Source organism: Cupriavidus sp. 05L411 (genome assembly GCF_056398045.1).
The window spans coordinates 168,737-214,441 of sequence record NZ_JBFTOQ010000010.1 but is presented as its reverse complement, the minus strand read 5'-3'; the positions used below and the strand labels follow the sequence as shown (position 1 = coordinate 214,441).

Sequence of the window (45,705 nt, the reverse complement as noted above, 5' to 3'; positions counted from 1 at the left end):
ACATGATTTCCACCGTCGTCGAGAACAATAACTCCCGCGTGTACTGCGTTTCACGCTCTTGCTCGAACAATTCGTCGATCCAGGCCGGATCAAGGGCGCGTTGCAAGGCGCGCCATCACGCTGATCGGGCTGTGTTCGAGAAAGCGTTCTACTACTGCGTCCAGTACCACGCCATTGACACCGGTTTCTGTTCGAGAACACGGAGGGTGCCCTAATTTTCGTCACCTTGAAAGGGGTGGGCCTTAGAGCGTGTCCCACGCATGGCGGCTGCTGGGCCGAAGCGGCCACTAGGGGTTATTGCCCCCGCTTGGCAAAATCTCCGTCAGAAACACAAAGCCTATGGATAGAAGGTTTCGCCACGGTTCAGCATGTTGACGAATTCCTCGATTTTACGCGCCCTTGTTTCTGGCTTTTTGGCATTCTGTACCCGAAACAGGATGGCATAGCGGTTACGGCTGTTCAGTGTTGCAAAAAACTTCTTGGCTCCCGGATTTGCGTCCAAAGCCACCTGTAGGTCGTCCGGCACTATCGAGTTACTGGCCGACGTATAAGCAGCCTTCCAGCGGCCGTCCTTCCTAGCCTTCTCGATTTCGCACATGCCGGGCGGGCGCATTCTGCCTGCGGCGATCAGCGCTTCAGCCCTGTCTTTGTTGAGTTTGGACCAGATGCTTTTTGCGGAGCGTGGGGTGAAGCGTTGTAACCAGTATTTCTCGCTCTCAGCCTGCTTTTGACCATCAATCCAGCCATAGCAGAGGGCGCTTTCCAACGCCTGTTCGTAGGTTACGGTTGGCGGCTCGGTTCCTTTTTTCGCTAGACGCAGCCATGCTCCGGTCGAAGTGCTGCCGTTTTGCCCTAACCAGCTTTCCCATTCGGTCTGACTGGTAAATGTTAGAGCGCATTCGGTCATGTCACTATCCTGAGTACACGTGCGGGGAAGGCGTCCGCAGTCTAACAGTGTTTGTACGGACATCAACGTCGATGGCGCGACTAAAGACCGGTCGCCCAGTAGCCACTAGCCCGTCGGCTGGTTTGGGTCGGTAGTTGCCTCTGGCGCCAGCACGCCCGTGCACGCATGGGCCGACGGCAGCGAACGGCCAGAAGCTGCCCTTCAGACGCCGATGTATTCCAGGTGAATGATTGGGTAAGGTCGCCCCTGCCCGTCAAGCGAAGAACGACTTGTGCGCTTGAAGCCCATTTTTTCGTAGAAGCCCAATGCTTGAGCGTTTTGCTCATTGACATCGGTTGTCATTTTGGGGTGCAGGGAGAGGCCGTGACGAACGAGTGCAGCGCCATTGCCCGTCCCGCGGAAAGCGGGGTCAACGAACAAGGCCTCCATATGTCCGTTGTCGATGAACATAAATGCCAATGGGTAATCGTTGGCATCCACAGCGAACCAGAGCGGAACTTTTGGCAGAAAGTCGCAAACCATCTCATCGATGGCTTGGCGATCCTCCTGGGAAAGAAAGTTATGAGTAGCATCAACCGCGCGGCGCCAGATATCAACAGCACGTTCGCCCTCATCAGGACGGGAATTTCGAACAGTAGTCATTTTTTGATTATAAGCACTGCAACACGCAGGTCTTCGCCAGCAATGAAAACGGCCAACTCGGGGGTGGCATTTTGTTGGTGGTACGACATGTCATTCCAATGCCCGCTCAGGGTCGGGAGGAGACGAGCGCCGTCCGCCTCCCCGCCGGGGACCGTAACCGGCCATTCTCGGCCGTCCACCCTTGCGTCGCCGGACGGCCGGAGTGGGACGTCACGCGGACTCTGGTAGGAGCAGCCTTTTCGCGGACAGCGGACTCCTTCGACATTGCCCAAATCGTCATCACCTACCGCTGCCGGGCCTATCCGTGGCCGACGCCGCGAAATATCCACTTTGCTTTTGCCTTACTCAATCGGCAGTTGCCGCACCGGTTTGCCGGTGAGCTGGGCGACAGCATGTGCCACGGCCGGTGCGACCGGGGGCACGGCGATTTCACCAACGCCGCTGGGCTCGGCCGTGCTGGGCACGAGGTGGGTTTCGATCACCGGTGCCTCCCCCATCTTAAGCAGCGGATAGTCGGGGAAGTTGGCCTGTACGACCTGCCCGTCCTTGATCTGGACCTGGCCGTACAGCGCCGCAGTCAGCCCGAAGATGATCCCGCTTTCCATCTGCTGCGCAACGATGTCCGGATTGACCACCGTGCCGCAGTCCACGACGCAGACAACGCGATGTACACGCGGCTTGCCGTCCCTGAGCGATACTTCCGCCACCTGCGCCACCACCGAGCCAAACGCATTGTGAAGCGCGAGCCCACGCGCACGCGGTGCACCGTCTGCGGCTGGTGCCAGCGGCTGGCCCCAGCCTGCCGCCTGCGCCAGGGTGTCGAGCACCTTCAGCTCACGCGGGTGCGCCTTGAGCAAGTTGCGCCGCATCGCCAGCGGGTCAAGCTTGGCAGCGGCCGCCACGTCGTTCAGGAAGCCCTCGAGGAAGAACCCGGTGTAGGAATGGCCGACGCTGCGCCAGAACCCGATCGGGACCGGCAAATCGACCACCATGTGCGCGATGTGCTCGTGCTCGATCTCGTACGGCAGGTCGAACAGGCCCTCGGCTGTATAGCGGTCAATACCGGGCGACGGCGCACCGAATAGACGCTCCAGCTCGCCGGCCATGATCGACTGCCCGGCACTGCGCGAGGCGATGGCCGTCACCTTGCCATTCTCGACGCGTGCCTTCAGGCGTGCGATGGCCTGCGGGCGATAGAAGTCGTGGCGGATGTCGTCTTCGCGCGCCCAGATCACCTGTACCGGGCGGCCCTCGGTCTTGGTGGCGATCGACACAGCCTGGCCGATGAAATCCGACTCCAGCCGCCGTCCGAATCCGCCGCCAATGAGCGGGATGTCGATCTGCACCTGGTTCCGGCTCACACCTGCGGCGCGCGCGGCGACCAGTTGCGCCAGCGTGGCCACCTGGGTGGGCGCCCATAGCTGCACGCCATCCGTGGTCACCTGCGCCGTGCAGTTGATCGGCTCCATGGCGGCATGCGCCAGGTACGGCACACTGTATTCGGCCTCGACGATGGTTGCGCCACCCGTCTTGTCAAAGGCCTTCAGGCCATCGCCCATCGAACGGTACGTGAAGCCGCCCTTGTCGCTGTCGAGCGCGCTAACGAGCTGGCGCCGGATGCCCGCGGAATCGAGCGAGGCATGCGGCCCGTTGTCCCAGACCGGTTCGAGCTTTTCCAGGGCCTGTCGTGCCTGCCAGTAGTGGTCGGCCACCACGGCCACGCCCGGTGCGCCACCCGCCGATCCCTCGAACGGCACGACATACCGCACACCGGGCATGGCAAGCGCCGCCTTTGACTGGAAGGTCATGAGCTTGCCGCCAAACACCGGACACATGACGACCGCCGCATACAACATGCCGGGCGGCCGCGCATCGATGGCAAAGCGTGCGCTGCCATCCGTCTTGTCGGCGATGTCATTGCGCGGTGCAGGCTTGCCAATCAGTTGATATTGCGCAGCCGGTTTGAGCGTGACGCCCGATGGCGGCGCAATGTCGCGCGCCTTCCGCGCGACCGCGGAGAAAGGCATCTGCTTGCCGCCCGGGCCAATGAGCTGGCCTTCCCGCACCGTTACTTGCGCCGCCTGCACGCCCCACTCGCGCGCAGCCGCTTCCACCAGCGTGGCGCGCGCAGTTGCGGCGGCCTCGCGCACGGGCTGCCAGCCGTCGGCCACGCTGCTGCTGCCGCCCGTGATGATGAGGCCGATCTCGCGCGCGCTCTTTGCCATGATCCAGTGCAGCGCGCGCGCCCAGATCTTGTCAGCGTCGTCCGGATGCAGCGGCAGCGAGCTGTCGCCCATGGCGACGACATTGCCATAGATTCGCTCGATGGGCGACGACTCGATGCTCACCCGCGCCAGCGGAATATCGAGTTCCTCGGCGGCCAGCATCGACAGCGCGGTGTGGATGCCCTGGCCCATCTCTACCCGCGGCATGGCGAGGATGACGTTGCCTTCCGGCGTGATCTTGATCCAGCCGTTCAGGGCAATCTGGCCGGACTTTTCAGGGAATACCGCGGGACCGCCAAGCCGGCTGCGCGGGGGCATCACGCCCCAGCCCACCACCAGCGCGCCGCCAAGGCCGAGCGCCCCCAGCAGGAATCGGCGCCGTCCACGGCGCGGGGTCGTTGCGTTGGTCCTCATTCGCGCCCTTCCCGCAGCACTTTCGCCGCACGCTTGATGGCGGTACGCACGCGCGGATACGTGCCGCAGCGGCACAGGTTGGTGATGGCCGCGTCGATGTCGGCATCGCTCGGATCTGGCTGCCGGGCCAGCAGGTCCGCCGCTGCCATCAGCATGCCCGACTGGCAGTAGCCGCATTGCGGCACCTGTTCGTCAATCCAGGCCTGCTGCAGCGCGTGGCGCTTGCCTGGTGCGCTGGCCAGCCCTTCGATCGTGGTGATGCGCTTGCCGGCCACCGCCGCCACGGGCAGGACGCAGGACCGCACCGCCGCGCCATCCAGATGCACGGTACACGCGCCGCAAGCCGCGACGCCGCAGCCGAACTTCGTGCCTGTCAGGTTCAGGTGGTCCCGCAGCACCCACAGCAAGGGGGTGGCCGGGTCGCATTCGACGCTGACCGGCTGGTGGTTGACGTCCAGATTCATGTATTGCCTCCTTGCCCTTACCGAGATCTATGCCGGTTTGTCTCAGCATAAGGTTGCCGAGCGCTTTGGCCACACTGTTGCGCAGGCCATCGACGGTCAGTCAGCCGGTCCTGACCGGCCGGCGCCGGCTTGCCTTACGAAGTGTTGTGACGTCGCCGGTCGCCAGGGCCGGGCTTTCCATTTCCCCTGACCGCATCCGCGACAGCACCCTCCTCGCGTTGGTGGCGCAGTCAATATCCTCAGGCTTCGCCTCAATCTCCGCCAGCAGTGCGACGAGGTGCGCCTTGCTCTGCGCAAGCCGCGCCTCCAGCGCCTCGATGTCCTGCACCTTGCTGCGGAGCGTTTCAATCAACGAGCCATGCTTCCAGTGCGCCAGGTCGGGCGGTAGCAGCGTACGAATCTCGTCGAGACTAAAGCCGGCCTGCTGCGCAGTCGCGATCAGGTCGAGCACCAGCACCGCTTGAGGCGGATAGGTCCGGTAGCCGCTCGGCTGACGCTCGACCTTCAACAGGCCGATGCCTTCGTAAAAGCGGATGCGCGACGGGGCAAGGCCAGTGCGCTCCGCCAGTTCGCCGATCTTCATGCTCGTCACACTCCTCAAACAATTTGAAGTCGCCCTCAAGAATCTCTGGCTTTATACCTCAGTCAAAACGCGCTACCCAGCCTGGCGGCAGGGCTCAGCGTTTGGCCAGCGCCATCCTGGCTCGCAGGCTGAATGCGTCTTTCAGGTGCCTCGTCATATCAGCTCGAAGCGCAAACCAGCATGGCGCGTCAGGCGGTCGATAAAGCGCTCGTCAAATATCGTCGCCGGTGTCCAGAAGCCGCCACCGCGCCCGATCTTGATTCCGTTCTTAACGTGGTCCAGTGCCAGGCAGGCCGCCGCCTGGCCAAGTATCTTGCTGGTGGAGCCATAACCCGGATCGCGATCACCGGTGACTTTCACGCGTAGGGTCTGCCCCGCTTCGGTTCGACCCAGGAAGCGCAGATCGTAGCGACCGGCCAACTGTGCCGCAGGGCTGGGCCCTTCACCGGGCTTGGGCAACAAGAAGCGCTCCATCACGCCGCGGATGGGGCTAATGACGGCTCCCACCATGAACGCGCCCAGACCCGCCACGATCGTCAGTGCAGTCAAGCGGCCTTTGAAACCCACCCCTGTCAGCATCGCTTCGTCATACGTGAACGGGTTGCCATAGGCCTTACCTGACAAGGCGTTGGAGCGGTGAACCACGCGCTCATTGATCGCCGCCATGACGAAGGGGGCTATCCAGGCATCGAAGTCAGTATCGAATTCGGCGGCGCTAACGTAGTGCTGGCGTGCCGTGAAACCGTGGCCTCTGGGGCAAAGTGCATAGGGGTTGACCAGCTCCTTGCGCAAGGAAGGATCCGCAGCGGCTTCCTTGACCACGTTGATCATGCTGGCCACCGTGCCGCCTGAAGCGCCGCCCTTGAGAGTCTTGACGCGCATCTTGACGTGGGCGGCCGGGGCACCAAAATGCTGCATCGCCTGTCGCTGCAAGAAATAGACGCCCATGTCGGAGGGCACCGAATCGAACCCGCAGCAATGCACAATGCGCGCCCCCGATTGCTGGGCCGTGGCCTCATATTTCTCGATCATCCGCTTGATCCATTGGGTCTCGCCGGTGAGGTCGCAGTAGTCCGTGCCACTTTCCGCGCACACCTTGATCAGCGGTTCGCCATATAGCGCGTAGGGGCCGACGGTGGACACCACGACCCGGGTCTGCGCGCACAGGGCTCGCAACTGGGGTTCGTGAGCAGCGTCCGCCACGATGATGGGCAGGGATTGCCCCGCCGCGCCCAGCGAGCGCCTGACGGCCTCAAGCTTCGCTTCGGATCGGCCCGCAATGGCCCAGCGCAGGGTTTCAGCCTGACCGGAGAGGTATTCGGCCAGGTACTGCGTCAGGATCTGACCAACAAAGCTGGTGGCGCCAAATACGACGACGTCATAGTCTGGGGCGGTCATGGGCGTTTCCTTGCGGCGCTGATTGCCGAGGGGCCGGAATTCAAGCCTTCCGGCTCACCCTCCAGCGGTCCGAATTCGATCTGTGTGACCTGCCTATCCCTATTCATTGCGCTTTCTCGATGATTGACCCGGTACGCAGTGCCCGAGGCAAGCCAATTGGCAGCCAGCACTTTAAGGTTAAACGCAACTTTAAGGTCAAGTATCCGGATGCGGATAGTTCGCATTGGTCTCATTCCGGTCACCTTGTGGGTTCCATCCTGGCGCCAGGCTCGGTACGGTCGCCGTTTGCCTTCCTGTTCTCGCAGCCATCCACGGCGATGCGCATACGTCACCTCACAAAAGGTATTGACATTCAAGTTGACTTCAACCTTACAGTCGAATCACGATCAAAACGAGGTGACCCCATGAACGTGTTCGACAAGTTGGTCCTTCGTAACGGTTCAACCGTTACGAACCGCATCGCCAAAGCCGCCATGGAAGAGAACATGGCGGACGCTGACCACGCCCCCTCCGAAGCGCTGATGCGGCTGTACAAGGCCTGGGCAGAGGGGGGTGCTGGCTTGCTGATAACCGGCAATGTGATGGTGGACGGCCGTGCCATGACGGGGCCCGGCGGCGTCGTGCTGGAAGACGCCAGGCACCTGGACCGGTTCAGGCGCTGGGCACGGGTCGGCCGATCCAAGGGGGCGCAGTTCTGGCTGCAGATCAACCATCCCGGCCGCCAGATGCCTGCCAATCTGGGGCAGCCCACTTGGGCTCCCTCCGCTGTGTCAATGAACCTGGGCAATCTGTCCAAGCACTTCAACACGCCGCAGGCGATGACCCAGGAGGTTATCGAGGATGTGATCCAGCGCTTTGCCCATACGGCACAACTGGGGGAACAGGCAGGTTTCACGGGCGTCGAAATTCACGCGGCGCACGGCTACCTGCTGAGCCAATTCCTCTCGCCGTTGAGCAACCAAAGAACAGATGCGTGGGGTGGCCCGCTGGAAAACCGCGCTCGCCTGCTCTTTGATGTCGTCAAGGCCGTACGCGCCGTGGTTTCGCCCGGATTCGCAGTTGCCGTCAAGCTGAACTCTGCCGACTTCCAGCGTGGCGGCTTCAGCGCGGATGACGCCCGCCAGGTTGTGAAGATGCTCAACGAGCTGGCCGTCGACCTGGTCGAGTTGTCGGGAGGGAGCTATGAGGCCCCGGCCATGCAGGGTGAAGCCCGCGACGGCAGCACGCTCGCCCGCGAGGCCTACTTTGTCGAGTGCGCCCGCGACATCCGCGCGGTGGCGAAGATGCCAGTGATGGTCACAGGCGGCATCCGCCGTCGGCCGGTGGCCGAGCAAGTGGTCAGGAGCGGCGTGGACATGGTTGGCATCGGTACTGCCCTGGCCATCGATCCCAATCTGCCGCGCGACTGGCGCGCTGGCAAAGACAGTGCGCCCGCGTTGCTGCCGATCAGTTGGAAGAACAAGCCGCTGGCCTCATTGGCTAACATGGCGGCAGTCAAGTTTCAACTGCGCAAGCTCAGCCGAGGCAAGGCCACAGATCCCAGGGTGTCACCGCTGCGCGCGCTGATCCTGCAGCAGGTGTCCAACGCATGCGGCGTCCGCCAATACCGGCGCTGGATGGCTCAGCGCGTACATGCCTGACCGGCCAGACAACGCTGCAAGCTGATGTCGACACCTTTCGAACCCCATGCATCCATGAACTCACTGCTGAAGAACTTGCTCACCCATCGTGATGACATCGATGCTCGCGCTTCCCCTGCCACTGCCTGGAGAGCTCGCGGAATTCATGATCATCCACGAAGACAGCGCGATGCCAGCGCCCGCGTCGATGAGCGACGAGGAAGCTTCGACCCTGCCGATCGCCGCGCTGACTGCCTGGTATGCATTGACCGACGTTGGCCATGTCGAGGTGGGACAAACGGTACTCGTGCAGGGAACGGGAGGCGTGTCGATTTTCGCGGCGCAGATCGCCATTGCACATGGCGCGCGCGTGATCGTCACGTTGAGCAAGGACGAGAATCTGGCGAAGGTAAAGGCGCTGCTCAATAGCGACAAGGTCGAAGGGATCAACTACAGGACGAATCCAGGCTGGTCCGCGAAAGTACTCGAACTGACCGGTGGTTTGGGTGCGGACGTGACGATCGACGTCGCGGGTGGGAACGGGATCAACCAGTCCGTTGCGGCCACCAAGGTGCAAGGCGTGATTGCGCAGGTCGGCTTCCTCACGGGACAGACGACAGCTCTCGATCTGATGCCGCTGATCTTCCGGCAAACGACGATTCGTGGGATAGCCGTCGCACCGCGCACTTCCTTTGAGCGCATGAACGTGTTCCTCAATGCGCACAAGATCAAGCCTGTCATCGATCGCGTCTATCGCTTCGACGAGGCCGTGCAGGCATTCGAACATCTTGCACGCGGCCCGTTCGGCAAAGTGGTGATTAGGATCGGCGAAGACGCGTAAGAGCGGAGTTCGAGCGTCGATGCTGTCAATGGACGCACCGGGTTGGAGCCCTCGGATTCGGTGCGGCCGTCGTCATTCCGTCGCTGAAGAGCCGCTTACCTACACTTAGCGACCGTTCCCGTCAAAGGCTGCGCTCACCCTCCGTGCGTTTCACCAAAGTCCGCTCTTGAATTCAAAGCCGCCGCTCCCCCATCAGCGCTCTGTGCGTCCCTTTGGGGACTACGGAAGTTCAGCGCTGAGTCAGGGCGATCGAGTGCTGGCCGACAAGCATACGTTGACGCCAACTTATGCAAAAAGATATGCAATGCGCGCAAGCGGGCGGCCTGACGAAGCCGTTACCCGCTGGATTGGTGGGGCTACTATTTGTGGGACTGGCGGAGGCGCTCGGCGAATGCATGGGTCTGATCGAAAATCACCGGCACTGTATTTGCTGAACAACCGAGGGGAGGAACGTTGCCATCCTCGCGGATGAGGAACAGATAAGCATTCCCAGGTCTGAAGACACCGTCATCAGGGTTGCCATACAGCCTGAAGTGAAGGTCTGTTAGCTGTCCGGGGTCTCCCTTGATTGTCTCTTTCACCTCGTACTTAAGGTGCACGATGCCGATCGGATACTCCAACTCTTCACGATGCCCAGGCCACGCGTCCTCGAAAGACAACAACGCAACGCGGCCATGCTCGCCGCACGCATGACGACACGCGCAAACGCACAATGTGCGGCCTGAGCGCCGCTGCTGCGCGCCAGGTACGCACTGATCATTTGAACAGCCAGTGTGCAACGAGCCGTGTATAGCGCGGCATCACCACGTAGACCATCAGGAACACGATTGCCGCCGTCACGGCCACCTTGTCGACAAACGAGTCATGGGCGAAGCCGAGGCGCGCAAGCACCGGCACGACGCCCCATGGCACGACGATGCTGAGTGGCAGGATGGCGCTCCACGTGATGAGCCACTGCTTCCACGCGGTTGGGATCTTGACCTTTGCGTTCTTTGGAGTGAACCAGAAATCGAGGCCAGTCCTGATCTCGTATCGGTCGCCTTGCCGCAGCGATGACCGCATCCTCTCAATATGTTGGCGGCGTACATCGGACTCCATCCAGGCGTTGAGGCTTTTGAAGTCGGCGAAGCGGACAATGGTCGCATACTCGCGGCTTGTGCCGACCGGACGTATCACATCGGTGCTTAGGTAGCCGGAAAACCTGGAGCAGGCGGCTCGGATGTCCGCGAGCCACGTTTCGTACTGCTCGGCGGCGCCAGGCTCGACCTCGTGGACAATGATGCTCGTCACGATTTCCTGCGGATTGAAGGTGGTCGGGTTCATCGCGCTCCCGGTGGCGCCTGCATCGAGGACGTTCATGTCGGTTTGATCATGTCACGCGCATAGGCGAGGCCCGTGCCATACCCGCCGCCATGCTCGACCAYGATCGAGCGAGCCTTCTCATAGGTGTCATGACGGGTCCAATCTCTCTGGAATTCGAGAAGGAGCTGGAGCCAGGAAGTCATGACTGCGCCAGCGGAAGCCATCCGTCGCAACGCAAGATCATGGCTTGTTGGTGTCAGCCCACCGCAAGCATCGGCCGCAACGTATACTTGATATCCCTCGGACAGCGCTGAAAGAACCGGGAAGCTCACGCAGGCCTCCGTCAGCATGCCCGCGATGATCAACGTACGCTTTCCGGTAGCCGTAATCGCGCCGCGCACTGCATCGTCTTCCCAAAGGTTCATGTTGCGGCGTTCAATCGGCGTGACGTTTGGCAGCACGTCTCTAAAAGCCGGCATCAATGGGCCACTGTACACCTTCGAGGCTGAAGTGGAGACCACAACCGGCAAGTCAAAGGCGACCGCCGTCTTCGCGAGCGCAAGGCCATTACTGCGCAGAATCTGGGGGTCTTGAGAACCCGCAGCGAACGCAAGGCCCGCCTGTTCATCAACGAGGATCAATGCGCAATCGGCGGGCTCGAGCAACGGTAGTTTGGACATGGGAGTTTTCTTGTTCATTTGAGACCGCGATCTTGTTTCATGCCACGGTCTGCGATCAATCCGCCCACCGCTAGCGTGCCAGCGAGGATGCCGAGTGAAGATGACGTATGGGCATGCTTCAGGAATCCGCTCGCAAACGCGAATGCGGCGAACTCCCATTTGCTAGCAATCTTCCTTACGCTCTTCATCGTCAGTCGGGATTGAAGTGGGCAGTCGGCCCGGTCTCTGAAATGACTGGACGTCCCTTGGAACGTCCAGCCCGCGAATGCAGTATTAGCGCTCGATCACCTGCGCATGGACCGGCGCCAGCGACTCGTGCTTCATGGCGGTGCGCTGCTCGGCCTTGTGGACCATCGTGTAGGCRTAGTCCACGCCCATGCCGTAAGCACCCGAGTGTTCCTTGGCCACCTTCATTACCGCGTCGTACGTGTCACGGTTCTTCCAGTCRCGCTGCCATTCCAGCAGSACCTGCTGCCASGTCACCGGCACCACGCCGGCCTGCACCATGCGCTGCATCGCGTAGTCGTGCGCTTCCTTGGTGGTGCCGCCCGAGGCGTCGGCCACCATGTAGATCTCGTAGTTGCCTTCGAGCATCGCGCACAGCGCGAACGTGGTGTTGCAGACCTCGGTCCACAGGCCGGCGACGATCACCTTCTTGCGGCCATTGGCGGCCAGTGCGTCGCGCACCTTCTGGTCGTCCCAAGAGTTCATCGAGGTGCGCTCGAGCGTCTGCTTGCCCGGGAACACGTCGAGCAGTTCGGGGTAGGTATAGCCCGAGAACGAGTCAGACTCGACCGTGGTGATGGTGGTCGGGATGTCGAAGATCTTGGCCGCCTTGGCTAGGCCAACCACGTTGTTCTTCATGGTCTGGCGGTCCATCGACTGCACGCCGAAGGCCATCTGGGGCTGATGGTCGATGAAGATGATCTGGCTGTTATGCGGAGTCAGGACTTCGAGTTTGGCGTTGGACATGGCGCTCTCTCCATTCAATGTGATTCAATTTGGATGATGTTTCTTCGCGGCGTAAATTTGTTGCTACGCTGCCATGGACGGAACTATAGCGGCGATAGCTTTGCTAAAAGTGATCGATTCGCGGACACATTATTCAAATATTTTGAATAAATGAGTCCGCCGAACGGACACTCCGGAGTACGGTGAGGGATACGACTGCACCTCTGCGCCTCCGCCAGACCCTACGCATTCATACAGGCCCGATTAGCGCTCCGTCAGACGAATCGTGGGATGGGTCCTCGCTGCGGCGTCTGGTTCGGGAGCACGATCTCTTCCCGATCGATGTAGCACCACCCCCAGCCCTCAGGGGGGTCATATCCTTCAATGATGGGATKCCCGGTCTTCTCGAAATGCGCGCGGGCATGCTTGAGGGGAGAGTTATCACAGCAGCCAACGTGACCGCAGGTTCGGCACAGCCGAAGATGCACCCACGGGCTACCCACCTTGAGGCACTCTTCGCAACCCAGGGCGCTTGGCACGACATCACGGATCGTATCCGTATGGTCACAGGTCTTCATGCCACTTCCTTTGACAGTCTGCTGAGGTAACCATGGATTTGGGAGATGGCAGCGGCGCCATCGCCGACTGCGGCGGCAACTCGCTTGGTCGAGCCAGCGCGGACATCGCCGATTGCATAGACGCCAGGCATGCTGGTCTCGAGCGATGCGTCCGATGCGCCAGTAAGAATGAAGCCCTTGTCATCCGTCGCAACCGAGCCATTGAGCCAGCGGGTATGCGGCGTCGCGCCGATGAACAGGAACAGGTGGCAGATCTCATAGTGTGTCGAGGTGCCGCTGGCGCGATCGCGAACAGTAGCGCTGGCGAGCCTGTCGCCACCGGAGGCAAGTTCGGTCAGATCCGTACCAACATGAATCTCCACGTTGGACAATGCCGAGATACGGTCGATGAGGTAGCGGGACATGGTCGCCGACAGGTCTCGCCTGACGAACACGTGAAGTCGCTTCACGTGTGGCGCGAGAAACACGATTGCCTGGCCCGCCGAGTTACCGCCGCCGACAAGAGCGATTTGCTTGCCAGCACACAAGCGGGCTTCGATCGGGGACGCCCAATAGGAAACGCCGGAGCCCTCGAAATGTGCGAGACCGGCAATGTCGGGGTGTCGGTAGGCGGCGCCCGAGGCAATCACGACAGTACGCGCTGCCACCGTCGAGTCGTCCGAAAGCTTGAGCGCCAGCCGATCCTCGTAGCGATCGAGCCGCACCACGCTCACAGGGATGGCCACCTCGGCACCGAACTTGAGGGCCTGGGTGAATGCCCGGCCAGCGAGCGCCTGTCCTGAGATGCCGGTAGGAAAGCCAAGATAGTTTTCGATTCGCGCCGACGCGCCGGCCTGCCCGCCCATGGCACGCTCGTCCAGAACGACCACCGAGAGGCCTTCCGAAGCGCCATAGACCGCTGCGGCCAACCCGGCCGGTCCCGCGCCGACGATGGCGACGTCGTAGGTCTTCTGCTGCCCGATCTTGGGGATGATGCCGAGACAGGCCGCCAGCTCCCGCTCATCGGGCCGCTTCAGCACACTGCCGCTAGGGCAGACCACCAGCGGCAGGTCGCTGGGGAGAAGCGCCATCCGCTCAACAAAGCTGCGGCCCCCACCATCGACTTTGGGATCCATGACGTGGTTGGGATAGCCGCTGCGGGTCAGGAAGCCTTGGAGGCGCAGAAGATGCGCATCGTCTGGCGCACCAATCAGGATCGTGCCCGAGCCGCCGTGTTCGATCAGCCTGACACGGCGCAAGATCAGCGCGCGCATGACGATCTCACCAACCTCCGCCGATCCGATCATCAGCGCTCGCAAATACGGCGGATCGAACGGAAGCAGGGTAGCGCCGTCACGACCGGCTCGCGCCGAGGCGAGCGACGCACGGCCGTCAATCTGACTGACTTCTCCCGTGAACTGCCCTACGCGATGGGTGGTGATTGGCGTTTTCTCGTCAAGACCATCCCGGCGCAGAACGTCGATCGAGCCATCCAGCACGAGCCAGACGGGCACATTCCTGTCCGCCGTGGCGAAGACCATCTCACCCGCCGCAAAATACCGCGGTGGAGCGCTTGCGAACCGGCGCGCCGCCTCAACCTGGATTGGTGTCAGGACGGGAAATATCTGGTGCCTGCGCTCGCCGACACCGTCTGCGTGCTGCTCGATCATATCGGCGTTCTCCTCTCGAGAGCGGCGTCCGGTGGGTTCATTGCCAAGAACCGTCGGCTTCGTGTGAACCAGATCAGCGTCACGCTAGGCGAGTTTCGATCGGCAACCCGGGGCTCAACGTTTTCGTGACGGGCGTGCGCTCGGCAATTTCCGCCAGACGCGCTTTCTGGCTATCTTCCAGGCCCTTGATCACAAGCGTCCGCTCGATGCGCCACTCGTCCGTCCCGACTAGCCGCAGGGAGACATCGAGCGACTCAAGGGCCCAGCCTTTGCGTTCGGCATACATCTTGAGCGTGATGGCGGTGCACGCTCCCAGGCTAGCAAGCAATAAATCGTAAGGGGCCGGTCCGGCCCCTTGCCCGCCGCGAGCGTGGGGTTCATCGGCCGTGATTGCGTGGCCGGATACGGCGATATTCGTGCGATAGGGCGTCGATCCAATCCGGGCGGTGCCGTGTGTCATGGTTCCTGCCTCCACTGCACGATGTGGGATGTTGGATGAGCTGGCTTTGCTGGAGTATCTTCGCAAAGCGTCTGATATACCAATCATCCTTTGGTATGGTCGATCGACTCGGCGGCATATCGGGATTCCCAAAGTCAACAGGTACGCAGAGACGGCGCAGCACAAGCCCCCTTTGCTTCCAGTACAAATCGGCATCAGCGGAATCCCCACGGCGAACTGTCTGCACGCCAGATTCAACGCGGGAATCTACGGGTCCGGCGACCTCGTCACGCGGCGGGCCTTCATGGATTCGGTCAGCCCGAACTTGATTTCCACCATGCCCAGCGGGTCGAAGACGCGTGCTTTCATCACCTCGCCCAACCGTCTTCCGCGCTGCTGCTCGACGATGCGCCCCAGCCAGTCGACACTCGCGCCATACGTCCAGCGCTCGCCCGGCTCGTGCAATAGCACCGTGCGAACGGACTCGAAGCTGCACGACATCACGGTGGGGATATTCTTTGCACTACGGTACTTCAGATCGTCGTGGCTGAAGAACTCGTAACCCAGGCCGGAAGTGTGCAACATCAGGTCGTTGATAGTGATCTTCCGCCTGGGTGCCCGGGTGCGCGGCTGACCATTGGCGTCGAAGCCGTCGAGTACCCGTAGCGCATCCAGTTCGGGCACATAGATTCCCGCGTTGTCGGATAGATTGATCTTCCCCTCTTCCACCAGTTGCATGATGCAGGTGCCGGTGAGTGCCTTCGTGGTGGAGAAGATGGCGAACACGGAGTCCGTGGCCATCGGGTCGTCACCACCAAGCCGGCGCACGCCGGCAGCCCCCTCGTAGAAGTTCGCATTGCGGTCGGTGGCCATGGCCACCACGCCGGGAACGCCGCCAGGGCGGCTCACCGTTTGCTGAAGCACGCCATTCAGGGCAGTTGTGAGCTTTGGATCGGTCATCGATGTCTCCTCTGGATTATGGTTGTCGCTTGCATGGTCTTCCGCATGGGCGGAGGCGATCCAAGCGTCGTCAATTTAGGGGGGACGGGCCACATAGCGTGTACGATTCCGGCATCTGCCTGTTCGGATCAGGCAGATATCTGCGGGCTGCAATATGCCGCTGCCCGGTCCGCGCCACACATGGCCTTCCCGCGCGGTGAGCCATGCACCGTGACCACAATCACCTTGGCTCGCGGTGGCGGATCGAACGCGGCGTGCAACGTCGGGGGCGTTGTCCGCCTTCTCTGCAATTCGCAGGCGGACTGTGGCTTGCCACCTTCCGCCGCCGCGCTTGCCAGGTAGGTTGGTCAGAGCTTCGGAAACGCCTTGACCACGTGCCGCAACAGACTGTTGGCGACCGGCGAGAGCGGCCGTCCGGCTCGCGTGACGACGTGGATCCGGCTGTTGTTCAGGATTGGATTGGCAAGCGGCAGCGATACCAGGTCGGTGAACTGTGCGCCCTTCAGCGGAATCGAGCGTGGCGTCATGATGTAGCCGAGCCCCATCGCTGCAAATTCCCACAACACCTTGAACGAGTTGGTGACGAGCATCGGCTTCAGGGTGACGTGCTCGTCCAGTTCCGCTGCCTGCACGTGCTTGCGCACGCCGAACGACTCGACCAGCGCCGCGCCCTGGTGCTGCGCCAGTTCCGCCAAGGTCAGCGCGCTGCGGTGGTGCGCCAGGCGGTGGCCCTTGCTCACGTGAACGCGGATCGGAGACAGCCGCGAATAATGCGAGCGCAGGCGCGCGTCGTTGGGCGGCTGGAACACCAGGCCAATGTGTGCCATGTCTTCCACGATGCAGCGGACCGTTTCCTCGGTCCCGGCCACCCGGACGTTGTAGGTCACGTCAGGATGCCCGATCAGGAAATCCCGCAGCACCGGCTCTAGCACCATGTCGATGAAGCCCTCGCCAAATATCAGCTCGATGTGCCCGCGCTGGGCGTTCTTCAGGCTGTTGACCTCGGCGAGGAATGTGTCGTGCAGGTCCTGCTGGCGGCGGGCAAACAGGGCGAGCATGCGCCCGGCGTCGGTGACGACGACGCCCCGCCCGCGCCGCTCCAGCAGCGTCAGGCCCGTGTCCTGCTCCAGTTTGGCCACGGCGCGACTCACCATCGACGGGTCCACCGAGAGCACATCCGCCGCGCCGCGCACCGACCCCGTCTCGATGATCTGGAGCAGGCACAGCGCCCGCTTCCGATCCAGCACGTCTCCCATCCGTTCTTCCATAGCGCAGACATCTCAAATGTTGTGGTTCGAATGTTGTCATTTATACAACAATTCGTCCCGTCAGCTGTCATGGATGCGACGGACACATCTGCAGATAATGGAGTGAATCACCTTGACCGACGACAACCATGACCGAATCCGCCCGCGCCCACTTGAGACGATCCATCGAGGCCATCGAGGCCATCGCGCCAGAGTTCGTCGCGATTCGCCGCCAGATCCATGCGCATCCCGAGCTGGCGTTCGAAGAGCGACGCACCAGTGACCTCGTCGCGGAACTGTTGGCAGCCTGGGGCTACGAGGTCCATCGCGGCCTGGGTACGACCGGCGTGGTCGGCAGGCTAAGGAAGGGCCAGGGAACGCGGACGTTGGGCATTCGCGCCGATATGGATGCGCTGCCTATCCAGGAAAAGACGGGGCTGGACTATGCCAGCACCCTGCCCGGAAAARTGCACGCCTGCGGGCACGACGGCCACACGGCCATCCTCCTGTGCGCCGCGCGGTATCTGGCCGAGTCCGTCGACTTCAACGGGACGCTGAACCTGATCTTCCAGCCCGCCGAGGAAAACGAAGGCGGCGCGCTGCGCATGCTGGAGGACGGTCTGTTCGAGCGCTTCCCCTGCGATGAGATCTACGCCCTGCACAACGCCCCGGGCCTGCCGGTCGGCCAGATCGGCCTCATCGCCGGTCCGGCCATGGCCTCGTTCGACCGTGCCACGGTGACGCTGACCGGCCGCTCGGCCCATGGTGCCATGCCACACCATGGCATCGACGTGATGCAGGGCGCGGCCAGCATGGTGCTCGGGCTGCAGTCCATCGTCAGCCGCGAGATCGACGCGCTGAAGTCGGCGGTCATCACCGTGGGCTCCATCCAGGCGGGCGCAACCTACAACGTGGTGCCTGAGAGCGCGACGATCAAGATCGGCGTGAGAGCGCTCGACCCCAAGGTGCGCACCCACATCGAAACGCGCCTGCGGGACTTCGTGGCGGCTCAGGCCCAGAGCTTCCAGCTTCAGGCCGAGGTCGTCTATGAGCGCAAGTATCCGGTGCTGGTCAATCACGACCGCCAGACGGAGCGCGCGCGGGAAGTGGCGGTCCGGCTGCTGGGTGAGGACAACGTCGTGTCCCGCGGACCCGTGATGGGCAGCGAGGATTTCGCCTGCATGCTGGAGCATCGCCCCGGCGCCTACATCCGGCTCGGCAACGGCCTCGGCCAGGATGGCGGCTGCATGGTCCACAACCCCTTGTACGACTTCAACGACAGGGCCCTGCCGGTAGGCGCAGCGTTCTGGGCCAGCTTGACGCAAAGCTACCTCGCCTGACAAATTCAATAACGGGAGACAACCATGACCACACAGACGCGCCGCCGCTTCCTCCAATACGCTGGCCTGACCGCAGGCTCGACGGTACTCGCCGGCCTGCCCGCCTTTGCGGAGCAGACCTTCCCGAGCCGGCCGCTGTCGCTGGTGGTTCCCTACCCCGCTGGCGGTGCCAGCGATACGTCCGCGCGCATCTTCGGGGAATCCATCGGCAAGAGCGTGAAGCAGCAGGTAGTCGTCGAAAACTACGGTGGCGGCACCGGGCTGATCGGTGCCAACAAGGTGCTGGCCGCGCCGGCTGACGGGTACACCTTCTTCCACGGCTCGATCAACGAAGTGTTCCTTTCCCCGCTGCTGAATCCGGCGGCCCGCTACAAGCCCCAGGACTTCATGCTGGCCGCCCCGATTAGCGACGCCAGCATCGTGCTCCTGATCCGCAGCGGCATCCCGGCCGACTCGCTGGACAAGTTCCTGGACGTGGCGAAACAGAACAAGAGCAAGCCGCTGACCTACGCGACCGTCGGCATCGACTCGATCTATCACCTGATGGGCGACGCACTCGGCGCCCGCATCGGCGCGCCCTTCTTGCACGTGCCCTACAAGGGGGCGGCCCCCGCGCTGCAGGGCCTTGCCGGCGGGGAGGTGGATTTTGCCATCCTGCCCTACCAATCGAGCTTCGACAGCATGCAGGAACAGGGCCGGCTCAAGGTGCTGACAAGCTTCTCCAGGTCGCTGCCCGCGCCGCTCAAGCATATTCCGCTGATCTCGCAAAGCCGGCAGGTCCCCGACTTCGAATACGCGATCAGCGGGGGCTACTTCGTCAAGCAGGGCACACCTGCCGACCGGATCGCAGTACTGCGCAAGGCGATCGGCGAAGCGCTGGCGAAGCCGGAGATCCGAGCCAAGCTGGAAGCCGAGGGCCGCACCGTCGCGCAGCCCATCGACAATCAGGCGCAGGCGAACCAGCTCTTCGACCAGTACATGGGTCGTGTTTCTCAGCTTATCCGCAACGTGGGGCGCAAGACAGCCGCCTAGCTTCCGGCTGAGTGGCGCCGGCGCTCGTGCCGCACATAGGGCAGTCCATCGAGGGCGGCAACAATCGACTGGTCGACGAAATCCCAAACGCGAAACTCATCGTGCCGATGCGGATGCGTCCTGATCCTCTCGAAGGCAACCGATTCGGCCCAGCCCACTTCCCAAAGACGACAACGGCCGTGCACCTTCCGTCACCGGGTCACAAACTTGTTGATACGAGAAGCCCCAGTCACGTCTACGCCAACTGGCTGGTCGTTGTCTGTGGTTTGGCAATAGTTCGTGCGATTTCGCACAGAGCAACAAATAGCGAGTCACTAGTCTGGATCATCAGAACGCGCCGTTGCTTCGAACGGTGCGCACCGGTCTCAGTGGAGAATCGGATGGATCGCTTCCACCTGTTCGACGCGTCGTTCCGCCCCAGCGCGACCCTGGGACGCGTACCCATTTATAGCAGCACGCCCGAGCGCGCCGCGGCGTCGCAAATGACCGCATTTACCACGGCCCTGCAGGCATACACCGGCCAAGTCTTCAATAACTACGATACGCTACACGATTTCTCGGTACGGGAATATCGGACGTTCTGGCAGTGCTTCGTGCAGTGGTCGCAGGGGCTTGCGTGGTCCGGCAGCTCCGAGCCGGTCTGCGTCGGCGACGAGTGCGAGTATGCACGCTTCTTCCCGCAGGTCCAACTGAACTACGCGGACAACCTGCTTGGCTTGGCGATAGCGACGCCCGACACACCTGCGCTGACCGCATGTCACGCAGATGGCCGACGTGTACGCCTGACCCGTGGCGAACTGCGCAATCGGGTAGCTCGTCTTGCGCATGCTCTTTCGGAGTTGGGGCTGCGCGATGGGGACCGCGTGGTTGGCGTGATGCGCAACGACGCGGATGCGGTCGTTGCCGCGCTGGCCGTCGCCGCGCTCGGTGCAACGCTGTCGACCGCCGCGGCCGAGATGAGCGTCGAGACGATCCTCGATCGCTTCGCGCCGCTAGCGCCGCGGCTGCTGTTCGCGCACGCTGCGGATCGGGCGTTCGACACTGGCATGTCGCTGGCGGATAACGTCGCCGATCTGGCTGCCGCGTTGCCGTCGCTGCAGGGCGTCGTCCGGCTCGACGACGGAACTTTGCCGGACACCGTCAAGCAGCGGGTCTATTCGCTTGGCGAACTGATCGACAGTGGCGATGCCGGGAGCTTCGTGTGGCGGCGTTTCCCATTTAACCATCCGCTCTTCATCATGTTCTCGTCGGGCACTACCGGCAAGCCGAAGTGCATCGTGCATGGCGCCGGCGGCAGCCTGCTCGAGCATCTGAAGGAACATCGGCTGCACTGCGACCTGCGGCCCGGCGATCGATTGTACTTTCACACCTCCTGCGCGTGGATGATGTGGAACTGGCAGTTGTCGGCGCTCGCGTCCGGGGCCGAGATCGTTACGTATGACGGCCCGATCTCGACGGTCGATGCGCTGTGGCGCCTCGTCGCCGACGAGCGGGTTACCGTGTTCGGCACAAGTCCCGCGTACCTGAAGATGTGCGAGGACGCGGGCCTGGTGCCAGGGCAGCAATTCGATCTCGGCGCACTGCGCGCGATGATGTCGACCGGCGCGGTGCTGTTCGACGCGCAGTTCGAATGGGTGCGCGATCACGTGAAGCCGCTGCCCCTGCATTCAATCTCGGGCGGCACGGACATTCTCGGCTGCTTTGTGCTGGGGAATCCGAACCTGCCGATCTATGCGGGGGAAGCCCAGTGCAAGAGCCTTGCGCTTGATGTTCAGGCGTGGGAACAGGGTGCCCGCACCAGCCGAACCGGCGAGCTGATCTGCGCGAATCCGTTTCCGTCGCGTCCGCTCGGCTTTTTTGGCGACACGGACGGCAAGGGGTTTCACGCTGCCTATTTCACCAGCAACGCAGGTGTCTGGACGCACGGCGATCGCATCGAGTTCTCGCCGGAAGGCACTGCGCGGCTGCATGGCCGATCCGATGGCGTACTGAATGTTCGCGGCATCAACGTTGGTCCGGGCGAAATCTATCGTGTGCTGAGCGATATCCGGGAAATTCGCGAGGCGCTGGTGGTCGAGCAGCGGTCACGCGCTGCACCGCCTGACGCCACGCGCGCGCAAAGGTACGACCGGCGCATCGTGCTGCTGCTGGTCTTGCAGGATGGCGTCGCGCTGACTGGCGCGCTGGCCGCCCGAGTGCGCCGCGACCTCGCACGTCGTGCGTCGCCCACGCACGTGCCAGACCGGATCATCGCCGTCGATGCGTTGCCGGTCACGCATAGCGGCAAGCTGTCCGAAGCGGCCGCGCGCAATGCGGTCAACGGCTTGCCGGTCGGTAATGCCGCGGCGTTACGCAATCCCGGATGCCTCGACTCGATCCGGAACCATCCGGCACTGAACCTGGCGGCGCGCGAATTGCCACCCGCCGGCGAGTCCCGCGAACAACTAGAACGTCATTTGCAGGTGCTGTGGGAGAAGCTGTTCGACTTCGCGCCGATCGGTCACGACGACAACTTCTTCGAGCTGGGTGGTCATTCACTGCTCGCAGCGCGGTTGCTCGCCGACGTGCATCAGTCGACCGGGCGCACGATCCCACTCGCGACGCTGCTGATCGCGCCGACGATCGCGCGCCTCGCCGCGGCGATCGACGAGGGCGAACTGCAGCCGCCGTCGCCGATCCTCGTGCCCGTGCGCGCCGGCACCGGGACGCCGCTATTCCTCGTGCATGGCTTGAGCGGCTCGGTGATGGAATGCTGGGGGCTGGTCTGCGCGCTGCGTAGTCCGCGCCCGGTCTATGGACTGCAGGCACGGGGCCTTGATGGCGAGCAGCCGACACAGAGGTGCGTCGAAGATATGGCGGCCAGCTACATCGAACAGATGCGCACCGTGCAGCCGGGCGGACCGTACGCGCTGGCCGGCTACTCGTTCGGCGGGCTGGTCGCGCTCGAGATTGCACAACAGCTGATGCGCGCTGGCGAGCACATCGAATTCCTGTGCCTGCTCGATACCTATGTGCACGAGCATTTCCTCCCATGGCATGCTTGGCTGCGGCACCGCTGCAGCTATTTGAGCTACCAGTGGCGCAAGCTGCGCGCGGTGCCTGCGGCGCAGCTTTTCGGTTACCTGACGTACATGCTCGGGAAGGCGGCCGATCGCGTGGGGATAAGCCTCGGGCGCATGACGCGCCGGGCGGACGCCTATACCGAATCGTTTCCGCCTGCGCTTTGGCGCGTGCGCGAAGCGATGAGACAAGCAACGACGACCTACCGGCCGCGGCCGTATCACGCCGGCCCGATTGTCTATGTGCGCGCGGCGATTCGACACCAGGATTGGGGTGATCCGATATCGCTGTGGCAGCGTGTCGCGCGCGACGGCTTGATGATTGCCGAAGTGCCCAGCGGCCATAGCGATATGCTCGTCGAACCAAACTTGCAGGTCGTCGCGGCGTTACTGGACGAGGGGTTGGCAAACCCGTGACGCGGCGGGCGTGTTTCATGAGGCGCCGCAAGGCGTGAGCGGGGATCGAACGGCATGCAGCACGATATTGTCACCGCACGGAACGTGGTACGTACCGCATCTCTTTTACTGCCTGATCCGAGCCGCCTCTCGTTGCCGGAAAGAGCCGTGCATGTGTGGGTACTGAATGACGCTCTTATCGACCCGGTATGTTCGACGCTTGCCCACACGCTTTCGCCGGATGAGCGACAGCGTGCCCGAGCCTACAGACACGAAAGGCATCGCAATCACTTCATTGCCCGGCGGAGCCTTCTCCGCTGGCTGATCGGCGGCTACCTGACCTGCAAACCCGAATCCCTGCGCTTTAGTGTTGCGCTGTTTGGCAAGCCCGCCTTGCAGTGGCCGCACGCTGCAAGGCTCGCGTTCAGTGTTTCCCACACTGACGGGATGACGCTGCTCGCTTTCGCATGGGATTGCCGCGTCGGCGTGGACGTAGAGCGGCGGATTGACGGCGTAGACGTTACGGGCGTTGGACGCGGACTATTCTCTCCGATCGAGGAGAAGGTGCTTGACCCGACACGACCCGATTCGGCTGCAACCCTGCTCAGTATCTGGATCCGAAAGGAAGCCCTGCTGAAGGCGCTCGGCACGGGTCTCTCCGGCGAGCCGAACGCCTATACGACCGAAGACGACTTGCTACGCGGCGAGGGCCGCTGGTGTGCTTCGCATAACGGCACAACCATTTCCGGCTGGACGTGCCTTGACCTCGTACTCGGGCCCGAAGTCCGCGGAGCTCTGGCCGTGTCGTTTGAAGACGCAAGCGTCACCCTCCACCGTTGCTCGTTATCGACCTGGGCAAACAGCTGACCAATTCGACGACAATGCCGCATTAACGCTGGGCCTATGAGATGCGCGATCGAACAACCAGGAAGATACATTTGAATGGTTGTCTCGGAGTGCAAAATCTGCCGTGCACTTTTGCCCCATGAACGCCAACGTCATGACGGACTGGAATGGATCAAAAACAGCGTTGACCGGCCTTTCCTGGCCAATAATGCCAGTTGAGGCACGGTTCCCAATGCGGGCAGTGATGGAACACCGGCATCAGGTCACGAACATCTGGTATGGCCGATAGGCTGGAGGTCGAAGCGTCATCGGCGAACGTCTCATGCCATGACATTCAGCCGCTTCTTGACTCATTTGGGTCACGCAGCTTGGCGCGAATGAACTACCGACCTATCTGAGAGCAGTACCGACGGCCCCTACACAAAGCGCCAATCAACAATCTCGCTATGCTCTTTCGTCGCTGCAACCACCGCGACCGGGATTGGAAGCCCGAACAAAGGCGGACCGCGCCGCCGCCTGGCGTTTTCATTGACAGAAGACCGCACCATGCGCCTCTTTGCATTCGACCATTCCGGCCTCCCACCCGCATGCTCAGCGTTACCCCTTTCCATCACCGTCCTCCGCAAAACGCAAGCGAAGCACAAGGAGGCGCCAAATGGATAACCCCCGCCAACACACCCGCCATGGCCTCACCGCCGAATACCGCAATGCGGACATCCACCTGAGCTCACGGGTGCTCTGCGAAACCCCGTTGCGCCTGGCCGTCGAGAAATCGGCCCAGCTCTGCGCCCTGCTCTTCCTGGCCTGTGACAATGCGGAATCCGGCGTCTTCGGCGACCTGAACCCGGAGATCCAGAACCGGGTGCTGTCGCTGGCCGCCGGGCTGGCGCATGAGACGCTGGTGCTGAGCGAACTGGCCGCGCAGTGCGAGGCTAACGCGCAAATAGCGTAGTGCGATGTAGTGCAACGAGGGCTGGCCTGCGGCCGGCCTCATACCTCGACGAGCACGATAGAACACATCCGCCCACACGGATTCCACCGTGCAGCAGCCGGTGCTATAGGGCGGCGGCTGCGCCGCATGCGCGCGGGCATATACAATAGCGGTCTTCGCCGCCGCTGCGGCTCGCATCCTGCATTTACCGCCATCGGCCGCCCGGCCCGGCCCTGCATTCGCACCATGTCCCTGATTCTGCAAAGTCCCGCCCCGCTGTCCACCAACGATATCGACGCCATCCGCGCCATCGCCCAGGCTCCCACGCTCGCGCTGCGCGCCGAGACCGTGGCAGCCGCCGATGCCAGCGCCGCGCTGACGCCCGCCCTGCGCGAAGCGCTGGATACCTACTGCGGCCCGCGCAGCATCGACTGGGCCATCGTGCCCGCCGGCCGCAAGCTGTCGGACTTCAAGCTGGTGGCGATGGATATGGACTCCACGCTGATCACCATCGAGTGCATCGACGAGATCGCAGACTTCTGCGGCCTCAAGGCGGAGGTCTCGGCGATTACCGAGGCGGCCATGCGCGGCGAGATCACCGACTTCAACGAGAGCCTGCGCCGCCGTGTGGCCCTGCTCAAGGGGCTGGACGCCAGTGTGCTGGACCGCGTGTATGAAGAGCGCCTGCGCCTGTCGCCCGGCGCGGAGAACATGCTGCAGACCGTGCAGGCCCTGGGCATGCGTACCCTGCTGGTTTCAGGCGGTTTCGTGCATTTCACCGATAAACTCAAGCCCCGCCTGAAGCTCGACGTGACCCGCGCCAATACGCTGGAGATCGTCGATGGCAAGCTCACCGGCCAGGTGGTGGGCGAGATCGTCAATGCCGACGTCAAGGCCCGCACGGTGCAGGAAGTGTGTGCGCAGATCGGCGCGGACCCGTCCCAGGCCATCGTCATGGGCGATGGCTCCAACGATTTGAAGATGATGGCCGTGGCCGGACTGTCGGTGGCCTTCCGGGCCAAGCCGGTGGTGCGTGCGCAGGCCAGCGTGGCGTTCAACCACGTTGGGCTGGATGGCTTGCTGCAACTGTTTGCGCACTGACGCCCAGCCGAAAAAGGGCCGCCCCGGACGGTGTCCGGGGCGGCCCTTTTCATTTCATGCCACCAGCTGCGATTCCATCGCGCCGCGCAGGTCGGCGATGAGGTCGCGGGTGTCTTCCAACCCGATATAGAGACGCACCAGCTCGCCAGCGTTCTCCCAGCCAACGGGCGGCCAGCTGCCTTGGGGGCGCATGGTCTGGACGTGGTACGGCAACGCCAGGCTATGCGCGCCACCCCAGGACCAGCCGATCGCGAACAGGCGCAAGGCCTCGACAAAGGCATCGACCTGGGCACGCGTGTAGCGTGCATGCAGCACGATCGAGAACAGGCCAGTGGCGCCGCTGAAATCACGCCGCCAGAAGTCGTGGCCGGGGCAGTCCGGCAGCGCCGGGTGCAAGACCTTGACCACTTCCGGACGCTGGGTCAGCCACTCGGCCACTTCGCGCGCGGCGCGGTCGTGCGCCGCCAGCCTGACCGGCATGCTCGGCAGCGAGCGCAGCACCAGGTAGCAATCGTCGGCCGACACGCCCCAGCCCATCAGCATGCGGGCGCGCTTGATGCGGTCATGGAGTTTGTCGTCGGTGGTCAGCACGGCGCCCATCAGCACATCGCTGCCGCCCGACTGGTACTTGGTGAGCGCCTGCACCGAGATGTCGATGCCCTTGTCGAATGGCCGGAAATATACGCCGGCGGACCAGGTGTTATCGATGGCGGTGAGCACCCCGCGCGCCTTTGCCGCGGCCACGATGGCCTCGGTGTCGGGGACTTCCATCGTCACCGAGCCCGGCGACTCCATCCAGATCAGGCGGGTGTTGGGGCGGATCAGCCCGGCAATGCCCGCGCCGATCATGGGGTCGTAATAACGGACGGAGACGCCGAAGTCCCGTGCCAGCCATTCGCCGTGCTCGCGGTTGGGGCCGTAGACGTTATCCGGGACGAGCACGTCGTCGCCCGACTTGACCAGGGCGAAGTAGACCTGCGAGATCGCGGCCAGCCCTGACGGCAGCAGCAGCGTATGGCGCGCGCCTTCGATCAGCGCGAGGTGCTGGCACAGCGCCTCGCTGGTGGGCGTGGCATGCAGGCCATAGCGCCAGTAGGTGGTGGTACCGTCGCCATGCGCGCGCAGCTCCGCCAGGTTGCGGAACACCACGGTGGAGCCACGATGGGTAGCTTGGGAAAACGAGGCGAAGCCCGGCGCGATATCCAGCTCTGGCTGGACGGCCACGGTCGCCAGGTAGGCGGGTTGGGAAGCGGGCTGCTCGGGTGGCTGGCGGTCGGACACGGCGATTCCTTGTCTGGCGATAACTCGATGAACGCTCGAGCTTACCAGCATTCGGGTGCGCGTTGGCCTACCTGGCGGGCCTGCCCCTGTCCACCCTGGCTTGACGCTACCGGCCGGAAATCGAGGACTTCGGTGCGGGCGGGGCGTAGGTAATGCCGCTGTTGGGGGTCATGTCAAAGGGCGGGATCACCAGCACGCCCAGTGGCCGGATCATGAAGGGGAGCACGATGGCCGGGTTGACCGGGTCGGTCCAGTTGCCGTGCACGATGCCGGCACCGTCGATGGTGCCTTCCCAGTTGCCCGTGACGTGCGTGCCGTCATTGGACTCCTCCATCAGGAAAGCGCCGTTCTCGAATTCGCCGGCCAGCAACCGCACGCCGCCAGCACGGCCAACACTGTACTCACCGCGCACGCTGTCGCGCTCGTCGGGCTTGGGGCCCAGGCGCAGGCGCACCGGCTGGTCGCCGAGCGTGCCCACGTAGACCGGCAGCGCAGCGTACTCCGGCCGCGGCGCGAGCGCCTTGGGCGCGGGCCCGGTTGAAAGCTGCGCGCCGCGCCGCGCCTCGCCCTCGCGGATGGCCTGGTTGATCCCGAAACCCTGTACCTGGCTGGCATCGCTGGCGGCATTGGCGGTGCCGGGCGTGCCCGTGGACAGCTCGGTGCCTCCGGCACCGGCGGCCAGCGCGGCGCCGGCCAGCGTTGCCGCGGCCAGCCCGGCTGCCAGAGACAGAGTAACGGGAAGTGACAAGGACATGGATAAAGGCAAGGACAGGGTCGCTACGCGCCGCAAGGCAGCCTCAGGTTCAGAGTCGTTCGAAAATCGCCGCGATACCCTGGCCACCGCCAATGCACATAGTCACCAGTGCATAGCGGCCTTGCACGCGTTGCAGCTCGTACAGGGCCTTGACGGTGATCAGCGCGCCGGTGGCGCCGATCGGGTGGCCCAGGGAGATGCCCGAGCCGTTCGGGTTGACCTTGGCCGGATCGAGACCGAGCGCCTTGGTGACCGCGCAGGCTTGCGCGGCAAAGGCTTCATTGGCTTCGATCACATCAAGGTCGGCCACGGTCAGGCCAGCGCGTTCCAGCGCCTTCTTGGTGGCCGGCACGGGGCCGATGCCCATGGTCTTGGGATCGACGCCGGCATGCGCATAGGAGACCAGGCGCGCCATCGGCTTGAGGCCGCGCTTCTCAGCCTCGGCACGCTCCATCAGCACCACGGCGGCGGCGGCATCGTTCAAGCCCGAGGCGTTGCCCGCGGTTACCGTGCCGTTCTCCTTGACGAAGACCGGCTTTAGCTTCGTCATGTCTTCCATGACCGCGTCGTGGCGCACGTGCTCGTCGGTGTCGAAGGTCACGTCGCCCTTGCGGCCCTTCAGCGTGACCGGCAGGATCTGGTCCTTGAAGTGGCCGGCGCGGATCGCCGCCGATGCGCGGCGGTGCGACTCCAGCGCGGCTTCGTCCTGCTGGACGCGGGAGATGTCGTATTCCTTGGCCACATTCTCGGCGGTGACGCCCATGTGGATGCCGTGGAACGGGTCGTGCAGCGCACCCAGCATCATGTCGAGCATCTTGGCGTCGCCCATGCGCGCGCCCCAGCGGGCCGACTGCGCCAGGTACGGTGCGCGGCTCATGCTCTCCGCGCCGCCGCCGATGGCCACATCGGCATCGCCCAGCAGGATGGTCTGCGCGGCGCTGACGATGGCCTGCAGGCCCGAGCCGCACAGGCGGTTGACGGTCAGGGCCGGCGCGTCGATGGTGACACCGCCCTCCACTGCCGCCACCCGGCCAAGGTACATGTCCCGGGGCTCGGTCTGGATGACGTTGCCGAACACCACATGGCCGACTTCGTCGCCGCTGACCTGCGCGCGGGCCAGCGCTTCGCGCACGACCATGGCGCCCATCTGGGTCGGGGAGAGATCCTTCAGGCTGCCGCCAAAGGTACCAATCGCGGTCCGAACGCCGCTTACCACCACCACTTCACGTGTCATTTTGTGTCTCCTGGGCTGATGTTGCAGCGCACAGTATAGCGGCGCGCACGCCAAAACGAACGATCGTACTTTTACCTATCCGGACCGATGGCTGCCACCAGCTTCAGACTTCGCCCCACAAGTCGTGGCCATCCGCGCCGGTGATCTTCACCGAGACGAATTCGCCGACCTTGTAGCGCGGCGCGCCCTGCGCCGGCGGGTCGATATAGACCAGGCCGTCGATCTCCGGCGCATCGGCCGACGAGCGGCCAATGCCGCCGTCCTGGTTGATCTCGTCGACCAGCACGCGCAGGGTCTGGCCGACCTTGCGCTGCAGGCGCCGGGCGGACACTTCCTCGGCCACTTCCATGAAGCGGGCGCGGCGCTCTTCGCGGACTTCGTCGGGCAAGGCGCCCGGCAGGTCGTTGGCCGTGGCGCCGTCCACCGGCGAATAAGCGAAGCAGCCCACGCGGTCCAGTTCCGCTTCGGCGATGAAGTCCAGCAGCGTCTGGAACTCTTCCTCGGTCTCGCCGGGGAAGCCCGCGATAAAGGTGCTGCGGATGGTCAGCTCGGGGCAAATCTTGCGCCAGGCCCGGATGCGGTCCATGGTCTTCTCGGCGTTGGCCGGGCGCTTCATGCGCTTGAGCACGTCCGGGTGGGCGTGTTGCAGCGGCACGTCCAGGTAAGGCAGCACGTGCCCTTGCGACATCAGCGGAATGATCTCGTCAACGTGCGGGTACGGGTACACGTAGTGCAGGCGCACCCAGGCGCCGTACTTGGCAGCCAGCTCACCCAGCGCGCCGACCAGCTCGGTCATGCGCGTCTTGAGCGGGCGGCCGTCCCAGAAACCGGTGCGGTACTTCACGTCCACGCCGTAGGCGCTGGTGTCTTGCGAGATCACCAGCAGTTCCTTGACGCCCGACTTGAACAGGTTCTCGGCCTCCAGCATGACTTCCGCCACCGGGCGCGAGACCAGGTCGCCACGCATCGAGGGGATGATGCAGAACGAGCAGCGATGGTTGCAGCCCTCGGAGATCTTCAGGTAGGCGTAATGCTTGGGCGTGAGCTTGATGCCGGCGGCCGGCACCAGGTCCATGAACGGGTCATGCGGCTTGGGCAGGTGCGTGTGCACGGCCTGCATCACCTCGCCCAGCGCGTGCGGGCCGGTCACGGCCAGCACCTTCGGGTGCACCGACGTGATGATGTCCTCACCCGCGGCGTTTTTCTTGGCGCCCAGGCAGCCGGTGACGATCACCTTGCCGTTCTCGGCCAGTGCCTCGCCGATCGCATCGAGGCTTTCCTGCACGGCTTCGTCGATAAAACCGCAGGTATTGACGACCACCAGGTCGGCGCCGTCATAGGTGCCGCTGATGGCATAGCCCTCGGCGCGCAGCTGGGTAATGATCTGCTCGGAATCCACAAGTGCCTTTGGACATCCAAGGCTTACGAATCCCACATTTGGAATATGGTCTTTCTTGATCGTTGATTCTGAAGGGTTTTTCACGGTTACTTCCAAATGTGGGGCGAGCGAGGCGGGACATGGCCACCCGGCTGTTCAAAGCCAATCGCGCATTTTAACCGCTCGCGGGAGTTTGCCGGGGCCTCATGGCAGACATGAACATGGCGGCCCGTTTGCGGCTTCAGGCTATCGCGCGGGCCAATGCCGCCTGCGACGTCCGTCAAGCGGTCCATGGCAAAACTCTATGCGCAACGATCACGCGCGCCCCCCTTGCCCTCTCATCGACCTCCACGTCGGAAGTCAACCTGACCCCGTTCTTCCCGGCACCTGGGCAGTGGCGTAGCGGTGGAGCTGAGGTCACATCTTCCCATCGAGCGGCGTGGGCTTGGCGTTTCGCAACGCCTATGACTTGATCCGCAATGCCGAACTGTCACGGTGGGCGTCTTCCTCCAGCATGGCAAGCGCGCCGACGATGAGCGCGTGCATGCCCTGAACAAGCTCCGCCTCCATCTCGGCTTCTTCCGCCGCGCGGTCCGCCTCCACAAGGGGTTCTCGGCCTGCTACCGAATACACCGTGTCGGCCACGGCAATGCAGTGGAATGCGACCGTCGCAAGCAGCCAGCGTGCCTGTTCCTTTGAGATGCCGTAGGCACGCGCGATATGGCTCTGGTGCCCGTCGATTTTGGCGAGCATGGGTTGTGTTGCAGCCAACCTGCGGATCACGTACGGCGTCAGCCCAGGGTGTGCCTTGACGAACTCCCGTACCGATGTGGTGAACGTGATCAGGTAATCCCTCAATCCGCCACGTCCCTTGCCGCAAGCCTGCGGAATCTGCCAGCGGCTGAAGATCTCCTCAGCGACCAGGCGCTTGAGTTCCTCAAGACTCGGCACGTGCTTGTAGAGCGCCATATGGCTGACCCCGAGTGCGGCGGCGACGCCGACGAAGGTGATGTTCGGCAAGCCGATCTCGATGCCCGCGTCGGCGATCCGTTCGCGCGTGATGGTACGAGGGCGCCCGCGCGCCGAAGGTTGTTGTGGCGATTTCATGTTTGTTCCTTGATCGCTGGTGACAGCCATGTAGCCGCCTTGCCAGCCTTTCTTCAATTAGTTTATAGTCATGCAACTAATTATCATTTCGATTCACGGGACTCCTCCATGACCGACACATCGCATCTTTCTGAATCTCTGGACGTTTCTTTTTCATGAACACTCGTGACGCGGCGGCGGCCAAGCCCAAGGGACCCGGACCGATCAGCCAAGTATTAAACCCCATCCGTGGGCAACTGATCGCCGCCGCGGTACTGGCCGGCGTGGGCGCCATGTTCACGCTGGCGCCGCTGGCCGGCATCGCACATATTGCGAAGATCGTCCTCGGCGGCGCCGACGTCGCGGCGGCGGCACGCACGCAAGTGCAGGGCGAAGTCTGGTGGACCGTCATTGCCAGCGTGGTGAGCCTGTTCGTCGGCATGGCGCTGGTGTCCGCTGGGGAACTGACCGCCCACCTGGCCGACAACCGCATCACCCATCACCTGCGCCTGGCGGCCACGCAGCGGCTGGCCCGCGTGCCGCTGGGCTGGTTCACCAGCCGCGCATCGGGCGAGGTCAAGCAGGCCATGCAGGACGACATCGGCACGCTGCACAGCCTGACCGCGCACTTCTATACGACGATGGGGCGCGCCGTGGGCGCCATCCTGATCTCGGTCATCTACCTGTTCGCGATGGACTGGCGCATGGCCATCGTCTCGATCCTGCCGTTCCCGGGCTTCTTCCTGTTCTTTGGCAGGGCCATGAAGGCCAGCGGGGCGAACATGAAGGCATTCGTCGACGGGCTGGGACGCATCAACAACGCGGTGGTCGAGTTCGTCAACGGCATTCCCGTGGTCAAGTCCTTCGGGGCCAGCGGCAAAGCGCACGGCGGCTACCGCGAGGCGGTCGATGCCTTCGCCCAAGCCTTTGTCGGTTTCACCCGTCCCCTCGTGGGCTCAATGGCCAACGCCAACGCGATGATCGCGCCGGTGGCGGTGCTGGGCGTGGTGCTGGTCTTCGGCACGCTGTTCGTTAGCCTGGGCTGGATGACCCCGGTGGACGTGCTGCCGTTCGCTCTGGTGGCACCGGGCCTCTCGGCGCCGTTGCTGCTGCTGCACTACATCACCCATGACCTGAACCATGCCACCGGTGCCGCCCAGCGCGTGCAGGCGCTGCTGGGGACGCCTGTGCTGGAGCAGCCGGCGCCCGATAGGCGGCAGTTGCCCACGGGCACCGAAATCCGAGTTGAGCACGTCGGCTACGCCTACGACGCGCAGAACAAGGTGCTGTCGGACGTCAGCTTCACCCTCAAGCCCGGCACGGTGACCGCCATCGTCGGCGCGTCCGGTGCTGGCAAATCGACCCTGGCCCGGCTGCTGCTGCGCTTCTTCGACCCGACCGATGGGCGCATCACGCTCGGCGGCGTGGATTTGAGGCATATCGAGACCTCGGATCTGTACCAGCGCATCGGTTTCGTGTTGCAGGAGGTGCGCCTCATCCACGCCAGCGTACGCGAGAACATCGCGCTGGGCCGGCCCTCGGCCAGCCAGCAGGAGGTCGAGGACGCCGCGCGCGCCGCGAACATTCATGAGCGCATCCTGGGCCTGCCGCGCGGCTACGACTCGATGATAGGCGAGGACGCGCTGCTCTCCGGTGGCGAGCAGCAGCGCGTGAGCATCGCCCGTGCCGTGCTGCTCGATCCGTCCGTGCTCGTGCTCGACGAAGCCACCGCGGCCACCGACGCCGAGAACGAGGTGGCGATCCAGGACGCGCTGTCGCGCTTCGCGCAAGGCCGCACGCTGCTGATCATTGCACACCGGCTCGACACGGTGATGCACGCCGACCACATCATCGTGATCGAGAACGGCACGATCCACGAGCAAGGCCGCCACGCCGAGCTGATCGCGCGCAAAGGCCGCTATGCACGGCTATGGACGCTGGGCGGCTATGAAGAACCCCAGGAGCTGGCGGTGCCGTCATGCTGAGAACCTTCATTCAACTGCTGGGCGACGATGCGCCCGTCTTCCGCCGCTACGCCTGGATGGCCGTGTTCTATGGCCTGCTCAGCGGGCTGACCATCACCACGCTGGTGCCCATTCTCAGCCGCCTTCTGGCCGGCGATGCGCGCGGCGCTGTGCTGTGGCTCATCGTGCTGCTGTCCGGCATGACGGCCTGCTGGGGCTGGCGGCGCAAGGTGGAGAAGGCCGGCGTGCGCGTGGGTGTTGCCGTCCTGCAGGGCGCGCGCCAGCGGATCGGCGACCACGTTGCGCGCCTGCCCGTCGGCTGGTTCACGCCGGAGAACTGCGCCCGGCTTGGCCATGTCATCACGAACGGCATGATGGCAGTGGCCCAGCTTCCCGCACACGTGCTCACGCCGGTGATCAGCGGCGCCGTGACACCGGTGGTGATCGTGGCCGCGCTGTTCGCGCAGCACTGGCCGATGGGCCTGATCGCGCTGGTGGCGCTGCCGATCCTGATCGGCGCGTTACTGATCGCCGCTCGCCTGGGCCGGCGCGCCGACCACACCTTCCATCGCCACTTCGCCCATACCAGCCAGCGCATGGTCGAGTTCGCCCAGGCCCAGTCGGTACTGCGTGCGTTCAACGGTGAAGGCGGCAGCACGCGCTTGCTTGAACAGGCCATCGACCAGCAACGCCACTCCGGCACGCGGTTGATCTATCTGTCGGCGGCGTCCACGGCGCTCAACGCCTGGGTTGTGCAGGCCGTCTTCGCCACGTTGCTGATCGCCGCCGCGTTGTGGCTCAACGCCTGCCTGGGCGGCGCGCCGGAAGCCGACACGGTCGTCGCCGGCATCGTGGCCCTGCTGCTGGCCAACCGCTACATCGATCCGCTGCTGGACGTGGCCGGCTATGGCGATGTCCTGCGCGGCGCGCACGGCCAGCTCGACGCGGTGCGCGAGATCCTTGCGGTCAAGCCCTTGCCGGAACCGGACCAGCCGCAGGCACCGCGTGATGCGTCAATCGAGCTGCGCGAGGTGAGCTTCCGCTACACACGGGATCAACCCGATGTGCTGAAGGGCGTGAACCTGCGCATCGCGCCGGGCAGCATGACCGCGCTGATTGGCGCCTCCGGGTCGGGCAAGACCACACTGGTGCGGCTGATCGCACGCTTCTTCGATGTGAGCCAGGGCAGCGTACTCGTCGGTGGCGTGGACGTGCGGCAGATGTCCAACGCGCAGTTGGCCGGCCAGATCAGTCAGATCTTCCAGCACAACTACCTGTTCGCTGGCAGCATTGCCGACAACATCCGCATCGGCAAACCCAATGCCAACGATGTCGAGATCATGCAAGCTGCGCGGCAGGCTGGCGTGGCCGAGATCATCGAGCGCCTGCCGCAGGGCATCGACACCCCGGTCGGCGAAGGCGGCGCACGCCTGTCGGGCGGTGAGCGCCAACGCATCGCCATCGCCCGCGCGCTGATCAAGGACGCGCCCATCCTGCTGGTGGACGAAGCCACCGCCGCGCTGGACGCGGAGAATCAGGCCGCCATCGCCGAGGCGCTGGCGCGTCTGCGCGGCAAGCGCACGCTGATCGTCGTCGCGCACCAACTCTCGACGGTGGCAATGGCCGACCAGATCGTGGTGCTCGACGGCGGCAAGGTCGTTGAGCAGGGTTCGCCCGCGCCATTGCGCGCGAGCCAGGGACGCTACGCGCACTTCCTGGCCCAGCGCCGGGCCGCCAGAGGCTGGCGTATCACGGCGGCGTCGAACGGAGACCGCTGCTGATGCGCGCACGTTGGCTTGGGTTGTTCGCCATCCTCTGCGGCGCCTCGCTGCTGGTCGGCGCCCGGCAACTGGCATGGTCGCAGGTGTTCTCGCTGTCGGGCGATGCCTGGCTAACGGTGACAGCCAGCCGCCTGCCCCGCTTGGCGGCGCTTGTTTTGACCGGCGTAGGCCTGTCCGTCTGCGGCGTGATCCTTCAGCAGATCGTCCGCAACAAGTTCGTCGAACCGGCCACCTCGGGCGGACTGGATGCGGCCAAGCTCGGCATCCTGGCGTCGATGACGCTGGCGCCCGCCGGCGGCGCGATGCGCCGGATGCTGTTCGCGCTGGTCTTCTGTTTCGCCGCGAGCCTGGTCTATGTGGCGATCATCCGCCGCATCAAATTCAAGAACACCGTTCTCGTGCCGGTCATCGGCCTGATGTACGGCAGCGTGCTGAGTGCCGTGGCCGAGTTCTACGCCTACCGCTACAACATCCTGCAGAGCATGCAGGGCTGGCTGCTCGGCGATTTCTCAAAGGTCGTCCAGGGCAACTACGAGATCATCTACCTGATCCTGCCGATCGTCGCGCTCACCTACCTGTATGCGCACCGCTTCACCGTGCTCGGCATGGGCGAAGGCGTGGCCACCAGCCTGGGGCTGAGCTATTCGGCAACGGCGGCGCTGGGCCTGATGCTGGTAGCGGTCACCGTGTCCGCCACGGTCATCACCGTCGGCGCGATCCCCTTCGTCGGGCTGCTCATCCCCAACCTGGTCGCGCTGCATCACGGCGACAACCTGGGCCGGACGCTGCCCATCGTCGCTCTGGGCGGCGCGTCGCTGCTGCTGGCCTGCGACATTCTCGGCCGCCTGCTCATCTACCCGTTCGAGGTGCCCATCGGCCTGACCGCAGGCAGCGTGGGCGGCGTGCTGTTCCTCGTGCTCATCATCTGGAAGAAGAAATGAGGCGCGCTGCCCCCCGATATGCCCTCTGGATGGTGGTCATCGCCTTGGCCGCGGCTTTCATCCTCGTGCGATCCGGATTCGACCTCGACTATGTCATTCCCAAACGGCTCGCCCGGCTGGCCGCCATCGTCATCGGCGGCATCTGCGTCGCCTTCTCCTCAATCACGTTCCAGACCATCTCGGGCAACCGGATTCTGACGCCAGCGATCATGGGGTACGAGGCGGTCTATCTGCTGTTGCAGTCGCTGCTGATCCTGGCCATGGGCACGCATGGCCAGGTGGTACTCGGCCAGAGCGGCAACTTCTTCCTCTCCATCCTGTTGATGCTCGCCTATTCGTGGGCCATCCATCGGTGGCTTTTGCGCAACGGCAGGTACAACGTGTATTTCCTCCTCCTGCTGGGACTCGTGCTGACCATGGTGATCGGCACTGTCACACAGTTCGTCCAGCTCAGGATCAGCCCGGGCGAGTTCGCCGTTCTCCAGGGCTTCAGCTACACATCCTTCAACAGGGCACAACCCGAGCAGTTGCTCTATTCGGGCGTTCTGGTCGCGGCCGTGTGCCTGCCAGGGCTGAAGACTCTGCCGATCCTCGACGTGCTCTCGCTGGGCCGCGACCAGGCCATTTCCCTAGGGGTCGATTACCAGCGGTACGTGAGGCTCTACTTCGCGCTGATCGCGGCTCTCGTGGCGGTCTCGACCAGCCTGCTCGGGCCCACGGCCTTCATGGGGATCTTCGTTGCGAACATCGCCTATGCGATGGCCCGGACTTCCAGGCATCGGGTCACGCTGCCCATAGGCTGCGCGATCGCCATTGGCATTTTCATCGTGGCCCAGCTTCTGGTCGAACACGTCTTCAACTACAAGACCACCGTCAGCATTCTCGTCAACCTGGTGTGTGGCGCGTATTTCCTCGCGCTGATGGTTCGCACCCGAGGCATCGCATGATCACCGTTCACAACATTCACAAGGCCTACGGCGCCAAGACCGTCCTTTCCGGCGTCAGCGCGCAATTCCCGGCGCAGCGCGTGACTTCTCTCATCGGCCCCAACGGCGCAGGCAAAACGACGCTTCTGCTGCTGATCGCGCGCCTGCTGGAGCCCACCCAGGGCGACATCCTGATCGGGGATCGCAGGGTTTCAAGCATCCGCATCAGCGAATACGCCAAGCACGTCGCCACCTTGCGCCAGTCGCCCGACTTCAATCTGCGCCTGACGGTCGAGGAACTCGTCGCTTTCGGGCGCTTCCCCTACAGCCGCGGCGCGCTCACCCCCGAGGACCACCACGCGATCGACGAGGCCATCGCGTTCCTGTCGCTGGAAGCGCTGCGCGGGACCTACATCGATGAACTCAGCGGAGGGCAGCGCCAGATGGCCTTCCTGGCGATGACCATTGCCCAGCAGACGAATGTTCTGCTGCTGGACGAGCCACTCAACAACCTCGACATGAAGCATGCCGTCCAGATCATGCGCGCGCTTCGCCGCTTGTGTGACGAGCACGGGCGCACCGTGATCCTGGTGATCCACGACATCAATTTCGCTGCCAATTACTCCGATCACATCGTCGCATTGAAGGGCGGAGTGGTTCGCTTCTGCGGCCCCGTCGTGGAGGCCGTGACCGAGACGCGGTTGCAGGAACTGTATGGACTGGACTTCGAAATCGTGCGCAGTGATCGAGGATGCGTGTGCAACTACTTCAATCCATCAGGCGAACTGAAATGACCCGGAATCACAGAAACAGGTGTTGGGCGTTAGCCCTGCTGATGGCCGCGACCGTCGCGGTACAGGGGTGCGACCAGAAACCAGCCGAACCGCCAAAGGCAACCGCACAGCCGGCTTCTGCCAGCCGGCCCCCGCAGGAAGCGTTCGCGCCCGTCACGGTTCAGCACAAGCTGGGAACGACCGTCGTCGAGCACCTTCCGCAACGCGCGGCCGCCCTCGACATGAATGAAGTCGATTTCCTCGACCAACTGGGTGTCCCTGTCGTTGGCATGCCGAAGGATTTCGTCCCGCGCTTCCTCGCCAGGTACAAGGACGCCCCGGACGTTCAGGATCTGGGCTCGATCGTTCAGCCCAATCTGGAGCGGGTTCATTCGGCCAGGCCTGAACTGATCCTGATCACCTCGCTCCAGGCGAACCACTACAAGGAATTGAGCGAGATCGCTCCGACGATTCATTTCGATGTGGACTACCGGGATAGCCAGGTCAAGCACATCGAGGTCATCAAGGACCACCTCATGACCCTGGGGCGAATCTTTGGCAAGGAAAACCTCGCCCGCCAGAAAGCGGCTGAACTGGACGCCAAGGTCGAGGAGGCCAGGCGAATGACCCAGGGCCGACTCGAGAAGGCGCTTGTCGTTCTGCACAACAACGGCGCCTTCAGTTCCTTTGGCGTGCATTCCCGTTACGGGTTCGTCTTCAATGCCCTGGGCGTGAAACCGGCCAGCCCCACTGTCGAGACCGGCCTGCATGGCCAGCCGATTTCCAGCGAATTCATCCAACAGGCCAACCCCGACATCATCTTCGTGGTGGACCGGACGGCCGTGATGGAGCGCCGTCCGGTCATGGATGCCGGGAGCATGGGCAACCCGCTGCTGCGCCAGACCAACGCCTGGAAGAACGGCCGTGTGGTCTTCGTCGATGCTGAAGCATGGTACGTCACGGCCGCCAGCCCGACCTCCTTGAAGCTCGTGATCGACGACGTCATCAAGGGCTATCAGCACTGATTCGTTCCGGAGCCTGTCCTAGCCCTAAATCAAAAACGTAATGATTCGTATTCGTTATATCTCGCTCGTAAGACGTGCCGACAACCAACCCAATCTCACCTGAAAAGAACCTGCTATGAGCAAACGTCACCATCGCATCGCGCGACCTGCACGGCAGGCGGTGCGCCCCCATCCCGCCTTTGCCCTGAACCGCGCCGCCGCCGTGCCGAAGGTGCTGCTGCTGGGGCTGACCGTGGGCGCCCTGGCCTTGGCCACCCCGCCGGCACTCGCACAAAGTACCAGCCAGGCGGTGGATGCCCGGAGCCGCTTCAACGTGCCGACCGGCCCGCTGGGCGAGGCGCTCAATGCCTATGCCGCCGCGGCTGGTGTCGAGCTGACCGTGGATGCGAGCCTGCTCCAAGGCAAGAACAGCCAGGGGCTGTCCGGCAGCTACAGCATGCGCGAGGGCTTCACCGAACTGCTACGCGGGCACGGTCTGCAGGCAGTGCGCGAGGCCAACGGCCGCTACACGCTAAGCCGGACGGCCCAACAGACGCAAAGCCCAGCCGCAGAAAGCGGGGTTACGTTGCCGGCGGTGACGGTACAGGCGAGCTCAGCGATCGACGCCTACGCCGGCGGGCAGGTGGCGTCCGGCAGCCGCGTGGGGCTGCTGGGCGACAAGGATTTCATGGAAACACCGTTTTCCACCATTAGCTATACGGACAAGTTCATCGAAGACCGGCAGGCCAAGGACATCACCGACGTGATCGCCGCCACCGATCCCACTGTGTTCAGCAACGGCGTCACCGGCGCCTGGAGCGAGAACTACTCCATCCGCGGCTTCGCCTCCAACACCAGCGATATCACCATCGGCGGCCTGTTCGGCATGGCACCGTACTACCGCACCACCCCTGAAATGTTCGAGCGTATCGAGGTATTGAAAGGCCCATCGGCCTTGCTCAACGGCATGCCTCCGGGTGGCTCGGTGGGCGGCACCGTCAATCTGGTGCCCAAGCGCGCGGGCGATGAGCCGCTGACGCGACTGACGGCGACCTACATGTCCAATGCGCAGTTCGGCGGACATGTGGACCTTGGGCGGCGCTTTGGTGAGAACAAGCAGTTCGGCATCCGCTTCAACGGGGTCTATCGGGATGGAGAGGGGGCGGTCAACCGGCAGGAAAAGAAAACCCAGTTCGCGTCCCTCGGGCTGGACTGGCGGGGCGAGCGCGCTCGCCTCTCTGCCGACCTCTACACCAGCGATGACCGCGTGAACGGCGTGACCCGAGGCATCAATCTGGCCCCCGGCGTGGCAGTGCCCAAGCCACCCAGGCCCGAGACCCTGCTGAACCCGGATTGGTCCTTCGTCAACACCACGGACAAGGGTGCGATCGTCCGCGGCGAATTCGACGTGAGCGAACAACTGACGGCCTATGCAGCCTTCGGCACCAGCAGGACCAACTACAAGTACAACGGTACGATGTCGGCCCAGGTGCTCAACGCGGCGGGCGATGTTCGGCACAGCATGGGCCAACTGGCCTTCGATATTGAAAAGACGTCGGGGGAAGCTGGATTGAAGGGCAAGTTCCAAACCGGCAGCGTCAAGCATCAATGGGCTTTAAACGTCACGCACTACTCGGACACCGAAAAGGACTATGGCCGCAGATCGGTCCCGGGCGCGGACTGGACCACCAACATCTACAACCCGGCCTGGGGCCCAGCCGCCGGAATGCGTTGGCCGCCGACCCTCCACACGGAAACGCGCCTGACCAGCTACGGCGTAGCGGATACCCTGTCCTTTGCACAGGACAGGGTGCAACTGACGCTGGGCGTGCGTCACCAGGAAGCGCTCACCGATACCTTCAGCCTCACGACCGGGGCGCGCAGTGCCCGCTACGACGCAAGCGCCATGACGCCTGCGGCCGCGCTGCTGGTCAAGGCCACGGACCATATTTCCGTGTACGGCAATTATATTGAGGGGTTAAGCAAGGGCCAGACCGCGCCGGCAACTGCCGCCAATGCGGGAGAGCTGTTTCCGCCGTCCAAGACCAAGCAGAAGGAAATTGGCCTCAAGCTCGATCTCGGCGAATTCGCCCACACGGTCAGCTTGTATGAAATCGAGCGGCCAAGCAGCTATACCGACATTTCCACCAACGTTTTTTCCTTTGGCGGAGAGCAGCGCAACCGGGGTGTCGAGTGGGGCTTCTTTGGCTCGCCGCTGCGCGGCGTGCGCTTGATGGGTGGCATCGCCTATGTGGACCCCAAGCTCACCAAGACCGCCGGCGGCGTCAACCAGGGCAAATCGGCAACCGGGGTGCCCAAGCTGCAAGGCAAGCTGGGCGTGGAGTGGGACACCTCCGCCGTGCGGGGCTTGACGCTGACCGCCAATGCGACCGCCGTATCCAAGCAATACATCAGTGCCGACAACTCGCTGTCGGTGCCGGGCTACACGGTGTATGACCTGGGCGCACGCTATGCTACCCAGGTCTCCAGCCATCCGCTGACCGTGCGGGCCAGCGTCACCAACGTGACCAACAAGGCCTATTGGGGCATGCCGCTGCTGTCCAGTTTGGCCCTGGGCGCACCACGCACCTTCATGCTCTCGGCCACGATGGACTTCTGAACGATGCGCGCGCATACACTTCTGATGGCCACGTCTGCTCGCGAGCCTATTGCAACGAGTGTGATGCCCCCGGCATGCCCTCCAGGGCGCACTCGATCACCGCCTGAACCTCCAGCGCCCCTTGCAGGCGCCGGATAGCTGCGTGCAACTCGGCAGCCTGCGGCCAGGTCCGTTTCAGGTAGCTGAGCCACAGCTTGACGCGTCCGTGCTCGTGAGCGCATTCGTCATTGGCCTGCAGCTTCTTCAGGTAGCCGGCGATATGGCGGAGCACCGACGGCCATTCCTCGGCGCAGGGCGTTCTGTCCATCAGTCCGCGTATGCGCAAGGCCAGGAACGGATCCGACACGGCACCCCGCCCGATCATCACGTCGGCACAGCCGCTGACGGCCCGGCAGCGCTCCCAGTCGGCCACCGTCCAGACTTCGCCGTTGGCAGTAACCGGCACGTCCACCGCAGCATCGATACGCGCGATCCATTCCCAGTGGGCCGGCGGCCGGTAGCCATGATCCCGGGTCCTGGCATGCACGACCAGGGACGCCGCGCCGCCTTCCGCCAGCGCCGTGGCGCAGTCGATCGCCAGCGAGGTATCAGACACGCCCAGCCGCATTTTGGCTGTCACGGCGATGTTCGCAGGCACCGCAGCACGAACGGACGAAACGATCCGGTTCAGCAGTTCAGGATCCGCCAGCAGCATGGCCCCGCCACCGTGCCGGTTGACGACTTTGGCAGGACAGCCGAAATTCAGGTCGATGCCATGCGGCGACAAGGTCGCTGCCTGTGCGGCATTGACCGCCAGCCATTCAGGATCGCTCCCGAGCAGCTGGATCACCATCGGTGTGCCGCCTGGAGTATGGCCGCCGTGGAGGATTTCGGGCGTGTCCCTCTCGTAGACGCGTTCGGGAAGCAAAGAGCCCGTCACCCTGACGAACTCGGATACACATCCGTCGTATCCTCCCGAGCCGGTCAGCACGTCGCGCAGCACGTAATCAGCAAGCCCCTCCATGGGGGCAAGAAACAGCCGGCTCATGCGTTGGCTGGCATCGATGCCGGAAAACGAGAAAACGCCAAACCCACCGTCGGAACGGGAGTGGCCTCGGCGGCGAGCGCCTGGCGAATGTCTTGGATTGCGGAGGGCATTGGGATTCGCGCTGTGCAGGCGAGTCCGCAGTATGAATCGCCACATTTGACAGGGGTAGCAGCCGCGGTGATTCCCCGCGTTACCCGAATATGCATGATTTTAACCGATCGCCCCGATCAGCGAAGGAAGGTCATGCGTGCGCTGGGAATTCGCCTCCACGCCAGCCCGGCCTGAAGCCACTTTGCGGGAAAGGAGGCTGCCGGCGCCGCGAGGGTTCCATGCGTTCCCGAGGGATTGGGAACGCGCAACAGGCCGGCGCGGCGTGCGCCGGCTCTACTTCTTGTCCGGCTGATTGAACGGGAACGTGCCAAACATGTTCTTGGCCTGGCTTTGCATCTGCTCCTGCATCTGCACGAACAGGTTCTTGCTCTGCTCGATGTAGTTGCTCATCATCCCTTGCATCATCGGGCCCTGCATGTTCATGAACTGGGACCACATATCGGGGCTGAACGGCTCACCCGAGTACAGGCCCTTGGAGTTCTCTGCCAGCTTGCTCTGGATGTCGATGAAGGCCTGGATGTTCTTTTCCAGGTAGGTGCCCATCATGCCCTGCATCGCATGGCCGTAGTAGCGGATGATCTGCGACAGCATGGAGCTTGAGAACATCGGCACGCCGCCAGTCTCTTCTTCGAGAATGATCTGCAGGAGGATGCTGCGCGTGAGCTCGTCGCCGGACTTGGCGTCGATCACCTTGAAGTCTTCGGTATCCATCACGAGCTGCTTGACGTCGGCTAGCGTGATGTAGGTGCTGGTCTGCGTGTCGTAGAGCCGGCGGTTTGGATACTTCTTGATCAGTCGCTCTGCGCCTTTCTTGGTGGTAGCCATCGTGCTCTATCCTTTTATCGTCGCTGTTGCATGCTGCTGCACCGCATGCTGTGCGGTGCGCAAATAGGGACCGCCAGCGGGGGATACAACGTGTTGACCTGCAACGCATGATCTATTTTGGTGCGGGCTAGCCGCTGCCCTGATTCTATGCCCAACAAGGCACTATTGAAAGCCGGACCCGTTAAGGAAAACCCGCACGGGGCAAAGGATTGCGGGTGTTTGGGGCCTGCAATGCCACGCCACGCCCGCGCGTTGGTGCGGTGCGGGGTGTGCGATGCAATATTGCTGCGGGGTGAGAGGCCTCGCAAGCGGCCGCAGAAATGAAAAAGGCCCTCGGCAGAGGACCTTCCCAAGACAAGAAACCATCCGGGAAAACCAGGGATGGCTTGCCGTTCGTTACCCCATGTGCAGGCCGCCGTTCAGCGAGAAGTCCGCGCCCGTCGAGAAACCCGACTCTTCGGACGCCAGCCACGCGCAGATCGAGGCAATTTCTTCCGGCGCGCCCAGACGCTTGACCGGAATCGTGCCGACGATCTTGTCCAGCACGTCCTGGCGGATCGACTTGACCATATCGGTAGCGATATAGCCCGGCGACACCGTGTTCACGGTCACGCCCTTGGTCGCAACTTCCTGCGCCAAAGCCATGGTGAAGCCGTGCAAGCCAGCCTTGGCGGTGGAGTAGTTGGTCTGGCCGAACTGGCCCTTCTGGCCGTTGACCGACGAGATATTGACGATGCGGCCAAAGCCACGATCCGCCATGCCATCGATGACCTGCTTGGTCACGTTGAACAGCGAGGTCAGGTTGGTGTCGATCACGGCATCCCAGTCGGCGCGCGTCATCTTGCGGAACACCACGTCGCGCGTGATGCCGGCGTTGTTGATCAGGATGTCGACTTCGCCCACTTCGGCCTTGACCTTGTCGAACGCGGCTTTGGTCGAATCCCAGTCGGCAACATTGCCTTCCGAGGCGACAAAATCGAAGCCCAGGGCCTTCTGCTGCTCGAGCCATTTTTCGCGGCGCGGCGAGTTGGGGCCGCAACCGGCCACGACCTTGTAGCCATCTTTGGCCAGACGCTGGCAGATGGCCGTTCCAATGCCACCCATGCCACCGGTTACGTATGCAATGCGCTGAGTCATATCTACTCCTTGATGGCTAGTTTTTATTGACGCCGGCTGCGGGAAGCCCCCCTCGCCGGCACACCCCTCAGACCGGCCTGCGCGCTTGTTCGCTGCGGCAAGCCCGGCAAATCGTCACTTGCGTTCCACAGCCAGCGCCACACCCATGCCGCCGCCGATGCACAGCGAGGCCAGGCCCTTGTGGGCGTCGCGGCGCTTCATTTCGTGCAGCAGCGTGACCAGGATGCGGCAGCCCGACGCGCCGATCGGGTGGCCAATCGCGATGGCGCCGCCGTTGACGTTGACCTTGGACGTATCCCAGCCCATCTGCTTATGCACGGCCAGGGCCTGGGCGGCGAAGGCTTCGTTGATTTCCATCAGATCGAGCTCTTCCACGCTCCAGCCGGCGCGCGACAGGCAGCGCTTGGACGCGGGCACCGGGCCCATGCCCATCACCTTGGGATCGACACCGGCGGTGCCGTAGGCGCGGATCGTGGCCAGCGGGGTCAGGCCGAGTTCCTTGGCCTTGGCCGCCGACATGACCACCACCGCGGCGGCGCCGTCGTTCAGGCCCGAGGCGTTGGCGGCGGTCACGGACCCGGCCTTGTCGAAGGCGGGCTTGAGGCCAGCGAGCGCGTCTTGCGTGACGCCGTGGCGCACGAACTCATCGGTGGCGAACATCACCGGGTCACCCTTGCGCTGGGGAATCGGCACCGGCACGATTTCTTCATCGAACTTGCCGGCCTTCTGCGCGGCTTCCGCCTTGTTCTGCGAACCGGCCGCGAACGCGTCCTGGGCTTCGCGCGTGATGCCGTATTCCTTGGCCACGTTCTCGGCGGTGACGCCCATGTGGTACTGGTTGTAGACGTCCCACAGGCCGTCCACGATCATGCTGTCGATCAGCTTGGCGTCGCCCATGCGGAAGCCATCGCGCGATCCCGGCAGCACGTGTGGTGCGGCGCTCATGTTTTCCTGGCCACCAGCGACCACGATCTCGGCATCGCCCGCGGCAATCGCGTTGGCGGCCAGCATCACGGCTTTCAGGCCGGAGCCGCAGACCTTGTTGATGGTCATGGCCGGCACCATCACGGGCAGGCCAGCCTTCAGCGCTGCCTGGCGCGCCGGGTTCTGGCCGGAGCCGGCCGTCAGCACCTGGCCCATGATCACTTCGCTGACCTGCTCGGGCTTGACGCCGGCACGCTCAAGCGCAGCCTTGATGACGATGGCGCCCAGCTCGGGCGCGGGAATCTTGGCGAGCGAGCCGCCGAACTTGCCCACCG

At 63.5% G+C, this 45,705-nt stretch carries 38 protein-coding genes (1 of these 38 running past the window's edge); 15 read left to right on the top strand and 23 right to left on the bottom strand.

All coding sequences use genetic code 11. The features are described 5' to 3' along the window. Positions 1–337 precede the first annotated feature (337 nt). The 6 genes from AC1DQR_RS15145 to AC1DQR_RS15120 all read right to left on the bottom strand — a co-directional run bounded on the left by AC1DQR_RS15145 (position 338) and on the right by AC1DQR_RS15120 (position 6,633). The gene (locus AC1DQR_RS15145; protein ID WP_477133264.1) at positions 338–907 is read right to left on the bottom strand and encodes a YdeI/OmpD-associated family protein; all 570 of its coding nucleotides are present in this window, start codon (positions 905–907) and stop codon (positions 338–340) included. Between the two features lie 201 nt (positions 908–1,108). Further along, complete coding sequence (locus tag AC1DQR_RS15140; protein ID WP_477133263.1) at positions 1,109–1,549, bottom strand: acetyltransferase; 441 nt, start codon at positions 1,547–1,549, stop codon at positions 1,109–1,111. A gap of 341 nt (positions 1,550–1,890) precedes the next feature. Next, entirely contained in the window at positions 1,891–4,188 is a 2,298-nt protein-coding gene (locus tag AC1DQR_RS15135) for a xanthine dehydrogenase family protein molybdopterin-binding subunit (protein ID WP_477133262.1), read from the bottom strand. Continuing rightward, the gene (locus AC1DQR_RS15130; protein WP_416048237.1) at positions 4,185–4,652 is read right to left on the bottom strand and encodes a (2Fe-2S)-binding protein; all 468 of its coding nucleotides are present in this window, start codon (positions 4,650–4,652) and stop codon (positions 4,185–4,187) included. The genes AC1DQR_RS15135 and AC1DQR_RS15130 overlap by 4 nt, the downstream gene beginning before the upstream one ends. Positions 4,653–4,752: 100 nt before the next feature. Beyond that, positions 4,753–5,235 (bottom strand): MerR family transcriptional regulator, encoded by a 483-nt coding sequence (locus AC1DQR_RS15125; RefSeq protein ID WP_477133261.1) that lies wholly within the window; start codon positions 5,233–5,235, stop codon positions 4,753–4,755. A gap of 153 nt (positions 5,236–5,388) precedes the next feature. Next, positions 5,389–6,633, bottom strand: coding sequence for a saccharopine dehydrogenase family protein (locus tag AC1DQR_RS15120; RefSeq protein WP_477133260.1), 1,245 nt, complete (start codon positions 6,631–6,633; stop codon positions 5,389–5,391). 404 nt (positions 6,634–7,037) lie between these two features. On the opposite strand from AC1DQR_RS15120, the gene AC1DQR_RS15115 reads away from it, so the two are divergent. Beyond that, a complete protein-coding gene (locus AC1DQR_RS15115; protein ID WP_416048234.1) occupies positions 7,038–8,273 on the top strand; it encodes an NADH:flavin oxidoreductase/NADH oxidase family protein in 1,236 nt (411 codons plus the stop codon). Between the two features lie 145 nt (positions 8,274–8,418). Next, positions 8,419–9,093, top strand: a complete 675-nt coding sequence (locus AC1DQR_RS15110; RefSeq protein WP_477133259.1) for a zinc-dependent alcohol dehydrogenase family protein — start codon at positions 8,419–8,421, stop codon at positions 9,091–9,093. Between the two features lie 756 nt (positions 9,094–9,849). On the opposite strand, the gene AC1DQR_RS15105 is transcribed toward AC1DQR_RS15110, so the two are convergent. The 8 genes from AC1DQR_RS15105 to AC1DQR_RS15070 all read right to left on the bottom strand — a co-directional run bounded on the left by AC1DQR_RS15105 (position 9,850) and on the right by AC1DQR_RS15070 (position 16,908). After that, positions 9,850–10,452: an antibiotic biosynthesis monooxygenase gene (locus AC1DQR_RS15105; protein ID WP_416048230.1), complete on the bottom strand. Its 603-nt coding sequence runs from the start codon at positions 10,450–10,452 to the stop codon at positions 9,850–9,852. Continuing rightward, a complete protein-coding gene (locus AC1DQR_RS15100) occupies positions 10,449–11,075 on the bottom strand; it encodes a hydrolase (RefSeq protein ID WP_477133258.1) in 627 nt (208 codons plus the stop codon). The genes AC1DQR_RS15105 and AC1DQR_RS15100 overlap by 4 nt, the downstream gene beginning before the upstream one ends. A 273-nt stretch (positions 11,076–11,348) precedes the next feature. After that, positions 11,349–12,047 carry a hydrolase gene (locus AC1DQR_RS15095; RefSeq protein WP_416048228.1) on the bottom strand — a complete coding sequence of 233 codons (699 nt, stop codon included), beginning with the start codon at positions 12,045–12,047 and terminating at the stop codon, positions 11,349–11,351. A gap of 254 nt (positions 12,048–12,301) precedes the next feature. Continuing rightward, positions 12,302–12,604: a UBP-type zinc finger domain-containing protein gene (locus tag AC1DQR_RS15090; RefSeq protein ID WP_477133257.1), complete on the bottom strand. Its 303-nt coding sequence runs from the start codon at positions 12,602–12,604 to the stop codon at positions 12,302–12,304. Continuing rightward, positions 12,601–14,253 carry an FAD-dependent oxidoreductase gene (locus AC1DQR_RS15085; RefSeq protein WP_477133256.1) on the bottom strand — a complete coding sequence of 551 codons (1,653 nt, stop codon included), beginning with the start codon at positions 14,251–14,253 and terminating at the stop codon, positions 12,601–12,603. Before AC1DQR_RS15085 ends, AC1DQR_RS15090 begins: the two co-directional genes overlap by 4 nt. 79 nt (positions 14,254–14,332) lie before the next feature. Continuing rightward, on the bottom strand, positions 14,333–14,713 hold the full coding sequence (locus AC1DQR_RS15080) for an OsmC family protein (RefSeq protein ID WP_416048225.1): 381 nt from the start codon (positions 14,711–14,713) through the stop codon (positions 14,333–14,335). A gap of 246 nt (positions 14,714–14,959) precedes the next feature. Then, positions 14,960–15,652: a serine hydrolase domain-containing protein gene (locus AC1DQR_RS15075; RefSeq protein WP_477133255.1), complete on the bottom strand. Its 693-nt coding sequence runs from the start codon at positions 15,650–15,652 to the stop codon at positions 14,960–14,962. A 347-nt stretch (positions 15,653–15,999) separates the two neighbouring features. Next, positions 16,000–16,908 carry a LysR family transcriptional regulator gene (locus AC1DQR_RS15070; RefSeq protein ID WP_416050463.1) on the bottom strand — a complete coding sequence of 303 codons (909 nt, stop codon included), beginning with the start codon at positions 16,906–16,908 and terminating at the stop codon, positions 16,000–16,002. Between the two features lie 140 nt (positions 16,909–17,048). Here AC1DQR_RS15070 and AC1DQR_RS15065 point away from each other — a divergent pair, with 140 nt between their 5' ends. The 6 genes from AC1DQR_RS15065 (at position 17,049) to serB (ending at position 25,604) form a co-directional block, all read left to right on the top strand. Continuing rightward, positions 17,049–18,239, top strand: a complete 1,191-nt coding sequence (locus tag AC1DQR_RS15065; protein WP_477133254.1) for a M20 aminoacylase family protein — start codon at positions 17,049–17,051, stop codon at positions 18,237–18,239. Between the two features lie 24 nt (positions 18,240–18,263). Continuing rightward, positions 18,264–19,271 (top strand): Bug family tripartite tricarboxylate transporter substrate binding protein, encoded by a 1,008-nt coding sequence (locus tag AC1DQR_RS15060; RefSeq protein ID WP_416048222.1) that lies wholly within the window; start codon positions 18,264–18,266, stop codon positions 19,269–19,271. Positions 19,272–19,651: 380 nt separating this feature from the next. Next, entirely contained in the window at positions 19,652–22,747 is a 3,096-nt protein-coding gene (locus AC1DQR_RS15055) for an acetoacetate--CoA ligase (protein WP_477133253.1), read from the top strand. 54 nt (positions 22,748–22,801) lie between these two features. Continuing rightward, on the top strand, positions 22,802–23,593 hold the full coding sequence (locus AC1DQR_RS15050) for a 4'-phosphopantetheinyl transferase family protein (protein ID WP_416048220.1): 792 nt from the start codon (positions 22,802–22,804) through the stop codon (positions 23,591–23,593). Positions 23,594–24,227: 634 nt separating this feature from the next. After that, positions 24,228–24,524, top strand: coding sequence for a hypothetical protein (locus AC1DQR_RS15045; RefSeq protein WP_416048219.1), 297 nt, complete (start codon positions 24,228–24,230; stop codon positions 24,522–24,524). A 225-nt stretch (positions 24,525–24,749) separates the two neighbouring features. After that, on the top strand, positions 24,750–25,604 hold the full coding sequence (gene serB, locus AC1DQR_RS15040; RefSeq protein ID WP_416048218.1) for a phosphoserine phosphatase SerB: 855 nt from the start codon (positions 24,750–24,752) through the stop codon (positions 25,602–25,604). Positions 25,605–25,658: 54 nt separating this feature from the next. Here serB and AC1DQR_RS15035 read toward each other — a convergent pair whose 3' ends face one another. From AC1DQR_RS15035 to AC1DQR_RS15015, 5 genes are all read right to left on the bottom strand, one after another. Continuing rightward, entirely contained in the window at positions 25,659–26,885 is a 1,227-nt protein-coding gene (locus AC1DQR_RS15035) for a cystathionine beta-lyase (protein ID WP_416048217.1), read from the bottom strand. Positions 26,886–26,991: 106 nt separating this feature from the next. Beyond that, a complete protein-coding gene (locus AC1DQR_RS15030) occupies positions 26,992–27,639 on the bottom strand; it encodes a hypothetical protein (protein WP_416048216.1) in 648 nt (215 codons plus the stop codon). A 49-nt stretch (positions 27,640–27,688) separates the two neighbouring features. Then, complete coding sequence (gene bktB, locus AC1DQR_RS15025) at positions 27,689–28,873, bottom strand: beta-ketothiolase BktB (protein WP_477133252.1); 1,185 nt, start codon at positions 28,871–28,873, stop codon at positions 27,689–27,691. A 103-nt stretch (positions 28,874–28,976) separates the two neighbouring features. Next, a complete protein-coding gene (gene rimO, locus AC1DQR_RS15020) occupies positions 28,977–30,356 on the bottom strand; it encodes a 30S ribosomal protein S12 methylthiotransferase RimO (protein WP_052494509.1) in 1,380 nt (459 codons plus the stop codon). Between the two features lie 357 nt (positions 30,357–30,713). Further along, on the bottom strand, positions 30,714–31,388 hold the full coding sequence (locus AC1DQR_RS15015; protein WP_477133251.1) for a TetR/AcrR family transcriptional regulator: 675 nt from the start codon (positions 31,386–31,388) through the stop codon (positions 30,714–30,716). Between the two features lie 125 nt (positions 31,389–31,513). Here AC1DQR_RS15015 and AC1DQR_RS15010 point away from each other — a divergent pair, with 125 nt between their 5' ends. From AC1DQR_RS15010 to AC1DQR_RS14980, 7 genes are all read left to right on the top strand, one after another. Then, the gene (locus AC1DQR_RS15010) at positions 31,514–33,322 is read left to right on the top strand and encodes an ABC transporter ATP-binding protein (protein ID WP_477133250.1); all 1,809 of its coding nucleotides are present in this window, start codon (positions 31,514–31,516) and stop codon (positions 33,320–33,322) included. Further along, a complete protein-coding gene (locus tag AC1DQR_RS15005) occupies positions 33,316–35,082 on the top strand; it encodes an ABC transporter ATP-binding protein (RefSeq protein WP_477133249.1) in 1,767 nt (588 codons plus the stop codon). The genes AC1DQR_RS15010 and AC1DQR_RS15005 overlap by 7 nt, the downstream gene beginning before the upstream one ends. Next, entirely contained in the window at positions 35,082–36,023 is a 942-nt protein-coding gene (locus tag AC1DQR_RS15000; RefSeq protein ID WP_477133248.1) for an ABC transporter permease, read from the top strand. Before AC1DQR_RS15005 ends, AC1DQR_RS15000 begins: the two co-directional genes overlap by 1 nt. Continuing rightward, entirely contained in the window at positions 36,020–36,970 is a 951-nt protein-coding gene (locus AC1DQR_RS14995; RefSeq protein WP_416048212.1) for an iron chelate uptake ABC transporter family permease subunit, read from the top strand. The genes AC1DQR_RS15000 and AC1DQR_RS14995 overlap by 4 nt, the downstream gene beginning before the upstream one ends. After that, the gene (locus AC1DQR_RS14990; protein WP_477133247.1) at positions 36,967–37,743 is read left to right on the top strand and encodes an iron ABC transporter ATP-binding protein; all 777 of its coding nucleotides are present in this window, start codon (positions 36,967–36,969) and stop codon (positions 37,741–37,743) included. The genes AC1DQR_RS14995 and AC1DQR_RS14990 overlap by 4 nt, the downstream gene beginning before the upstream one ends. Continuing rightward, positions 37,740–38,747, top strand: a complete 1,008-nt coding sequence (locus AC1DQR_RS14985) for a siderophore ABC transporter substrate-binding protein (protein WP_416048210.1) — start codon at positions 37,740–37,742, stop codon at positions 38,745–38,747. The genes AC1DQR_RS14990 and AC1DQR_RS14985 overlap by 4 nt, the downstream gene beginning before the upstream one ends. A 115-nt stretch (positions 38,748–38,862) precedes the next feature. Further along, a complete protein-coding gene (locus AC1DQR_RS14980) occupies positions 38,863–41,346 on the top strand; it encodes a TonB-dependent siderophore receptor (protein WP_416048209.1) in 2,484 nt (827 codons plus the stop codon). Between the two features lie 46 nt (positions 41,347–41,392). On the opposite strand, the gene AC1DQR_RS14975 is transcribed toward AC1DQR_RS14980, so the two are convergent. The 4 genes from AC1DQR_RS14975 to AC1DQR_RS14960 all read right to left on the bottom strand — a co-directional run. After that, positions 41,393–42,373, bottom strand: coding sequence for a tRNA dihydrouridine synthase (locus AC1DQR_RS14975; protein ID WP_477133246.1), 981 nt, complete (start codon positions 42,371–42,373; stop codon positions 41,393–41,395). Between the two features lie 384 nt (positions 42,374–42,757). Beyond that, a complete protein-coding gene (gene phaR / locus AC1DQR_RS14970; protein ID WP_006155938.1) occupies positions 42,758–43,309 on the bottom strand; it encodes a polyhydroxyalkanoate synthesis repressor PhaR in 552 nt (183 codons plus the stop codon). A gap of 396 nt (positions 43,310–43,705) precedes the next feature. Next, complete coding sequence (locus tag AC1DQR_RS14965; protein ID WP_043345337.1) at positions 43,706–44,446, bottom strand: 3-ketoacyl-ACP reductase; 741 nt, start codon at positions 44,444–44,446, stop codon at positions 43,706–43,708. A 114-nt stretch (positions 44,447–44,560) separates the two neighbouring features. Next, positions 44,561–45,705, bottom strand: partial view of an acetyl-CoA C-acetyltransferase gene (locus tag AC1DQR_RS14960; RefSeq protein ID WP_043345333.1) — the 3' portion only. 37 nt of this gene lie beyond the right edge of the window; only the last 1,145 of its 1,182 coding nucleotides appear in the window; the start codon falls outside the window, past its right edge — the gene reads right to left on this strand; its stop codon occupies positions 44,561–44,563.

Coding starts and splice junctions, on each gene's coding strand:
- AC1DQR_RS15145 (WP_477133264.1), bottom strand. CDS start 907: ATGACCGAATGCGCTCTAACATTTACCAGTCAGACCGAATGGGAAAGC.
- AC1DQR_RS15140 (WP_477133263.1), bottom strand. CDS start 1,549: ATGACTACTGTTCGAAATTCCCGTCCTGATGAGGGCGAACGTGCTGTT.
- AC1DQR_RS15135 (WP_477133262.1), bottom strand. CDS start 4,188: ATGAGGACCAACGCAACGACCCCGCGCCGTGGACGGCGCCGATTCCTG.
- AC1DQR_RS15130 (WP_416048237.1), bottom strand. CDS start 4,652: ATGAATCTGGACGTCAACCACCAGCCGGTCAGCGTCGAATGCGACCCG.
- AC1DQR_RS15125 (WP_477133261.1), bottom strand. CDS start 5,235: ATGAAGATCGGCGAACTGGCGGAGCGCACTGGCCTTGCCCCGTCGCGC.
- AC1DQR_RS15120 (WP_477133260.1), bottom strand. CDS start 6,633: ATGACCGCCCCAGACTATGACGTCGTCGTATTTGGCGCCACCAGCTTT.
- AC1DQR_RS15115 (WP_416048234.1), top strand. CDS start 7,038: ATGAACGTGTTCGACAAGTTGGTCCTTCGTAACGGTTCAACCGTTACG.
- AC1DQR_RS15110 (WP_477133259.1), top strand. CDS start 8,419: ATGATCATCCACGAAGACAGCGCGATGCCAGCGCCCGCGTCGATGAGC.
- AC1DQR_RS15105 (WP_416048230.1), bottom strand. CDS start 10,452: ATGAACGTCCTCGATGCAGGCGCCACCGGGAGCGCGATGAACCCGACC.
- AC1DQR_RS15085 (WP_477133256.1), bottom strand. CDS start 14,253: ATGATCGAGCAGCACGCAGACGGTGTCGGCGAGCGCAGGCACCAGATA.
- AC1DQR_RS15080 (WP_416048225.1), bottom strand. CDS start 14,713: ATGACACACGGCACCGCCCGGATTGGATCGACGCCCTATCGCACGAAT.
- AC1DQR_RS15075 (WP_477133255.1), bottom strand. CDS start 15,652: ATGACCGATCCAAAGCTCACAACTGCCCTGAATGGCGTGCTTCAGCAA.
- AC1DQR_RS15070 (WP_416050463.1), bottom strand. CDS start 16,908: ATGGGAGACGTGCTGGATCGGAAGCGGGCGCTGTGCCTGCTCCAGATC.
- AC1DQR_RS15060 (WP_416048222.1), top strand. CDS start 18,264: ATGACCACACAGACGCGCCGCCGCTTCCTCCAATACGCTGGCCTGACC.
- AC1DQR_RS15055 (WP_477133253.1), top strand. CDS start 19,652: ATGGATCGCTTCCACCTGTTCGACGCGTCGTTCCGCCCCAGCGCGACC.
- AC1DQR_RS15050 (WP_416048220.1), top strand. CDS start 22,802: ATGCAGCACGATATTGTCACCGCACGGAACGTGGTACGTACCGCATCT.
- AC1DQR_RS15045 (WP_416048219.1), top strand. CDS start 24,228: ATGGATAACCCCCGCCAACACACCCGCCATGGCCTCACCGCCGAATAC.
- serB (WP_416048218.1), top strand. CDS start 24,750: ATGTCCCTGATTCTGCAAAGTCCCGCCCCGCTGTCCACCAACGATATC.
- AC1DQR_RS15030 (WP_416048216.1), bottom strand. CDS start 27,639: ATGTCCTTGTCACTTCCCGTTACTCTGTCTCTGGCAGCCGGGCTGGCC.
- bktB (WP_477133252.1), bottom strand. CDS start 28,873: ATGACACGTGAAGTGGTGGTGGTAAGCGGCGTTCGGACCGCGATTGGT.
- AC1DQR_RS15015 (WP_477133251.1), bottom strand. CDS start 31,388: ATGGCTGTCACCAGCGATCAAGGAACAAACATGAAATCGCCACAACAA.
- AC1DQR_RS15010 (WP_477133250.1), top strand. CDS start 31,514: ATGAACACTCGTGACGCGGCGGCGGCCAAGCCCAAGGGACCCGGACCG.
- AC1DQR_RS15005 (WP_477133249.1), top strand. CDS start 33,316: ATGCTGAGAACCTTCATTCAACTGCTGGGCGACGATGCGCCCGTCTTC.
- AC1DQR_RS15000 (WP_477133248.1), top strand. CDS start 35,082: ATGCGCGCACGTTGGCTTGGGTTGTTCGCCATCCTCTGCGGCGCCTCG.
- AC1DQR_RS14995 (WP_416048212.1), top strand. CDS start 36,020: ATGAGGCGCGCTGCCCCCCGATATGCCCTCTGGATGGTGGTCATCGCC.
- AC1DQR_RS14990 (WP_477133247.1), top strand. CDS start 36,967: ATGATCACCGTTCACAACATTCACAAGGCCTACGGCGCCAAGACCGTC.
- AC1DQR_RS14985 (WP_416048210.1), top strand. CDS start 37,740: ATGACCCGGAATCACAGAAACAGGTGTTGGGCGTTAGCCCTGCTGATG.
- AC1DQR_RS14980 (WP_416048209.1), top strand. CDS start 38,863: ATGAGCAAACGTCACCATCGCATCGCGCGACCTGCACGGCAGGCGGTG.
- AC1DQR_RS14975 (WP_477133246.1), bottom strand. CDS start 42,373: ATGAGCCGGCTGTTTCTTGCCCCCATGGAGGGGCTTGCTGATTACGTG.
- phaR (WP_006155938.1), bottom strand. CDS start 43,309: ATGGCTACCACCAAGAAAGGCGCAGAGCGACTGATCAAGAAGTATCCA.
- AC1DQR_RS14965 (WP_043345337.1), bottom strand. CDS start 44,446: ATGACTCAGCGCATTGCATACGTAACCGGTGGCATGGGTGGCATTGGA.